We start from the raw sequence: 57,671 nt of genomic DNA, 5'->3' as shown, positions 1-57,671 counted from the left end.
GCCGCTGGCGTTTTGATAGTTTTCAGATATGTACCCGTCTCAAAACCATTATAAGGTATAGCCGGATCAACAAAATCTGTACACGATGTAGCAACAAACATAGCTGCCAACAGAGAGTATATTAATTTTATTTTTTTCATTTTATTCTCAATTTAGAATTAGTTAATAAAGCCGTCAGCATTGTTGTCCCAGAATACTTTTACTTTGAAATCGGCTTTTTGCTTCGCATTTGAGTTGGTGTTTACATATACAGAAGGATAAATAAACGATCTAGGGAAGTTACCAACAGCTGGTTGAAGGCCTGGTTGCATTCCACTCGGTTGACCAGTTCTTCTGTATAGATTATAAGCCTCAACCCCATTTCCATAAAGAGAAATCCAATATTCTCTACCTAAAATTTTCATTTTGGCAGCCTCTGTTGTAGCAGCATCATATTGAGCAGCTATAGCAGCCAAATATTTGGTTCTATTAGCATCAAATGTAGTAGTCGACTCAAACGCAGTAATTTTAGCAGCTTGGTTTGTTGTTAAAGACCATGTTCTTACGAAGTTGATACTTTTTGTAGTACCAGAAGCCATAAGGGCTTTTGCGTCACCAGCAGTACCCAATGTAAGAGCAGCCTCAGCCAACATAAAATCTACAAATGAAGGCAACAAGATTGGTAAGATACCCGCACCGTTGGTAGCCATGTCAGCAGAACCAGCCGCAGCAGGGGTATTGTTATCAAATCTATAGCCAGCTGGATAAACACCATAAAGTGTTCTTTTCAAACCATCTGGTGGAATACCGTCGTTGTCCAAATGATCTCTGCCCCAGAATCCTCTTTCTCCAGGAAGACAGAAAACCATATCTTCTGGATAGTGAGAAGGTTTGAACTGCGTGATACATTCCATTTCAGATGGTGAAGTAGTATTAGCACTTACTTGACGGTAGAAATAATATTTAGCACGTGGATCGTCAAATCCTTTTGCTTCTGTCAAATGCCACATAAAAAACGTCGCTTGATAGTCTCCACCACCGGCTTGTGCTTGACCAGCAAAGTCTGGGTGACGGCTATCAGGGTCGTTTGCAGAGCTACCATATTTGAATGTAAATTCATCACCAACACCCAACATGTTGTTCTCTGTAATAAGAGCAGCAATAGCTGAAGTTGAACCTGCTTTGTCAATCAAACGTCTGTTCAAATGGTATTTCAACATCAAAGTATTCACCAATTTGGTCCATCTGGTATAATTATTAGCATAGTAATAATCATTAGGTGTACCAGTTGCAGTTCCAGCAAAGTCAGTCTTGGCAGATTTTAATAGTTCCAATGCAGCAGTATACACTGCAGCACCATCATCTGCTTTTGGGTTAAAATTACTAGCGTCCAAGGCTTCAGAGTAAGGAACACTGCCAAATGCGTCAACTAAAGTCATCAAAGTGAATGCTTCTAATGTTTTAGCAATACCTGCATGTCTCTTAAATCCTTTGTCTGCTGCAATTTTTTTCAAAACTTTTATGTCAGCCAAGATTCCAGCATAACTGTTACTCCACAAACCATCATAGCTAGTGGGCGTATAGGCAGTTTCATAAGTGTTCGCACCTTGGTTTACCATTCTAGTCAATCTTTGACCTGAATCACTTACACCTCTGAAAATATTTCTGAAACTCAACTGTATGTTGTTCAATAGAAAGTCAGCATCTGTACTACTTTCTGTTACGGCATTGGGGTTTTCAAGATAATCCAATTCGCATGAACTTACTAAGAACACTCCAAGTGCTAGTAGTAAAGTATTTATTTTTCTTTTCATCATTAATCTTCTTTAAAATAATTAGAATGTTAAGCTCAAAGTACCACCTAATCTTCTAGAACTAGGACCAGTCAAGTAGTCAAATCCTAATCCATTACCAACTCCTAAGCTCAATACATCTGTGTCAAAGTTTACATATTTAGGCATGTTCAATGCTCTGAACCAAAGGTTTGAACCTGTAAACGTGATAGACGCCTTTTTGAATGGAGTCTTACCAATTACTTTGGTAGGTATTGAATAGCTCAAAGAAGCTTCTCTTAATCTTGCTGTACTGCCGTCAAAAGTTACCGCTTCGTCAGTAAAGAAGTAGTTGTCAAAGAAGTAATTAGCTGCAGTTACCTGAACAGTATTTTTGCTACCGTCTTCTTGAACACCCGGAAGTATTAATGTTAAATCTCTATCCAATTGATCAGTATCTTTAGAAAGACCTCTAGCCAATACACCTTTTACTGTATTTGATAAAATAACACCTTTGTGACGATACTCAAACATGAATGAAAGATTGAAACCTTTATAACTCAAGTTGTTGATCAATGAAGATGTAAACGCAGGGTTTGGATCACCCAAAGTAGCAAGGTCAGATGTGGCTTTGTACTGACCGTTTGGCAATACAATTTTCTCACCGTTTGCATTTCTAGCAATACCCGAGCCTTTGATTACGTTAAAAGGCTGCCCAGGGATAGCAAAGTTACCCAAGCTGGTAAATCCAGCGATTACCACTTGCTCTAATCCACCACCAAGTTCCATCACAGTAGTAGCATATTTTCCGTAGTTAGCTGTTATATCCCAAGTTAAACCCGAAGATGTTTTTACTGGTGTTACTGTAGCAGCAATTTCAGCTCCTCTTGTTCTAATTTTACCAATGTTGATAAATGTAGTGGTATATCCTGTAGAAGGATCAATTGGTGCATTGGTAATCAAATCTCTTGTGGTTTTTTCGTAAACTGAAACGTCAAATTTCAATCTATTACTGAACATTACTGATTCAACTCCAAATTCCAACTCTTTGTGTAATTCAGGCTTCAAGTTTGGATTACCCAAAGCATTTGAAATAGACTGAGTTGAAGAAAGAGAACCCGCTGCATTAGACCATCCTCTTGCATTTTGTGCAAGTGTATTTCTTGTATTATAAGGCGATGGGAAACCTGCAGAAGTACCATAACTTGCTCTTATTTTCAAGTCGTTCAATATTTTTGAACTCATATCAAATGCTGAAGTAGGAACAAAAGAAACACTTGCACCTGGATACAAAATTCTTCTATTAGCTGGTTCTACAGTAGAAGTCCAGTCGTTTCTTGCCGATAGATTCAAGAATAAGTAGTCGCTGTAATCCAAAACCACGTTTGAGTAAACGCCAATTCTTCTTTCTTGCTCTAGGTAGTTCAAACCGCCTCCATCAAGAGATCTGTTAGAAGTGGCAGTGAAGTTTGAGTGATTAAACAAACCAAAGGTTAATTGACCTGTACTTGCCATTCCAAATTGACTGTACTGATCAAATCTATTGTTAGCACCAATCAAAGCAGTCAAATTTATTTTGTCAGACAATTGTTTGTTGTAATTCAAGATTAAATCATGATTCCAAATTGAATTTTTGATAGCAACACTTTGGTAAAATCCGTTGATGATGTTTACGTTTCCACCAGTAGCTCCTTTATTGTATTGTCTCTCTTGAGTCTCGGAATAAGTATCAAATCCTAAACGATAAGTCATTGAGAAATCATTGTTGAAATCATAATTCAATGAACTAGAAGTAAAGAATCTATCTACAAAACTTTTATCAGAATGGTATTTTGCTAACCAAATTGGGTTAGTGATGTCATTACCACCTCTATAGTAAACAGAACTTCTATCTACAGGGTTTTCATAAGGCCATCCACCCAAATCTACGTTACGAGGCGTGTACATCACGTTTGCAAATATCGACTGAATACCTCCGTCTGGGCCAGAACCATATCCAGCGTTCAAAGGAGGAGAAGCCATGTCTGTATTGGCATAAGTAAACGAAGAACGTACTGAAAGTTTTTTAGTGATTTGAGAATTCAAACCCAAAGCCAAGTTAAGCTTCTTCAAAGTATTACCAGGAGTAAAACCTTCCTCATTTTGGTATCCTACACTTGCATTGTAACCAGATTTGTCAGATGAACCTGAGATTGCAACAGAAGTATTGAATACATTACCTTTTCTGAAGAATGATTTTCCAATATTGTCCTGAGCGATGTTTGGAATATCCACAACGTTGTTCAAGATATCAGCTGCACCATTACCCCAAGGTTTTGTAGGGTCTACTGCATACTCAGGGAAAGCGTTTCTGATTTTTGCTACGCCTGAAAGACCGATGGGATGTTTCGTAGTTGCTTGATCAGCAAAATTTGCACCCCAGTTAGAGAAGAACCAAGATGGAGGAGTTAACTGTTGGAAACCACCACCATAATTGTTCTGATAATCTGGCAATGAAGCAATGGTATTTTGGAAATACGATTGGTTCAGGCTTACTTCAGCATTTTTTCTTTTACCACCGCCAGATTTGGTAGTGATCAAAATAACACCGTTACGGCCTTGGTCACCATACAATACAGTTGCAGAAAGACCTTTCAATACCGAAACACTTTCGATGTTGTTAGGGTCAATGTCTAACATACGGCTAGAAGTTGTTTGACCTCCAGTAGTAAATCCTGCTTGTGAGTTTGTTCCTGAGTTAAAAGGAACACCATCAACAACGAACAAAGGTTGGTTTGAACCTGTTGCAGAAGAATACCCTCTGATAGTGATGTTTGTACCCGAACCCGACATACCTCCAGTAGAGGTAATGTTTACTCCTGGAGCTTTTCCCTGAAGGATACGGCTAACGTCAGCCTCAGGACGATTGTTAATTAGGTCGCTGGCTACCGTAGTAACTGCGTAACCAATTGCTTTTTTCTCTCTTACGATACCTTGAGCTGTTACTACCACTTCTGATAGAGCTTTGGCGTCGTTTGCAAGAACAACATTGATAATAGACTTTGTGCCAACTGCCACCTCTTGTGACACCATACCCACAAAACTATAAACGAGAGTTTGACCAGCGGCTGCCTCGATTTCGTAGCCACCATTTAGATCGGTTTGTGTACCTTTCGAGGTACCTTTGATTTGAACAGTCACCCCAGGGATGCCTGATCCGTCGTCTGCTGAAGTTACCTTTCCGCTTATTTTACTCTGGGCAAATGCCGCAATTGATGAGCAAAATAGCACAAGGGCAAGAAGTAAATTCTTTCTCATGCATTGTTAAGTTTAGGTTATAAAAAAAATTTGTTATGCAAACATAATGATTTTTTAACAAAAAAAAAACTTCGATTAGCAATTAATCGAAGTTTGATAATACTAAATTTAAAATATTGAAATCTTAAAAAGTCTTCTTTGTATTGTTCTATTATTCAGTAATATCTGAGGATAAAGGGCAATTTTTGTCGCCCTTTATTTGTTAATATTTGAATATTTTTTTTGTCAGACTCGTTTCTCCATTACTTAAAACAACATTGTAGAGGCCTTGACCTAGGTTATTAATTGGTATCTCTAGAGTTTCTGTATTGTTTAATTTAATAACCTTACTAAGAACTTGTCTATTGTTTCTGTCAAATATCTTTAAAGTGTAAACTGACTCTACCTTTAGTTCTTCAGACTTTATGCTTATCATCTCGAAGGCAGGGTTAGGATATATGCTAAAACTTATAGGGCTCTGAACAGATCCTGTACCACTCATCTTTACAGAGGCAATATTCGAGTTTGCCGAAGCACCAATCGCATTCTTTGCTATTACCCTATAAAGGTAAGTTTTTCCTGAAGATACATTTTCATCAGTATAGCTTGTTACATTTTTTCCCAAAGTGGCTACTAAACTGTAATTTGCTCCTGAATCTAGAGATTTTTCTATAATGTAATTTTCCTCTCTTTTTGAATCATCATACCAAACTAAGTTCACTTTTCCAGAATTTTCTATCGCTTTTAGTCCATAAGCTGGATTTGGAGCTTTACTTGGATTGATAATAAATGGGCCAATAATTGGAGAATAAGCTGATTCCCCCTCTGTATTACTTCCCGCCTTTATTCTATAATAGTACAATGTAGCTTCTTCAGGGGTTAAGTCCTTGAAAGATACTAAATCCATTTTTATTTTTCCGAGCTCAGTAAAGTTTTTGTTATCTATACTTCTTTCTACAATAAAGTAATCTTCATCTTTTGAGTTGTCTTTCCAACTTACATCAAAAGCTGGGTTACCTAAGGCGTCATAATACAAAACTGCTATAGGATTGGTTGGTGGATATGGAGGTCCAGCAGTTGTATCTCTTATGAATACCGATGATGAAAACTTTCCTTTATCACTTACAGAGAATATAGATACGTCTACAATATCTTTAGGCTTTAGATTGCTTATTTTTACAGAACCTGCAGGTCCAGGAAGATTGGCATACTCTACGTAATTTCCAATGTTGTTTATTTTTATTAATACATAAGTATTGGTTCTAATATTGGTTCTACAATTTAAATCTTCAGCACCATTAGTCCATCTTATTGTGAGGTGATTATTTGATTTATTGCTCTGATCTGAAATGGGATTCGTCGGAGGGTTAGGGTTAACATAAGCTAAAGCAGTAACCGCAACACTATTGGAAGGAGTAGAACCTGTTGAGTTTCTAGTAAAAAGTGCATAATATTGAGTTTGTCCAGGCACAGCAGCTTGGTCATAATAATCTGTAGCAGCTAAAGCAGGTTTATCTAAATCAAAGAAAGTTGCATTGTCAAATGATTTTTTTAGGATATATTCTTCAATGTCTTCTGAGCGGGAAGGGATAGTCCACTTTAAGTGAATGAGTGTCGGGCAGTTTAAGTCAGAACTCAAAACTGGAGCAGGAGGCAGTCCTACTTTAGTAGATACATAGATCAGAGGTGACCAAGGACCTGGGGTGGAATTACCTTTTGCACGTACTCTGATGGAGTAGCTTGTTTTGGCTTTTAAGCCATTTAAGGGTCTGTAAATAGACACTCCAGCGTTTTCGGTCAATATGGTTGAGTTCCCATTTTCATTTAATTCTATGTCAAATCCTGACTCGTAGGGGCTTGTGTCGTCAATCCTTAGACCTATTGAGTTATGAGTTACTAAACTTAAGTCGACAGAAGGGCTTGGAGCAACAAGACCAATTATGAGAATATTTACACTTGGGGTTGCTGTTGATCTTAAAGTGTCAGAAGGAGCTTTAAGTTTATAGCTTTTCATGTAAATAGTATAAGTTTCATTGAAAAGTAAACCAGATATATTGAGGGCTGTGGCAGAAGATGCGATTTTAGCGGAATCTAATGGATCACCTGGGCTAGAAAAATAGACCTTGTAACCATCAAATGGACCTACTGGTGCAGTCCATGTTAAGTTTATTGAATTAGTCAAGCCTACCTGAGAACCAGCAAGGGCAGATGGAGGTGCGGGTGGCAGTTGACTATACGAATTAAAATAAGCTAAAAAGCACGTAAAAAGAATTAGAAATTTTTTCATTTTCTTTATTAATTAAGGAATTGCATTTTGTATTGGGGTAAAATTATGCAAAAAATAGTAATATTTAAAAAAAATATATCTTTTTTACTATTCAAATAAGATAGTTTTGAGATTTTTAGGGTGAACAAAAAAAGAGAGTGGCTTTGGGCCACTCTCTTAAAATATTGGGTCAATTCTTAGTATTTAACTATCTTTCTTGAAGATGTTTCGTTGTTTGTTTTCAAAACCATCGTATAAACTCCACTTTGAAATTCTTCTAAGTTTATCTTCATAACCTTATCGTTGAAATTCCTATTGTAGACTTCCATGTTGTTTTGGTCTAAAATAGATATGTTTACAGATTCAAAGTTTGTTTCAACTGGAAGAGAAACTGTTACAAAACTCAAGGTAGGATTAGGGAAAATGTTTACCTCTGAATTATTTAAAATTCCAGTCCCTGCTGTTATTTTGACTTCTGCAATGTTTGAGTTAGCTGAAGTGCCAATAGTATTTACTGCTTTGATTTGGTAGAAGTAGGTTTTTCCAGCGGTAACTGTTAAGTCAGAATAAGAAGTAGTATTTCTGTCTAGCTTTTTAAGTTCAACAAAATTAGTATTGTTGTCGACAGATCTTTCAAGGATATAGTTTTCCTCTCTGTTCGAATCGTCATACCATTTTAGGTCAACTTTGGTTCCTGAGGCTACGGCTTTCAAGCCATACGGAGCATTTGGTTTTGCAGAATAAGCATATTTTATGGGTTGGGTTAAAACATAGTCAGATTCTCCATATAGATAGTTGCCAGCTTTAATTCTGTAGATATAATCAACACCTTCTTCTATAGGTTCATGTTTGAAAGTATTGTTTCCATCTTTTATTTTTCCAAGTATATTAAAATTTGTGCCATCTTTACTTACCTCTACTACAAAATAATCCTCGTCTTTTGGAGCATGATCCCAGCTTAAACCTATTGAGGAATTATTAACAGCATCTTTAAAGGCCACACCTATAAAATTGGTAGGCTTGCTTGCAGGTCCAAATGTGTTGTCAACTCCCCTTCTGTGTTCTGAGAAAATACCTCTATCACTTAGAGAAAATATATCATACTCTACTCTTTCGTTAGGTTTTAGACCTTTTATGATAATTCCGCTAGCAGTAGGATATATGATTTCGTATAGTTTAAAGTCAGCGTCGCCTTCTCTTTTAATCATTACGTAATAGGAGCTTCTTATGTCAGTGCCACAATCAAAATCCTGTGCAGGATTGTCCCAAGTTATATTCAGTTGTGTGTCTGTTTTGTTAACAGTACTTGATTTTACATTAATTGGCGGCAATGGAGCCACGAATGGTTTTACCTGAACAGTTATCCTGTTTGAAGAAGTAATTCCAGTACTATTTTCTGCAAAAACAATGTAAGTAGCGGGTACGCCAGGTGCTATGCCCAAGTCATAAAGATTTCTTTGATATCCGGGCAGTGTACCAATATTGTGAAAAGTAGCACCATCAAAAGCCCTGTGAATCACAAAATTTGTAATATCTTCTGCTCTTGCTGGTATTTCCCATGATATAGCTACGAAACGAGCACAGTTGTTATCCAATTTTACAATTGGAGCTGCTGGGGCGGCTACTTTGGTAGTGATGTAGAAAGGCTGTGACCAAGGGCCAATGTCACCACAGCCAACAGAGGTAGGGCAGTTTAAGGCTCTAGCTCTTACTCTGTAAAAGGTTTTAGGTACCAGATTCACAACGCTGTGCTGAACGTTTGCACCAGAACCCAAAAGAGTAAGTCTTGTCATACCTCCACCCTCTATTTCAACTTCTAATGCTACTTCGGTTGGATTTGTATCGGTGATTCCAATGAGAAACGAACTTGTGGTAATTGTTGAAGGGAAATCTGTTAAAGTTGGAGCGACAAGAGGTTGAGCAAATACTGCAAATCCTGAAAATATCAATGAAAATAAAAGTAAGATGTTTCTCATGATTTAAATGTTTATGTACGTTAAGATTTATTAATCGTAAATATAATATAGATTCAAGTATTTTCAATTTACGACTGGCAATATTATAAAGAAAATTATTTTACGGTTTTCATTTTATGATTTTTTTAATAAATTATATAAATCTATTGTGTGTTTTGCTGATTTCGCATCATGAACTCTTAATATAGAGGTGCCAGATAATAGGGCAATAAGGTTGAGTTGCGAAGTGGCTTCCAGGGTATCCTTAATATCAATTTCTAAGTATTTGTAAATCATCGATTTTCTCGAAAGACCTATCAAAAAAGGGTAATTTTCATTTTTAAAAATAGATAGATTCTTCATTAGCTCATAATTTTGAAGGAGGTCTTTAGCAAAACCAAGCCCTGGATCTATAATCACATCTTTGACTCCGTTTTTTTTGAGGTAGTTGGCCTTAGAAAAAGTTTCTTTGAGTATATCAGTATAAAAATCGGTATAGTTTGTTAGGTTTTGCATGTTTTCTGGTGTTCCTCTGGTGTGCATTAATATGTATGGGAGGTTGGTTTTGATAATAAATGGAAACATCTCAGAATCTAGGTTGCCGCCTGAAATGTCGTTAATGATTTGTGCCCCTACATTTGCCGCTTTTTCTGCTACTTTTTTCCTGAAAGTATCAATTGAGATTGTGATGTTTTTGAAGTTTTTTGTTAGTAACTCTATAGCAGGCAAAATGCGGTCAATTTCTTCACTTTCAGAAATTTTAGTGGCTCCAGGTCTTGTAGAGTGTCCGCCAATATCAATAATGGATACTCCATTTTCTAGCATTTCATTAGCTTTTTTTAAAAAATCTTCATCAAAAGGATTAAATCTACTATCTTTGTGGAAGGAATCAGGTGTAATATTCATTATTCCCATGATTATTGGTTTTTGAAAACCCAGTAATTTACCTCCTATATTTATCGTATTTTTCATAGTTGCAAAAAAAACTAAAAATCTTGGAAAATATCAATGTCTAGCACAGAAATTGAATATTCAGAAATAATAAGTAATTGTTTTGAGGTTTTCTCAAAGAAGAACTCTGATTATGGGACTTCTTGGAAGATTCTTAGACTTCCTTCCATTACAGATCAAATATTTATCAAAGCTCAGAGGATAAGAACAATTCAAGAGAATGGTTTTTCAAGGGTAGAAGAAGGGCAAATATCAGAATTTATAGGCATCATCAACTATTGTGTAATGGCACTTATGCTGTTGTCTGAAGGTTGTATTGATGATAATCTGAGCAAACTTCAAGCGGCGTATAATTCTCAAATTTCAGAAGTTAGAGAGCTTCTTTTTAATAAAAACCATGATTATGGTGAGGCCTGGAGAGAAATGAGGGTTAGCTCCATGACAGATATTATCTTAATGAAGTTGTTAAGGATAAAGCAGATTGAAGATAATAATGGTAAAACATTAATATCTGAAGGAATAAAGGCGGGATATCAGGATATTATAAATTATTCGGTATTTTGCCTTATAAAGTTAAAATACGTACAGATACAACAAACTCAGCAGTAGAAATGAAGTTCATAGCAAATTTTTCAAGAATCCTTGTTGGCTTAGAATTTATTTTTTCGGGCTTCGTAAAAGTGATAGACCCTTACGGTACTGGTTTGAAACTTCAAGAATATTTTGAGGTTTTTGCAGGAGACTTACCAATGCTTGCCCCTTTTTTCAATGGTTTGGCACACAATGCCTTGGCTATGTCATTGTTGTTTTGCTGTTTAGAATTGGTTTTAGGAGTTGCTTTGGTTTTTAGTTTTAGAATGAAAAGTACGTCATGGATGGTACTAGGCCTTATGGTCTTTTTTACGTTTTTGACTTTTTACTCCGCATATTTCAACAAAGTTACAGACTGCGGCTGTTTTGGTGATTTTCTTAAATTAAAGCCATGGGATTCCTTTATAAAAGATGTAGTGAGTATGGTTTTTATATTGATAATATTTTTATATCGTCAGCGATTTAGGAAGTCAGAACTTGGAACACCAATGGTTTTAATTTCTATAATTTTATCAATTGGTATAGGTGTATATGCTATCAGGTATCTGCCGATTTTGGACTTTTTGCCTTATGCGGCAGGTAAAAGCATTCCCAAACAAATGGAAAGACCAAATATTAAACCTGATTTGCAGTATGTTTTTTTAGACAAAAAAGAAAATAGTGAAATTGAAAGCAAGGAGTATCTTTCGGATACCAACAGATATAAATATATATCCTCGGTGGTATTGAACGAGGAACTTCTGAAGGCTAAAATTACTGATTATAGTATTGCAGACAGTGCTGGTAATGATTTTACCCAACAAACTTTTGAAGGAAAAATATTTTTCATAGTGTTGAAAAAGAAAGAAGGTTTACAGAATTTGGATTTTGAACCGATTAACAAATTGGCTAACAAACTTGCTAAAAGGAAAATAAAGCCAATGATAATTACCTCAATACCAACAGAGGAGTATTTGACCTTACAAAAAGAGAAAAACATAACGCTTGATTATTATACTTGCGATGAAAAAGTCTTGAAGACTATGGCAAGAAATAATCCATGTTTTGTATTACTAAACGATGGCGTAGTAGTTAAAAAGTGGAGTTACAATGAAATTCCTACCGCCAATCAAATAAATGAATTGATAATTAGTACTAAGTTTTAAGAATGACGACAAATATTTTTATGTTGGGGATGCCATCCTCAGGAAAAAGTACCCTTGGAAGACAATTAGCAAAAGAATTAAATTATGATTTTATTGATTTAGATAAAAAGATTGAGACTTCAGAGGGAAAAAAGATTAATGAGATTTTTAATTTAGAGGGAGAAGAATATTTTAGAAAACTGGAAACGGAACAACTGAAAAAAATTGAACCCAACACTAGATTAGTTGTTGCAACGGGGGGAGGCACACCCTGTTACAATAATAATATGGCTATAATTAAAGAAAATGGTATAAGTGTATTTTTGGATGTTAAGCCCTTTAAGTTGGAAGAACGGATGCGGAATTCCAAAAAAAACAATAGACCTTTGTTTAGTCTCGAGAGCGATTCTTTAATTGATACTTTGTTTAAAACTTATGAGTCAAGGATAGATACATACAAACGAGCTGATATTGTGATTGAAGGAGATACCGATGCAAATACTATTATGTGGATTTTAGACGCCCATTTTAGAACACTAAGGTGAAAATTAAATAAAAAAGCGACTTCTTAGTAGTCGCTTTTTTATTTCTATACTATTTAAAAAATGATGAATGAACTTGGAGATTTTGGTGTCCTTTATGTTTTAATGTTTTGTTAATGAGGATATTGAATATAATCTCAGTTATTGTTTTTTTGGGCTTTTTAGTTGCCTATTTTTATGATGTTACACTTAATTTTCAGAACTTCCCAATTTCTGATGATTATGAGGCCTTTTTTGATTTTAATAATAGGTATTTTGCCTACAATGGTTTTTGGGAAAAAATCAGACTAATTTTTTCCCAGCACAACGAGCATAGAATAGCCACTCTAAGATTAATAAATTTAACTTATTTTTGTTTTTTTGGAAAGATAGACCTCGAGTCATTTAGGGTTATAGGGCTGCTATTTTATTTCTTCTCGATGTTTTTTTTATTTCTTGAAGGTAGGTTTAACATAAAGAAATTCTACTATTTCCTGCCAGTACCATTGCTGATGCTGAGCTTTGCATATTCCGAAATTTATTATTTGGCAATGGAGTCTTTGAGCCATTTTCCAATGATTTTTTTTACAATAGCAACCATTTACACAGCTATACATAAAAAATATACCTTTATTTCTGTGATTTGTTTATTTTTTGGAGTTTTTTCTAATGGGAATGGTATTTTATTGATGCCGATTGTATTTGGAGGACTTTTTTTACAGAAAGATTATAAAAGGATGTTAATTTGGGGAGTATCATCCATGGTTATTTCTTATATTTATTTTCATGATTATGAGAGCGGGAAGAGTATTTTGAAATTAGATATAATTCCTTATTTGTTAAAAGTTTATCCGATTTATGTTGGAGGAATTGGAGGCTTTGGTTCATTAACAATCAACCTTGTACTTGGTGTGATTGCATTGTTGTTTATATGCTATTTTGTGATTGTTAAGAAATCTTATGAAAGGGAATTGAGCTTGACGCTTATGTTGCTTTTTTATCTTTTAACTTTTCTGATAATTTCTGTAAAAAGACAAGAATACGGAAGCCAGTTTTTGCAAAGGGGGGCCTATTTAATCAATAGCGTGATGATTTTTGTATTGCTTTATATGCTTTTCTTTAGAGAGTTTTTGAAGCAATGGAAGCTCGAGAATAGTTATAAAAAAGTGCTTTTGTTTTTTGTAGTTATACTTTCTGCTGGACTTGCTTATCAAACTAAAAATTATAGGACTTGGAGAGAAACCTTGAAATACGACGAAATAGAGACTCGCAATAACGAAATGATGTATCTTGGAAATACATTAGAGTTGTATGAAGATAGAGAAACGATTTACAATATTCCTCTTGTTTCAACGCATAGAATAGAAGATTTGGCTAAAAAAGGTTTTTTTGACGTAGAAAAAATTAAAAAAAATGTAGTCTCTCAGCCTTTTAATACCAATGGAAAAAAAAATAGTTTTGGGCGAAATAGTGATGGGTTTGTAATTGAAAAGATAGAAGGGTTTGATATAAAAGAGAATCCGTATTTGATGATAAAAGGTAACTACAGAGGGATATTTAAAACCAATACTCTTAGATTGGGTATCGTTTTTCAGTCAAGAGGAAAAAAAACTTATTATATTATCCCAGGATTAAAACCACATCTGAGTTTATTTCAACAAGCCAAAGCCCAAACTGTTGGTTTTGATTTTTTATTACCAAAGAAATATTTACCAAACGAAAGGACGGAGGTTTCAATTTTTAGAGTTGAGGATGATTCTATAATTGTATGCAGTCAATGGTTTGAAGTTAGAAATGCAATTGATTATGATGAGTATCAATCAAAATCAAAGGTTAATGTAGTTACCGAATCCCAGAAATTCAAAGACGACACTGTTTCCAGACCAATACTCGAGGAGGCATTTAGTTTGAATAATTTTCATGAAATAGTATTGAATCTTACAAATTTGAAACACACCAATAAGTCAAGTAAATATTACTTGATTTTTCATGGTCAGGATGGGAGTAGTTTTTTGAGTGTATTAAAACCTTATAATACAGAGAATAAAAAAGGTGTTTTTTATACAAAATTTGAGTACCAGCAGGTAGAAAGGTTTCTCAAAAAACGTAATTCGGTTTTTAAGCTGGATTTACTAGTAAATACAGACGGAGAGATGTTTGTATCGCACTTAGAGTCAGTATATTATTTTTATTCAAAGGATAAGGTTCCATAAGGGTTATTTGGACTTTTGTGTATAGAAATTATTTGACGAGTTCGATTTTTGAATTAAAGTATGGTATTTCTAAGCGGCTCTTTTTAATTTGGTTTTACCGTTGAGTATTGATAAATTTGCAGACTATTTTGTATGTGGATTCACACAAGATTTTTAACAATTGACGTGTTTTGGACATTGCTAATTATAAATTAAATGATACTTGTAGTTACTGGAGGTGCTGGGTTTATTGGTTCTACACTTTGCATAAAACTCAAAGAGAAATATCCTAGTTACAGAATTATTGCATTTGATAATTTAAAAAGGAGAGGTTCAGAATTAAATCTGATTGATTTTAAGATAAGAGGGATAGAGTTTGTTCATGGCGATATTAGGAATTCAGAGGATTTAAATGACCTTGATGGCTTTGACGTTTTGATTGAAGCCTCCGCAGAGCCCTCCGTGATGTCTGGTCTTAATTCTGATCCAACTTATGTTATCAATAATAATCTATATGGCTCTATTAATTGTTTTAATGCATGTTTAAAGAATAAAGCCAAGCTTATTTTTCTTTCCACAAGTAGGGTATATCCTATATCAAATATTGAAGATGCATCTTTTATTGAAGAGGAAACAAGATTTTCTTTTTTAGATAATCAAAAAGAGAAGGGTATTTCTAGTGCTGGAATATCTGAAGATTTTACGCTTTTTGGAGCAAGGTCGTTTTATGGTACAACAAAATTGTCTTCTGAGCTTTTCATTCAAGAGTATTCTTCTTTCTATAATTTAGATGCTGCTATTACAAGATTTGGAGTTATAGCTGGCCCAAGGCAAATGGGCAAAACAGACCAAGGGGTTGTTACGCTTTGGATGGCAAAACATTATTGGAAACAATCATTGAAGTATATAGGGTATGGAGGTATTGGCAAGCAGGTGAGGGACATCTTGCATGTGGAAGATTTGGTAGCCTTAATTGATATTCAGATTCATAACATATCAAAGTTTACAGGAAAAATATTCAATGCTGGAGGAGGGCGTAGTACAAGCGTATCTTTGATGGAAATGACCAGTATCTGTCAGGAAATTACTGGAAATAAAATTCAAATAGGTTCTGAAATAGAGAATAGACCGGCTGATTTGAGAATTTATATTACTGATAATTCTAAAATTGAGCGAGAAATTGGTTGGAAACCTCTAAAAACTCCCAGCCAGATATTCTCTGATATTTATCATTGGATAGGCGAAAATGAAAAACAATTAGAAAACATTTTAAAGTAAATTATGAACATAGCTATAGTTACAGGTTCTGCTGGATTGATTGGAAGCGAATCTGTACGTTTTTTTTCTGATAAAATGGATTTAGTTATTGGTATTGATAACGATCAAAGGGCCTATTTTTTCGGAAAAGATGCTTCCACTGAAAGAAGTAAAAATGAATTGGAAGAATCTATCCAAAATTACAAGCATTATTCTATTGATATTAGAAATTATGAGGCGTTAAAGGCTGTTTTTGAGCAGTATGGTACCGATATCAAGTTGATAATTCATACCGCAGCACAGCCTAGCCACGACTGGGCTGCGAAAGAACCACTCACCGACTTTACAATAAATGCAAACGGAACATTACACATGCTAGAACTTACCCGCTTATTTTGCTCTAAAGCGGTTTTTATTTTTACATCTACTAATAAAGTTTACGGGGATACTCCAAATTATTTGCCTTTATTGGAACAAGATAAACGGTGGGAAATTTCAGAAGACCATGCTTATTTTCAACATGGAATAGATGAAAGTATGAGTATAGATAATTCTAAGCATTCACTTTTTGGTGCATCCAAAGTTGCGGCGGATGTACTTTCACAAGAATATGGCAAGTACTTTGGTATGAATGTCGCAGTATTCAGAGGAGGATGTTTGACTGGACCAAATCATTCTGGTACACAATTGCATGGATTTCTTTCTTATTTGATGAAATGTGCAGTTACAGGGAATCATTATACAGTTTTTGGATATAAAGGTAAACAAGTGAGAGACAATATACACTCTTATGACCTTGTAAATATGTTCTATCATTTTTACATGAATCCTAGGCAAGGTGAAGTTTATAACGCAGGTGGTGGCAGACATTCAAATTGTTCTATGACAGAAGCAATTGAGATTTGTGAATCGATAACTGGAAACAAAATGAATTTTAGTTATGCTGAAGACAATCGCATTGGCGATCATATTTGGTATATTTCTGATGTTTCTAAGTTCAAGAATCATTATCCTGAATGGACTTATAAGTATAACTTAAACGATATTCTTGAACAGATTTTTTTTCAACAAGTTAAGTTGAAGTAATTTGCTTTTTTTTTTAATGTAACTCAAAATTACGTGAAGTTAAGTATTGTAATTCCTGCCTATAACGAAGCAGAGTCTATAAGTGAAACAATAGAGGAATTGGTGTTTGTTCTTTCTGATAAAAAGATAGACTATGAAATTTTGGTGGTAAATGATAACTCAAAGGACAATACCTTAGAAGTTTTAGAAGCTCTGAAGTTTAAGTACAATTCTTTGTATTTTGTAACAAACACTGGTCAAAATGGCTTTGGTTATGCTGTAAGATATGGCTTAGAAAGATTTACTGGTGATTGCGTAGCTGTAATGATGGCAGATTTGTCAGATTCGCCTCATGATTTGGTGAAATTTTATGAGACCATGCAAGAAGGTAACTTTGATTGTGTATTTGGAAGTCGTTTTATGAAAGGTGGCAAGACCATTGATTATCCCGGTATCAAGAAAATAATAAATAGAGTTGCCAATGCGATTATAAGGTTGGTAATGAATATCAAATATAATGATACTACAAATGCTTTTAAGTTATACAAGAGACATACTATAGAAGGTGTAAAACCTTTTTTATCACCCCATTTTAATCTTACAATTGAACTTCCGCTAAAGGCAATTATCAGAGGATTTAGTTTTGCTGTAGTTCCAAACTCTTGGACAAACAGGAAATATGGTGAGTCAAAATTGAAAATTAGAGAAATGGGTAGTCGATATTTCTTTATTTTAATGTATTGTTTTATAGAGAAATATTTTTCTAGAGGGGACTTTGAGAAGAAATGGTAAACACTAAAAACAAAAAAGCGGTTTTGGGATTTCAAAACCGCTTTTTTAATGTTTTTTCTTGTCAGAAAAATGTTCCAAAACTAATCCCAAACGTTCCTTTGGTTTGTTTTAAAGTGGCTGATTCATAGTCTGTTTCGATGCTAAGATTGTAAGGCGTAAATGCAAAGTCTCTAGACATTCTTGAATAGGATATATCAGCAAAGAATCTATTGTTTCTTACTCCAGCACCAAGAGTCCCAATTAGCGATGAACTGGTGTTATAGGCGTCGCTATTTTTTCTAGGATCTCCCAAATAGTTAAGTCCAGCCCTAATTCTTGCCACACCAAATCTCAATTCACCTCCAGCCTTTACATTAATCACATCTTTAAACTCGCTTTGAATACCTCTTTTTTGGTCTGTAGACCATCTATTGTCTTCTTTGTCTTTGATATTCATCATATTATAGCCCACGTACTCGGCTTCTACACTTACTACACCCAGTTTTTTTGGTAAAAATATAGAAGTTCCTATGTTTGCTTTCAATGGCGACGATATTCTGTATTTAAAATCGTTTGGTACGGTAAATAACTCTTGCTCGTCTGATTCGAACGTATTTGGTTTTTGGTCATAGGCTACATAAGAAGTGTAGGTTTCATTAATCCTCATAGAGGTTGGGCTTGTAATGTTTGCTCCAATCCTTATGTTGTTACTTAATTTCATGATAGCTCCAACTGACAAGTTCAGGCCAGTACCTTTTACAAGAAGTTCGTCTCCGAAGGTAAAGCCATTAAAAAATTGGCCATTCGGAAATTGCTCTGTTAAGTCAGTCAATTGACTGTAATTTAAATTTTGAATTCCTAGGGAGGCTCCAATATAGGTTTTGTCGTCGTAATTGATTCCATAGCCCACATTTATTTGGTTTAAGTTGCCGGCTTCAGACACATTCCCTTTTTGTATAACCGGTGTTGAGAGCTCTGAGGCTACATAGCCCCCTCCTTGAATAGGATCAATCAAATAGGCCTGATATGCCAAGGCCGTGGTATTAGCTGCTAATCTGGTGGTGGTATTAAACTCTTCATTCAAATCCTCCGAACTTATTCCTCTTTGAGTAGCCCGTTCAGCAAAATAGTCGGAAATGGAGCTTCTTTTGTTTGAGCCATTGTAAGAATAGTCATTGTTAAAGTTCGCCAAAGTATTATAAGAAATACTCCATGCTGTTCTTTTTTTTCTAGTTCCAACACCCCTGTTACTGAAGACCACACCTATTTGGCCTATGCTCATATTAGTTGTACTTAATTTGGCCGAGTTATCAATGTAACTAGATGTAGAGTTGGTAGTTGTAAATATTGGACTTATAGTAAATTCGGATTTATTATAAAAACCCAGACCCGCCGGATTTAAGTATGAACTGCTCAAATCTCCACCCAGGGCTGTAAATGCACCACCCATTCCTTGCGTTCTGGCTGACCCATAATTTCCGTAAGAATAAAACTTCAGAGCGTCTTCGCCGTAAAAATGGCCGTTAAGCGACAATTGTGCAACTGAAGAAGAAACACCCAAAGCAAATGCTAATGCTCCAAAAAATAACTTTTTCATAGTGTTATATTAAAAAAAGGATAAAAAAATCCCCGCCAACAACAATTGGTTTATTAGCGGGGTATAAAATTGAGTTTTATTTAAAAAATTATCTTGGCCCTCTTGAAGAGCCACCACCTGAGCTTGAACCACCAGAACTGGACGAAGAGCTACTGCTGCTACTTCCTCGTGAACTTGAACCCGAACTGTAGCTAGAGTTACTGCTGCTGTTGCTCGGCGACGAGTAGGATGAAGAGCCTCTGTTGTCATTGCTCGGAGAGCTATAGGTGTTCCCCGATGATCTACTCGACGATGGACGAGTGTAAGTGTTCCCTTGAGCCGTATTGTTTGTGCTTGCACTTCTCGAACTGTAGCTGCTAGAGCCCGAGTTAGTAGATCTGTTGTAAGAATCATAACTCGCTGGTCTTCTAGAGCTTGGATTATAAGAGTCAGTAGAACCGTTAGATGCCCTTGAGTTAGAGTAAGTAGTTCTGCTACTGCTATTGCTTGCATTGTTTCCTGAACTGTTGCCTACCCATGTTCCATTTTTTCTATCGGCCAATACCCTGTCACCGTTGGCTGTGTTGGTATTGTTTGAGTTTCTAACAGCACTCGAAGTTCTTCCTCCTGAGGTAGCTGTAGCCTGCTTTGTGGTGTTCACAAATCTGTCATTGTAGTTAGACGAGTTTCTACCCGCTTCTCTTGCACCATAGGTTCTTGAGCCGTTTTTGTAGGCGTTCTGAGCAACTACTGACTGATTGTTATAATATGGTCTATAGTTGTTGTAATAACCGCCGCCATAATAATCATAAGGGTTGTAAAAGCTGTTATAACCCCAAGGAGAATAAAAGCTGTTGTATCCCCAAGAGTTATAACCCCATGGGCTGTAAGCCCAAGAATCCATCATCCAAGAATTTCCCCATGAATTATAACCCCAAGGTGAAAATCTGTTCCATGAATTCATGCCCCAACCTCCCCCAAATCCATAAGACATATAAATGCCCGAATTGAATGGAGAGAATGAATTATATCCAAATCTGTTAAAAGGAGAATTCCATCCTGAAGCAATTGGCTGACTCCACGAGTAGTCTGTCCATCCTTGGCTGTATCCGTCTGAATAGCCATCAGAATAACCAGGCTTTGAACTCAACTTTCTTTTATAATCACGCGTTGTGATATAATCTTCAGAGTAATATTCATCAGTACTTTCAAGTACGTCACCATTATCTAATCTGTCGTACTCGTCTTCGTAAGGCAATTGCTGCGTATTTACACCATTATTTTTGTTAAATGGAGTATTAGTGGAGGCAACTATTGGAGCTTGAGCTGCATCTGCCGAAGTAGCATACATGTCATCGCTTTCTCCGTTTGTGGGAATAGACTTGTTAGTACAAGAAGCAATAAAAATGCTCGCTCCCAATAACAAAACTGAACTTTTAAGTTTCATAATTTTTTTAGATAAAAAGGTGTCCCTAATCTTATATACTTAGACGCTACAAAGCATCAAAAGGTTGCGTTCTATAGTTAAATATTTTCTCAGACATTCTAAGTGAAATATTTCATTACAAAAATAATATTAAAACTTATCTTTGCAACCTTAATGGCTGTTGTTAACAAAATAATTAACAAAAGTTTTTATAAGTAAAATCCAATTTTTACTTCTTATATTAAAATTATACAAGAAAAATGTCTAAAGGTCTTCCTAAACGTAGTGAGAATTATTCAGAGTGGTACAACGAACTCGTCAAAAAAGCTGATTTGGCCGAAAATTCGGCAGTAAGAGGGTGTATGGTCATTAAACCTTATGGGTTTTCTATTTGGGAAAAAATGCAAAGAGCATTGGATGATATGTTCAAAGAAACTGGCCATAGCAACGCCTATTTTCCCCTATTTATTCCTAAATCTTTTTTATCAAAAGAAGCCTCTCATGTAGAAGGTTTTGCAAAAGAATGTGCTGTAGTTACGCATTATAGACTGATAAACGACCCCAACGGCAATGGCGTTATTGTTGACCCAGATGCAAAATTGGAAGAAGAATTGATTGTAAGGCCTACATCAGAAACGGTTATTTGGAATACCTATAAAAGTTGGATACAATCCTACAGAGATTTACCATTGCTGATTAACCAATGGGCAAACGTGGTACGTTGGGAAATGCGTACGCGTATATTTTTGAGAACTGCTGAATTTTTGTGGCAAGAAGGACATACTGCTCACGCAACAAAAACTGAAGCCGAGGAGGAAACCTCCAGAATGCTAGATGTATATGCTACTTTTGCGGAGGAATGGATGGCTTTGCCTGTTGTGAAAGGTCAAAAAACGGCCAATGAGCGTTTTGCTGGAGCAGAAGATACACTTTGTATAGAAGCGATGATGCAGGACGGAAAAGCTCTTCAGGCTGGAACCTCGCATTTTCTTGGCCAAAATTTCGCCAAGGCTTTTGATGTGAAATTCCAAGACAAATCAGGTGCATTGGAATATGTTTGGGGAACTTCATGGGGGGTAAGTACCCGTTTGATGGGAGCTTTGATTATGGCCCACTCGGATGATTTAGGATTGGTTTTACCTCCTAAATTGGCCCCCATTCAGGTGGTTATCGTTCCGATTTTCAAAGGTGACGAACAATTGGAGCAGATTTCTGAGAAAATAAATCCAATCTTGAAAGAATTGAAATCCAAAGGTATCTCTGTGAAATTTGACAAAGATGACCAAACTCGTCCGGGTTGGAAATTTGCCGAATATGAGCTTAAAGGAGTGCCTGCGAGAGTGGCGGTAGGCATGAGAGATTTAGAAAGCGGCACGGTGGAAGTGGCAAGAAGAGATAACCTTTCAAAAGAAACGGTGTCGATTGATGGCATAGCTCAATATCTTGAAAATTTACTCAACGATATTCAGGAAAATATTTATAAAAAAGCATTTGATTTTAGAACTGAAAATACTTTCGAGGTGAATACTTGGGACGAATTTACTGCCAAAATTGAAGAGGGTGGATTCTTGATGGCTCACTGGGACGGAACTTCGGAAACAGAGGAGAAAATCAAAGAATTGACCAAAGCAACGATTAGGTGTATTCCACTCGATAGCAAACCAGAAACTGGCGTTTGCGTTTTAACTGGTAAGCCTTCAGACAGAAGAGTGATTTTTGCAAGAGCATATTAACAAGTAAATAAATATAAAAATGGTAAAAGTAGGGGATATCGTTTCACTTCATTATAAAGGGACTTTAAATGACGGAACTATATTTGATTCATCGGAAGGAAGAGAGCCGTTGGAGTTTGAAGTTGGAAGCGGAATGGTAATCAAAGGATTTGATGACGGCGTAATGGGCATGGCCATTGGCGAAAAAAAAGACATTCATATCGGTGTTGAAGAAGCTTATGGTCCTGCAAATGAGGAAATGATCTTCAAATTTGACAAAGCTGGTATTCCTGGTGATGTGCCTTTGGAGCTTGGTGGTACTCTAAATATGCACGATGGACAGCAAGCTATTCCGGTGGTAATCAGAGAAATAGCAGATGACTACGTATTGATGGACGCAAACCATCCTTTGGCTGGTCAAGAGCTTAACTTTGCTTTGGAGTTGGTTTCTATCAAAGATGGGAGCAATCTTGAGGTTGAGTTTGAAGATATCAAATAATATTTGAAATAGTTCTAAAACCAAAAAAGGAGTCGTGAGACTCCTTTTTTGGTTTTCAAATACTGCACTTCATTAAAATATTTCTTTTGCCACCGCCATCGTAGTGGTAGATTTGCTCATGGTGTAAAAATGAAGAGCAGGCACTCCGAATTTTATCAATTCTCTACATTGAGCTATACACCATTCAATACCGATTTTTCTCGCATCTTTATCATCTTTGGCTTGCCTAACTGCATTGTCAAACTCAGAGGGCATTTCTAAATAGAACAATTTTGGAAGAATATCTAACTGCTTTTTAGTTGAAAGGATTTTTAAACCTGGAATAATTGGAATATGAATGTCGTTTTCACGGCATTTATTTACAAAATCAAAATACTTTTGATTGTCAAAAAACATTTGTGTAACCAAATATTCCGCACCTGCGTCTACTTTTGATCTTAAATGGTCAAAATCGATTTCATGTGATTCGGCCTCGAAGTGTTTTTCTGGATAGGCAGCAGCTCCGATACAAAAATTGCTCTTTGATAAATATTCCGAATCCTCATGGAGATATTTTCCATGATTCATGTCATTTATTTGAGTAATTAATTCAGCGGCGTAGGCATGACCATCAGTTTTGGGTTTGAAAGTGCTAAATGGTTTGGCGTGGTCACCTCTGAGTGCCATCACATTTTCTATTCCCAAATAGTTTAAATCAATCAATAAATCTTCCGTGTCGTCTTTGGTAAATCCACCACATAGCACATGCGGCACGGCATCTACATTAAATTTGTGCATGATGGCTGAGCAAATCCCCACCGTTCCAGGTCTTTTTCGAGTTTTTATTTCTTTGGTGGTGCCATCCTCAGATTTCACCGAAATGTACTCTTCTCTGTGGTAGGTTACATCTATAAACGGAGGTTTTATCTCCATCATGGGTGCGATGTCGTTGAGCAATTCATCTATTTTTCCACCTTTGGCAGGGGGAATTATTTCAATAGAAAATACTGGTTTGTCATTTACTTTGGCTAAGTGTTCTACAACCTTCGGCATTCTTAAATTTAATTGATTTACATACAAAATTATGCTTTTTATGAATTTTTCTACTGAAATCGACATATAAATAAACCAAAAATCTAAATTTGGATAAATTATCTAAAAACCTTAAATATCAATACTTCAAAAAGATGAAAAAACTATTTGTTATCGTCAATGAGTTTTTTTAATAATAAACTTTAATGCCTCAGGTTGGAAAGTGGCTAAGAGAATGTGATCGAGGTAGAATAGGTAATTAAATACAATTTTGTAAATGACAAAGCGGAAAATTCTATTATCCATTTCCCTCAAAAATGGAGAGATTAGGACTATTTTTGTTATTATTTTCAAAAGCTGTTTTTAAAACTCTATTCTGTAATTCAGCATTGGAATCATGCCCAGTTGGTATTTCGGTGTTATTTTCTCCAAAAAAGCATCATAATATTGGTAAGCCAAGTTTTTCTGTCCGGTGAAATTCTGAATATCTATAGATACTGTTCGTGAGAATTTATCCTTTGATTTTTTGAAATATACCCTCAAATCCGGCCTAAAATAGTCCGGATTTTTTTCAATTAAAGGTTTAGAATAATTGTAAATGGTACTTTTGGAAACAATGGATGCCGCCTCAAGAATTTCATAATTTCTGAATCCACCTAACCAGGCTATTCGGGTATTTAAGCCGATGAATTTCCCTGGAGATTTTGTCCATTCTTTTCCTATTGTCAAGTTCACAATGTGGTTTCCACTGAATCTGGTCTGATAATATTTGTTATCAAAAGCCAAGAATTCGGCTTTGTAAAGAGTGGTGTTTATCAAGGCGAAAAGACCCTTGCTCAAATATTTTCTATAATTGAGTTCTATGCCATAGTTTCTACCCTGGTTGTTGAGGTTGCTTGCATCCGTTGAAAGTTCTACCACCGTGTTTTCATATCCATTCAAAACCGACAAATATTGGTTATTTGAAACCGGCATATTGAATAAATTCTGATAGAAGACTTCCCCGAAAAGCTCTTGATTTTCAGATAGTTGATATTGGTATCCTAGGTTGAAATGATGTGCACGAACAGGCCTGTAAGGCAATGCGAAGGCATTCTGATTAGAAGATTCGTAGCTGTGGAGGCCATAAGATGCTTTCAGAGCGAATTTGGTATTTACATCATAGGCCAAACCAAGTCGAGGCTCCAAATAAGTTTTTTGACTCAAGGTATAATGCGGTAATACGAAACCTACATTATAGCTCAGTCTGGTTTTTTCGCTGTTTGTAATTCGTATGAAAGGTTGTACTATTAAGCCACTAAAACTGTAGAAAGAATCGCCATTATTTTTTAAATTAAATTCATTAAAGTAATGGTTGATATTTACTCCGGTATTTAATGCTAATCTGCGATTCAAATTTCCACTCAATATACTTGAAAAACCAAGGATATTACGGGCCTGATAAGTGTAGCTGATGTTAAAAGCCGGATCAGTTTTGTATGCGTCTCTTAGGTTTTCAAGTCCAGAATTGGCCAAGACTGTTTTGAGATTCCAGTTTTCAGAAAGTTTAAGGTTGTGTTTAAGTCCTACTACACCCATTCTGCTATAAAAGTCGATATTGTTGAAGTCTTTCTCAGATTCCCAAAGCGTTTGGTCGGCATTCGGTACATATTCATTAGATGAGTTGCCGCCCATACCAAAAATCATAAATGTACCCAAACGGCGTGTTGGAAAGTTAAAATTGAAAGCAACATCTTGAAATTTGATACTTTCGCCTCCAAAATCAATACCCATCAAGCCCAACAAGCCAGTGAAAGAATATCTGTAATTAAACAAATAGCTGCTCCCTTTGGCCTTATTTAACGGCCCTTCTGATGATAAATCCACGCCGATTAGTCCGATTTGGGCAGTATGCTGAAACTTCTTGTTATTGCCAACTCTGTAGGTCATGTCCATCACACCGGCCAGTGTATTGCCATATTCGGCTGGAAATGCACCAGTTAGAAAATTCATGTGGCCGAGCATTTGGGCAGATAAAATATTGGTTCCGCCGCCTGTCTGAGTTGGTTGGTCTGAAAACGTACCCGCATTGCTCAAATGGTTGGGATTTACAATCTCTACGCCCTCGAGTTTCCATTGCATACTTTCTGGCGTGTTGCCTCTAATGGCCATTCCGTTGGCTTGGTCGTTGGTGTTGGCTACTCCTGCAAACGAAAAGGCCAAGCGAGCAGGGTCGAAAAAAGTAGCCGGAAAACGCATAACCTGCTCGTAGGTTATGGTATTCAAACTTGTAATAGCTTTTGACATATTGGGTGTTGCGGCAGAAACAACCACTTGGTCAAGTGTTTCGCTACTCGCTTGCATTTCCAAGTCCAGTATGATTTCTTTTGCACTTTCGAGTATTAACTCTTTCAATATCAGTTTTGTATAGCCTATGGAAGTGATTTCTATTTCAAGTCGGCCAAGGGGTACATTTTCTATGAAAACCTCACCTTTATCATCTGCAATTCCTGTCAATTGCGTATTTTTTATCGTAACGGTTGCTTCCGAAATTGGGGCTTTGGTGTTTTGGTCTTTTAAGTTTATCCGAATATTTTGTGCTTTTTGAGCAAAAGTTGAAAGCGAAATGAGTGATAGAACCAAGTACAAATATTTCATAATACAGATGAATTTTTACGACACAAATATAGATTCAAAATATCTAAAAAGGTTTGAACAGCATAAGAATTAGCGTTTATGACCTACATTTCTACTTTCTATACACATTTTGTTTTGGTTCAAATTCAGAATTAAACCCCATTTTTGGTTTATTTTGTACCTTTGGTTCTTTCTCTAAAAACGCATATATGTCGCTATTCAAAATTTATGGTTCTTCTGCTGGTTCTGGTAAAACTTTTACCCTGACCAAGGAGTATTTGAAATTGATTTTGAATGAAGAAGATCCAAGATATTTTCAACGAATATTGGCCATAACGTTTACCAACGATGCCGCCAATGAGATGAAAGTAAGGATTTTGAAGGCATTGAAAGAAATATCTGAAAGTGAAGTTTCTGATTCTTTAATTTTTAAAATAATTACCGAAGAACTTCGCACGGTTTCAGCCGAAATTTTAAAGAGTAGGGCAGTGGCTATTTACAATGAGATACTCCACGAGTACAACGACTTTGCCGTTAAGACCATAGATAGTTTTGTAAATCAAATAGTTAGCTCATTTACATTTGATTTGGATTTGCCATTTAACTATGAAATTAATCTGGACCAATCACAGATTTTGAGTGAGGCCGTGGATAATCTGCTTGAAAAAATCGGTAAAAATCAGGATTTGAGTCAGTTGCTTTTGGATTTTGCTTTGAATAAAATAGATGAAGACAAAAGCTGGAATACGCTAATTGACGAAATCAAACAGTTTGGAACGAATATTTTTGAAAATGAAGGTTCTTATTTGATTGAGAAAAATCTGGATTTGACTTTGGTCGATATTAAGAAAATAAGAGGTCAAATAATTGCTTATCAGAAGAATACGCTCAATGGAATTCAAGAATTGGCCCAGTCGGGTCTCGATTTGATATTTAGGAACGGACTTGCTTTTGACGATTTTCTTTATGGCAAGGGTGGGGTATTTGGATTTTACGAGAAACTGGCCTCTTATCCAGAGGATTTATTTTACTCAGAACTCCCATATCCAAAATCAAGGCATATAAGTGCTTTTGAAGAGGGAAAATGGTATAAAAAAGGAGCTGCAAATGGTGGTGCGATAGATAATATTTCACAGACTTTGACCAGTATAGCCAATGATGTTTTAGAACTAAAAACCGATAAATACTATATACTGAATGAAGTAATCAAAAACTTACTCAAAATTCCTCTTTTAGCCATGATAAAAGAGGAAGTGGACATCATAAAATCAGATAGAAATGAGGTGTTTTTGTCAGAATTTAACAAGAAAATTCTAGATATAGTGGTGAAAGAGCCGGTGCCGTTTATTTATGAACGTATTGGCGAAAAGTACGACCATTTGTTGATTGATGAGTTTCAGGATACTTCTAACATGCAGTTTTTCAATCTCTTACCTTTGATTGATAATGCCATTTCTAAAAACAAGGCAAATTTGATTGTGGGTGATCCCAAACAGGCCATTTACAAGTGGCGTGGAGGCAATATTCAACTCATGATTGATCTTATCCAAAAGAATGTTTCTGGACTAATGGCTAATATTGAAAGTGGTGAAAATCAGGCTTTTCAGTTGGAAAATGTCACTTTCTCAGGCTCAGTTGAAAGTCTAAACATTAATTATAGAAGCAAAACGGAAATCATCAACTTCAATAATTCTTTTTTTGAAACGGTTGTTCAAAGCAATTCTCCTGAGTTTCCGCTAGTGGAAAGTGTTTTTTCTGATTATTTTCAAAATATGCCTCCAATTGCCAAAGAAGGCGGTTATGTGAGTTTGGAATTTATAGAAAAGCAGTCTGAATCGATTTTAGAAAAAGTACTTTTTCAGGTAAATCAGATATTGGAAGATGGCTATAAACCTGGCGATATTGCGATATTGTGTAGGCGTAATTCTGAAGGTTTTGAAATAGCTGATTTTCTTCAAAAGAACGGTTTTGAGATAAATTCGGTGGATTCACTCAAAATATGGAAAAACCTGGAGGTGAGTTTTCTTGTGTCTGCTTTAAAGTTTATTCAGCAGCCCGATGCCGTATTTTCGAGATTCGAATTTCTACAGTTTTTTAAGTTATTGTATCCACAGACTTTGCAAAATCTTGACCTGAAGGAACTCTGTAAAGTACCTCTAGATGATTTTTTATCGACGTTAGGAATTGACAAAGACAAAGTTTTTGAAAGAGATTTTTACTCTTCAACAGAGTATTTGATTGAGAAATTTGGACTTTTAAATAATAGCAGTTCAGTTAATTACATATTTACTTTTCTAGATGTTATGCTTCAGTTTTATCACAAAAAAAGCAAGAATTTAGTTGACTTTTTAGCCCATTGGGAACTGAAAAAGGAGAAATTCTCCATAAATAACAAGTCGGAAAACGCCATCACAGTTACGAGTATCCACAAATCTAAAGGTTTGGAATATCCCATTGTTATCTTGCCGTATGTAAATTGGAAGACCAGCCCGAGAGCAGGCTCGGAACTGTGGGTTGATATTAGTCCGTTGAATTACAGTGAGTTGGCTTCTGAAGAAAAGTCTCTGAAGGCTACTCCTTTAAAAGTAAGTCTAAAGAAAAACATAAGCTTTGGGCGTGATATTTTAGAAACTCATGAAGAACTACTTTTTATTGAAAACCTCAACATGCTCTATGTGGCTCTGACCAGACCTGTGGAACGGCTGTATATTTGGTGTCATTTCAAAGTTGCGGCTAAAGGAATGTCGGTGGATGGGCTTGGAAGTATGTTTCACGATTTTTTAATCCAAAAAGGACTCATGAATAATGGTCAACTTCAGTATGATTTTGGTCAAAGCAGTCCGAAGATTGAAAAGATTGTTTCTGAAAATATCACAGATGTTTATAATGTAGATTTTAATAAAATATTTGAGAAGGAATTTTCGCTAAAACTTAAGACGGAGTCAAACTTTAAATCTCTAGAAAGAGAGCAAAAGATCACCTTGGGTAATTTGATTCATGCTGCTTTTGAATTGATTAAAACCAAAAGTGATATTGAAACAGCACTAGAAAAGCTTTCGGCAGAGGGCTATTTGGATGAACCGCTACGTGCTTTATTGGAACAGAAAATTCTTCAAGTGATAGAAAATGAACAAGTGGCCGAGCTTTTCTCAGAAAAAGCCTTGGTGAAAAACGAAATAGAAATATTGTCGAAAGGTCAAAACGTGCAGCGACCAGATAGGATTGTTTTTGTGGCAGACAAAGTATTTATAGTGGATTATAAAACTGGCGAAAAGACCCTTCAGCATCGCAATCAGATTCAGAATTATGGCAATTTGATAGGCCAAATGGGCTACAAAAATATCCATTTGATAATAATTTACTTGGAGCCTTTCGAAATTGTTAAAATCCCTTTGGCAGATTGAAATTAAAGAAATTGTGTTTTTTCAAAATATTATCTTCGTAAATTGCAGAGAATTTACAAAATAGATAATAAGTGTCATTTATTTCAGAGTTAAAAAAGAGAAGGACTTTCGCCATAATTTCTCACCCCGATGCCGGAAAAACCACCCTCACAGAGAAACTTTTGTTGTTTGGTGGAGCTATACAAACGGCTGGTGCGGTAAAATCTAACAAAATCAAGAAAACTGCCACTTCCGATTTTATGGAAATCGAGAAACAAAGAGGTATCTCGGTGGCTACATCGGTGATGACCTTTGAGTATGGCGGTCGCAAAATCAATATTTTGGATACGCCTGGTCACAAGGATTTTGCTGAGGATACTTATAGAACGCTCACGGCTGTGGATAGTGTTATTTTGGTGATTGACTGCGTAAAAGGCGTGGAGGAACAAACCGAAAGATTGATGGAAGTTTGCCGAATGAGAGACACACCCGTGATCGTTTTTATAAATAAAATGGACCGTGAAGGAAAAGATCCATTCGATCTTTTGGACGAATTGGAACAGAAACTTTCTATAAAAGTACGCCCTATCACATGGCCCGTAAACATGGGTTCTGATTTTAAGGGCGTGTACCATTTGCTAGAAAATCAAATGAATTACTTCAAAATAAACAAGACCAAACTTGAAGATGAAGTAAAAGAAATAGCTCTTGATTCGCCCGAACTTGATTCAAGTGTGGGTCCAAAAGACGCAGCTCAGCTTAGAGAAGATGTGGAAATGATTGAAACCATTTATGATGATTTCAACGAAGCCGACTATTTGGCGGGAAGAATTGCTCCCGTGTTTTTTGGGAGTGCGGTAAATAGTTTTGGCATTAAAGAGCTTTTGGATTCATTCTGCAAAATAAGCCCAGAGCCTATTTCAAGAAATACCAGCGTAAGATTGGTGGAGCCAACTGAAAACAAATTCACGGGTTTTGTGTTTAAAATACATGCCAACATTGATCCTAGGCACAGAGACAGAATTGCTTTTTTGAGGATTTGTTCTGGGAAATTTGAAAGAGGGAAATTTTACAAGCACGTGAGATTGGGCAAGGATGTGAGATTTTCAAATCCTTACATGTTTATGGCGGACTCAAAGAACGTGGTGGACGAGGGATTTCCTGGTGATGTCGTCGGACTTTATGATACTGGGAACTTTAAGATAGGCGATACGCTTACAGAAGGTGAAGTGTTGTATTTTACAGGTATTCCGAGCTTCTCACCAGAATTGTTCAGAGAGGTAATCAATACCGATCCTATGAAATCGAAGCAGTTGGAGAAAGGTGTTTCTCAATTGGCAGAAGAAGGTGTTGCACAGTTGTTTACCATGCAACCAGGCAACAGGAAAATCATCGGGACTGTGGGTGAACTTCAGTTTGAGGTTATTCAGCATAGGTTGTTACACGAATACGGTGCATCTTGTCGTTTTGAGGGTAAGCCTTATTCCAAAGCCTGCTGGATTACGAGTGACGACAATGAAAAGTTGAATGAATTTATGCGTTTGAAGTCGAACTATATAGCTTTGGACAAAGACGATAACCCTGTTTTCTTGGCAGAAACGGACTGGATTTTAAGAATGAACAAGGAAAATAACCCTGAGATTGAGTTTCATACAACATCGGAGTTTAAAGTTGGCAATTCTTAATCAAATGTGACATTTGTCATTTTTTAAAGTATTTGAGTAAAAGTATTTTTGTGTTTTAATTTAATATAATTGTTGATGGCTATTTTAATTTTCTTTATTTCTCATTGGTACCTATCGCTTTTTGCACAAACTTTTTTCTTGCATAGGTATGCAGCACACAAAATGTTCACGATGAGTCCTCGCATGGAAAAACTCTTCTATTGGTTGACATTCATTTTTCAAGGTTCTTCTTTTTTAAGTCCTTATGCTTACGGAGTTATGCATAGGCTTCACCATGCGTTTGCCGACACTGAGCAGGATCCACATTCTCCAAGTTTCTCCAAAAACTTGTTTGATATGATGTGGAAAACAAAAAATTATTACCAAGAAATTGTTCATAAAGTAGATACCATAGAAGCAAAATTTAAAAAGAACGTACCTCATTGGGAGTTTATGGAAAAATTGGCTGACACTTGGGTTTCAAGAATCGGTTGGGGTGTAGCTTACACTTTATTCTACTTTTACTTTGCAGAGAGCTATTGGGTGTTTTTATTGTTACCCATCCATTTTTTGATGGGCCCAGTTCATGGAGTTATCATCAATTGGTTTGCTCACAAGTATGGTTATAGAAATTACGACGTAGACGATACAGCTAAAAATCTTTTGCCAGTGGATGTTTTGATGATGGGCGAATCGTACCACAACAATCACCACAAGTTTGGCGGTAGAGCCAACTTCGGAGTAAAATGGCACGAATTTGATCCGACTTATCCCATAATTAAGATACTAGATAAGCTCAAGCTCATCAAGCTTAAGCCCAACAACGACCTCAATTATATGTAAAAAAAAGCCAGCTTGCTGGCTTTTTTTATGCTCAATTACATATTCTTTTTGTAACTTTGTTCTGAATCGAGCCTTACTCTACATGTTCAAAACATTAAAACATACTTGGCGATATTGGTATATATGTACAATCATTGGTTTGATTGTTATGTATCCAAACTTTGTCAGTGATGGACAAGGCTGGGAGTATGACAAGGAATACGGAGTTGAGATTCCAATCAAATACCAGATTCATGGAATAGATATCTCAAGGCACAACGGCCTGATAGATTGGAAAAAAATCAACGATGATAGATTAGAAAACAATCTTATCAAATTCATAATCATCAAAGCCACAGAAGGAACAGACTTGGTAGATGCCAATTTTGAGACCAATTGGGCTTCCGCAAAAAACGCTGGTTTTGTCCGAGGAGCATATCATTTTTATACGCCCTACACCGATCCTAAATTACAAGCCCTCAATTTTATTATAAATGCCAAGCACGAGAAAGGTGACTTTGTGCCGGTATTGGATTTTGAAAAAAATGGACGGACTAGAGCAGAAAGAAAAGCTCTGAGCAACAATGTAAAGATTTGGCTGGAAACTGTTGAAAAATACCTAGGTGTAAAACCAATAATTTATACCAACAAACCTATTTTTAGAGAATATATAAAAGGAAAATTGGATGAATATCCAATCTGGATTTCAGACTATTCTTCCGAAAATCTAAATAATTTCGATTGTAAAAATCTTATCCTTTGGCAGCATTCTGCTACTGGTAAAGTACCAGGCATCAAAGCCGATGTAGACTTTAATGTATTTATGGGTACACCTCATAAATTCCAAAAGTTTTTACTTTAAATTAAAAATATTACCAAAGAAAATAATTTATGTTAACATCCGTAAAGTTTGATCAGACTAAGTCATTCAAAAAACTAAAAAACCACCACAAAACAATTTCTAAAACTACCATAAAAGATTTGTTTTCTGAAGATGCAAAACGTTTCTCGAAATTTTCGCTCAAGTTTCAAGATATCCTTTTAGACTATTCTAAAAACAATATCAATGGTCGTACGATGGTCTATTTGAACGAATTGGCTGAAGAGTGCAATCTGGAAGAAGCCATTCAAAAAATGTTTGATGGAGAAGCGATCAATGCTACAGAAGGCCGTGCCGTACTGCACACGGCTCTCAGAAACAGAAGCAATACTCCAGTAATTGTCGATGGCAAAGACGTTATGCCTGATGTAAACAGAGTTTTGGCACAAATGAAGGCCTTTTCTGAAAGTGTAAGATCAGGAGAGTGGAAAGGATATACTGGAAAGAAAATAACAGACATTGTGAATATCGGTATTGGCGGTTCTGATTTAGGACCTGTAATGGTTACAGAATCATTGAAACCTTATGCCAAAAAAGGGTTGAACGTTCATTTTGTGTCGAATGTAGATGGCACGCACATTGCCGAGACCTTGAAAGGATTGAATCCTGAAACATCATTGTTCATGATTGCTTCCAAGACTTTTACCACGCAGGAAACGATGGCCAATGCACATTCGGCCAGAAATTGGTTTCTTGAAACAGCTTTAGATGTTGAATTTGTTAAAAAGCATTTTGTGGCCATTTCTACCAATGCCAAAGGTGTGTCTGAGTTTGGAATTGATACACAGAATATGTTTGAATTTTGGGATTGGGTAGGAGGTCGTTACTCACTTTGGAGTGCCATTGGTCTTTCGATAGCTTGCTATATAGGGTTTTCTAATTTCGAGGCTTTATTAGATGGTGCTCATCAAATAGATTTGCATTTTAAAAATACACCTTTGAAACGTAATGCTCCAGTTATTTTGGGCCTTTTAGGTATTTGGTACAATAACTTTTTCAATGCTCAGTCGCATGTTATTCTTCCTTATGACCAATACATGCACCGTTTTGCGGCGTATTTTCAGCAAGGAGATATGGAGTCGAACGGAAAAAGTACGGACAGAAATGGCGACGAGGTAAATTACCAAACTGGACCAGTTATTTGGGGTGAACCTGGTACAAACGGACAACACGCTTTTTATCAGTTGATTCACCAAGGGACAAAACTTATACCAGCCGATTTTATAGCTCCTGCTGTAAGTCAGAATCCGATTGGAGAACATCATAAAATGTTGATGTCCAACTTTTTTGCTCAAACTGAGGCTTTGATGAATGGAAAAACCAAAGAAGAGGTGGAAGCTGAATTTAAAAAAGCAGGTAAAAGTCAGGCAGATATAGATTTTCTAACTCCTTTCAAGGTTTTCAAAGGAAATAGGCCGACCAATTCTATTCTGGTAAAGAAACTTACTCCAAAAGTATTGGGAAGTTTGGTGGCTATGTATGAGCATAAAATATTTGTTCAGGGAATTATTTGGAATATTTTCTCATTCGATCAATGGGGAGTAGAGCTTGGAAAACAGCTTGCTAACAAGATTTATCCTGAATTGCAAGACGATGCAGAGGTTGTGTCACACGATGTTTCGACCAATAATCTTATTAATATCTACAAAAAATGGAGAAAATAGAGCCTCGGCTCTATTTTTTTTGTATTAAAGTTTCAATTATTACTGAAAAAATAAAAATTTTAAAAAATTTTGGTTATTTATTTGGAAGTATAAATTCAATAAATTAAATTTGATTCATCTTTTAAAAATAGGTATAATTGTATACTAAAATTAAAAGAGTGAATCAATCTAAAATGAACTTACGTGCCTTCTTTAACATATCATTTAAGGTAATGAAAAGAAGTTTGCTTCTTTTTATGTTCTTTACTTTCTCTGTGGCTTTGGCTCAGACCAACACTACACGAGAAAGTAAAGTCCCTTATGAAATAAAGTTTGCTGACGTAACTTTTCAGTTGAACGATGTCACAAGGTATTTATTGTCGCAAGAAGTAGCTGCAATTTCACGAAACTCCGAACTCAAAAAAGAATATTTAAGTAAACTTTCATTGGTGATTCCATCCATAGAAAGCATAGTTGAAAACGCCAACGTGCCGGCTGATTTTAAGTACTTGAGTATTTATAACAAGTTCCAAAAAAGCCTGAGTTCGACCGTTGCTTTAGAACAAGGAGTTTTTTGGTGTTTGGATATAGAAAAAGCAAAAGATGTCGATTTGATTATCGACGATAAAATAGACGAGCGTAAGCATTTATTGATGGCCACAAAAGGTGCCATGGTGTGCTTAAAGCGGAATCAAGTTCTTTACGAAAACTGGGGAAAAACGCTTTTTGCTCATATTGCAAGCCGAGAAGTTTTAAAATTCTTGGAAACAAACAGAAAGTGGTCGGGTAATTATATTGTCCTCGATTCGCCTTCATATAGTTCTTTGATACAGTTTTTGGCCTTTAAATTGGTGATGGAGTCGGAGTTTAACAGTTTTAAGATTCCAGTGCAAAGTATTGTATATGAATACAAAAACGCTGCTGGTAAGTCTCTTAATCTTATAGCTGCTGACTTGAAAATTGATCCGAAAGAGTTGTTAAAGAGTAACTTGTGGTTGAAGACCAACAGAGTTCCGGAGGGCGATGCCAATATTTTGGTATATATCCCAAGCAACAAATACAGCGAGATCAGGATGCTAGACGAGATGTCGAGGAATGTCGGAAATCAAAACATGGATTTGGGTTTTCCAGTACTCAAACCTACGCCCGAATTGAGCAAAGGTTTTGGTGGAATGTTTTACACCAGCAACAATCTCAAAGGTATTCAGGCAGAAATGTGCGACGATTTTGTAAATCTTGCCTACAAAGCCAATATCAGCAATAAGCAGTTTTTGGAGTTCAACGAGATGACCGACAAAGACTTTTTGCAGATTGGGCAAGTGTATTATATCGAATCGAAGAACGATAAGGCGGCCATTCCTCATCACATTGTAAAAAATGACGAAACGCTTTGGGATATTTCGCAACAATATGGTGTGAGACTCTCTAAGTTGCTGAAATACAACAGAATGGAAACAATTGCTAGGTTGCAAAGAGGCAGGGTCGTTTGGATGCAAGCCACTCGTCCGAAAAGTAAACCGATTGAATACATTGAGTTTCCGTTGGAAAATAAGGATGAAAAACCTGAAAGATTGAAATTTGACGATGAGTTGATTTCTCAATATGTGGAGACCAAAAAAGAAGAGGAATTGGTGGAACAAAAGCCAGTTTTGGAGCCCAAGAAGGCAGAGGTCTTGGTTGAAACTAAGCCTAAAGAAGTTTTTAAATCTGAGGTATTGACCAAAAATCAAGTAGTGCCCTTTGAAGAAACTACTATTGTACCAAAAAGCAAGGTGGTTCCAGATGAACAAACGACGGTAGTCAGAGAAGTGCCAACCACAAAAGTGAGCTCTGAAAAGCCTTTTTCTGAGGAGCTAATGGAAACCATAGATATTCCAAAGAATTATGAAAAGGGATATTTGGTGCATGAAGTTAAGAAAGGCGAGACCTTGTATCGGATTTCAGTAAACTATAAAGTGACTGTAAATCAATTGTATAAGCTCAATAACCTCAACAACAACATTATAGAGGTTGGAGATAAAATAATAGTAAGAAAATATTGAGATTGCTTTTTGTAACAATCTCATTTAAAGATAAGTAATAAGTAGTATAGATTCACTCGATAGCTGGATTAGCCTCGATCATTGATTGAGGCTAATTTTTTTTGTTGGTTTTAAAATCGATCTTAGTTATTTAAGACTGAAATTTTCATTTTTAGAATTCAAGTCTTATTCTCTGCAAAAATTCAATGAATAAGGTAATTATTCACCACATATTGGTTTCGTAATGAGTCCTAGCTGGGTCTCATGTTAGGAACTCTACATTGTAACGGATTACTGATATTGGAATACGCGTTTCTTTTAAGTTTTTTGACCTAAGAATCTGAAATACGAAAGATTCTAATTCATTTATCTCCTCATTTATCCCCTCACCAAACATAACTAACCACACTCCCTGCCTCAATTGTTTCTTTCGCTTGTTTCCCTTTTGAGCTAATCAAGAACTCAACACTTTTGTCTGAATCATTGATGACAATCAAAACGGTTTTGCCTGCAGGTGTTTTGAAGGCTACGTTGCTTAGGTTCAGAACTGTATTTGATGCAATTCTTTTGGAGTTAGTGGGTACAAATTTGGAGGCATGGCCAATGATGTAATAAGCGGCGTTTCGCTCAATCTTGCCTTTGTCGATGGTGATGGCTCCCAAACATGCCGTGCAACCGCCCTCGGTATGTGGATTCATTTGTGGGTCAATGGCCAAGTTCCATTCCAATACCGTTTTACACCAATTTCTCGTGGCTCCGATGATCAAGTTTTTAACATGCCAAGCCAAATCACCCCCAAAGTTTGAAGGATGTCCAATCCATTGCTCGGTGAAATAGAGGTTTTTGTCTGGATGAGCTTCATGCACTTCTCTGATATTCTCCACACTGCCACCGTATAAATGAAAAGCCGAACCATCAATAAATTTCCTTGCCGCTGGATCATTCAAAATCGAAATGGGATAATCAGGTCGGTCGGCATTGTGGTCATAAATGATGATTTTGGTCTTAATACCATTTTTAAAGAATGTTGGACCAAGGTTGTTTTTAATAAAATTTGCTTGTTCGTTGGGCAACATCAAAAGACTCGGGTTGTTTCCGGGGTGAAGAGGCTCATTCTGAATGGTCATGGCATCAATCACAATGCCATGTTTTTTCATTTCTTTGATGTATTTCACCAAATAATTGGCATAAACTTGATAATATTCTGGCAAAAGACTACCGCCCATTGAATTGTTATTACTTTTCATCCATGTTGGCGGACTCCATGGCGAGGCCAATATTTTTATTTTTGGGTTTATTTTTATGATTTCCTTCAAAACTGGTATCAAATCCTTTTCGTCTTCTTTGAGAGAAAAATTCTTCAAACTCAAATCTTTGCTTTCAGAATAACTGTAGGCATGGTCACTCAAATCAGATGCACCCACACTCACACGAAGGTAATTTACACCGATACTGTTTTCGGCATTCCCAAATAGTTCGTCAAGCAATTGTTTTTTGTTGCTGAGTTGGTTTATTAAAGTGGCACTTCCGCTCGTTAGGGTATAGCCAAAACCGTCCATGGTCTGAAAATTTTTGGAATCGTCCACAAAAATGGTCGGTAAGTTTTCGTGGTTTTTTGAAAAAGCCAAAGTCTGTTTTTGCTTTTCCAAAAGCTTACTTTTGTCCAATTTGGTGACCCATTTTTCTATATTTTGGCCAATAGAACTGCCAGAAGTAAGTATCAATAAAACAATAACTTTAGAGGATAAAGACTTAATATTTAATGAAAAGACGAACTTTAGTGACATTTTTTCTTGAGAAATGAGATTTTTGAAATATAATAAAAAGACAAATTAATAGAAATTTAATCAGAAATCTATTTTCCGTAAAATCAAATCCCTGTTGAGCTTGGCCCAAATTTTTTTTATTAGTCAATAATGGCGTAATTTGCAGTATATTATATAACAGACCATAATTTAGAATGAATATTCTTGGCATTTCTGCGTTTTACCACGATTCAGCAGCTTCTATAATTCAGGATGGTAAAATAATTGCCGCAGCACAAGAGGAAAGGTTTACTAGAAAAAAACACGATCCTGGTTTTCCTTCAAATGCTATCAAATTTTGCCTTGAATACAGTGGTTTAGAGTTGAAAGACCTAGACGCCATCGTATTTTATGACAAGCCTCTGTTGAAATTCGAGAGACTATTAGAAACTTACTACGCTTTTGCACCGAAAGGTTTGCGTTCGTTCATAACCTCAATTCCGGTTTGGATAAAGGAAAAAATGTTCCTGAAAAGACTCATTCATGAGGAATTGGAGCAGATTGGAACTTACGATAAGAAGAAAACGAAACTTCTTTTTCCTGAACACCACCTTTCGCATGCAGCCAGTGCTTATTATCCTTCGCCTTATGAAGATTCTGCGATTCTTACGGTAGATGGAGTAGGAGAGTGGGCCACGGTTTCTATTTGTCATGGACAAAAGGGTCAAATTAAGATATTAAAAGAGATGCGTTTCCCGCATTCTCTTGGACTTCTATATTCCGCATTTACTTACTTTTTGGGCTTTAGAGTGAATTCTGGTGAATACAAACTCATGGGTTTGGCTCCTTACGGAAATCCGCTTTCGCCTGATATCGCAAAGTATGTAGATATTATCAAGAAGGATTTAATCAGTGTTAAAGACGATGGCTCGGTTTGGTTGAATCAAGATTTCTTCGACTACGCTACAGGATTGAAAATGGTGAATGAGTCTAAATGGGAAGCTCTGTTTGGATTCAAAACCAGAAAGCCAGAGGACGAATTGGAACAACACCACTGTAATCTGGGTCTTGCGATTCAGCAAATTACCGAAGATGTAGTGGTTTTGATGGCTCAAGAAGCAAAAAGACTTACTGGATCAGAAAATATATGTTTGGCAGGCGGAGTAGCACTTAATTGTGTTTCAAACGGCAAACTTCAAAAATCAGGTGTTTTCAAAAACGTATTCATTCAGCCTGCTGCTGGTGATGCGGGCGGTGCCTTGGGTGCTGCTTTGGCTGTGAATTATATCTATTTCAAGCAAGAGCGTGTGATAGATTATAAGATGGATGCCATGAAAGGCTCGTATTTGGGACCCACCATTTCTGATTTGGAAGTAGAGTTGATGTCCAAAAAATACAAGGCCAATTATCAATATTTTGAAAATTTTGACGAACTGGCAGCCGAAACGGCCAAATTGATTTCACAGGAAAACGTAATAGGTTGGGTACAAGGCAAAATGGAGTTTGGTCCAAGAGCCTTGGGAGCAAGAAGTATTTTGGGTGATCCAAGAAGTGCTGAAATGCAGAAGAAACTTAACCTGAAAATCAAATATAGAGAATCATTCAGGCCGTTTGCACCTTCAGTTTTGGCCGAAGATGTAAGTCAGTTTTTTGATTATGATGGTATTTCGCCTTATATGTTATTGGTACATCCTGTAGCTGATGCCATCAAGAAGACTTTGCCAGAAGGATACGACGACATGAATTTGAGAGATAAATTGTATCATTTACGTTCGGAATTGCCTTCAATTACACATATTGACTTCTCAGCTAGAATTCAGACTGTGCATAGCGAAACCAATCCTCGTTATTATAAAATGATTGAGGAATTCAAGAAACTTACAGGTATGGGTGTTGTAGTAAATACCTCATTCAACGTAAGAGGTGAACCTATCGTAATGACACCAAACGATGCTTACAGGTGCTTTATGAGAACGGAAATGGACTATTTGGTAGTGGGTAATTTCTTATTCAGCAAGAAAAACCAACCTGAATGGCAAGGCACAGATAATTGGAAAGAAGAATTTGTTTTAGATTAATATAAAAGATTAAAAATATGGATTTTATTAAAGATTTATGGGGTTTTATGGCAGCTAGAAAGAAATTTTGGTTGGCTCCTTTGATTATTATTTTGCTTTTGGTAGGTATACTTATAGTTATTGGTGGAGGTTCTGCCATAGCTCCGTTTATTTACACCTTATTTTAATTCATTCTCACAAAGAGATAAATATTTTTATAGATGAAAATTGCAGATAGATTCCAATCACTTTTAGTTATAGTTGTTGGTTTCCTTGTTCTTTATTTTATTTTTCAAAGAAATTACGATTGGTATTTCTTTGAGTTTAAGAGAAATTATTTCCTTTATGCAGCAGTTGGCATTGGTGTTTCTTCGCTAATGTTTGATGCTGTAGCTGATCTGATACTGAAAGGTTGGATGAAACTAGCCGAAGTGTTGGGTTTTATAAATACCCGAATTCTAATGACTTTGGTGTTTTTTATATTTCTAACACCTTTTGCTCTTTTGCAAAGATTACTTTCAAGAAAAAACTATCTTTCGCTCAAAGACTCAGAGAAAACGGTCTTTCACACGAGAGATCATCAGTATCAACCTGAAGATTTTGACAATATTTGGTAAGAAAAAGGCCTCGTAAGAGGCCTTTTTTATTGAAATGATTGGTAGATTTCTACAATTGAATACAACAACATGACAATGCAGAGAATAGTTTTGGCGAAAATACCTGCCATTAATCCTAGAAAACTTCCTACTGCTGCTTTGAATGCTATATTGTGATTTTTGTTAGAAAGGTATTCACCAATGAATGCTCCTGCAAATGCTCCAATGAACAAGCCGAAAGGGCCAAGGAACATACCAACAAGCAAACCAATTCCAGAACCAATAGTTCCCCATTTGCTACCGCCAAATTTCTTTGTTCCCCAAATTGGAATGTAATAATCCATGACAGTGATCACGACGGTAATGACCCCAAAAGCAATGATGGTATTTTCTGAAAATTCTGCAAATCTGGAATAATGCAGCAATAATATTCCTCCAAAACTCAGTGGTGGGCCAGGCAATGGAAGTATGGCTCCTGCTAATCCAATAACAAGACAGGCGAGTCCGGAAATTAGCAAAAGGTAATCCATCTTAGGCTTCTATCAGTGTTTGGGTCTTAATTTTTCTGCTATCTAAAAATTCAGCGATTTTGTCTGTGGCGAGTTCCAATGTGTCCACTTCAGGCAAAAATACAGCTCTAAAGTGCTGTCCATCAGGATAATTAAATCCTTTGCCCGAAACCACAAAAACTTTTTGTTCTGACAATAAATCTAGGGCAAACTGCTCGTCGTTTTGAATGTCAAATTTCTTCATGTCTATTTTTGGAAAAACATAAAGAGAGCCTTTGGGCTTAACACAGGTGATGCCCGGAATATCTGTCAGTTTGTAATAAATTAAATCTCTTTGTTTTTTTAATCTGCCGCCTTCAGCCACCAAGTCGTTTATAGACTGATACCCACCGAGTGCGGTCTGAATGGCATATTGCGTAGGCACATTGGCACAAAGTCGCATTGATGCCAATAAAGTAAGTCCTTCTAAGAACGATTTTGCCTTACCTTTTGCTCCACTTGGTATCACCCAGCCACCTCTAAATCCAGCTGCACGATAATTTTTTGATAAACCTCCGAAAGTCATGAAAAACACGTCTTCAGAAAGTGTAGCCGCTGGAACATGAACGTTGCCATCGTAAAGGATTTTGTCATAAATCTCATCAGAAAATACAATGAGGTTATGTTTCTCTGCCAAAGCTACGATTTTTTTCAAAACGTCTTTTTCATACACAGCCCCAGTTGGATTGTTAGGGTTAATGATTACGATGGCTTTGGTTTTTGAGGTTATTTTGGCCGCCATGTCCTCTACATCTGGATTCCAATCGGATGCCTCGTCGCACATATAATGGACAGGTTTACCACCAGAAAGTGCTACAGCAGTAGTCCAAAGTGGGTAATCGGGAGAAGGAATGAGTATTTCGTCACCGTCGTTGAGCAATGCCTGCATACACATAACTATGAGCTCACTTACGCCATTTCCAACGAATATGTCTTCCATCTTTACATCTTTGATGCCAATCTGTTGGGTATAATGCATGATGGCCTTGCGAGCAGGGAAAATTCCCAAATGATGCGAATAGCCTTGGGCGTTGCGAAGGTTCAGAATCATGTCATGCACAATCTCGTCAGGTACATCAAATCCAAACGGAGCCGGATTGCCGATGTTAAGATTGATAATTTTCTGGCCCATAGCCTCTAACTGCTGGGCTTTTTCGAAAACCGGCCCCCTGATGGCGTAGCTAAGATTGTTTAGCCTATCGCTTTTTTTATACTCGTTTGGCATAGTATTATATCTTTTTTAAGAAACTATTAACGTTGTTTTCAACACGTTGAATGATATCTTCTGTCAAATCCTTTACAAATTTCTCGCCAGTAACTTTTTCGTACAATTCAATGTAACGATTCGAGATCTCTTCAATTTTTTCGTCTGTCATTTCAGGAATCGTCTGTCCATCTTTGCCCTGAAAATTATTCGCAATCAGCCATTCTCTTACAAATTCCTTCGACAATTGCTTTTGAGGAAGGTTGTTGTCTTGATTTTCTTGATAATTGGCATTATAGAAAAATCTTGATGAATCAGGCGTATGAATTTCGTCTATCAAGTAGATAGTGCCGTCTTTTTCTCCAAATTCGTATTTGGTATCTACCAAAATTAGTCCATTTTGAAGAGCCATTTCGGTTCCTTTTGCAAAAAGAGCCAAAGCGTATTTTTCTAAAGCTGTATATTTATCTTGTTCTACCAAGCCAAGAGCTATGATGTTTTCTCTAGAAATATCTTCGTCGTGCCCTTCATGGGCTTTGGTGGTAGGCGTAATAATTGGGCTGGGTAGTTTGTCGTTTTCTTTCAAGCCTTCAGGAAGTGAAACAGCACAAATCGTTCTTTTTCCTGACTTGTATTCTCTCCAGGCGTGTCCGGCCAAATACCCTCTAACGACCATTTCAACAGGAAAAGTCTCGCATTTTAGACCAAACGAAGCATTGGGGTCAGGCGTGGTAATTAACCAATTGGGTACAATTTCGCGAGTGGCTTCGAGATTTTTTGCGGCTATTTGATTCAAAACCTGTCCTTTGTAAGGAATTGGTCTAGGCAAAACCACATCGAAAGCCGATATTCTGTCAGAGGCTATCATAAGTACGTGATTGCCAATGGTATAGACGTCTCTTACCTTGCCACGATAAAAAGCTTTTTGATTCTTAAAATTGTAATTGGTTTCCTTAATGCTGTTCATTTTTTGTCTAAAATTTCCCTTGTTATACTTCGTAAAATGCCTTCGCCACTATTTGAATTACAAATTTCGGGTTTATTACCAATCTTTTTCTAAATTTTGCTTACTATTTTTTTTAGAGAGCAGAATTTTAACTTCTGAGTTTTTCAGATCTTCTAGTAGTTGAAGTGCTTTTTCTTTAGAAATTTTCTTAGATGTATATTCGTCGAGATCCTGTTCTTTCTTGTCAGAAGCTAAAATTTCCTGATTTTGTTTGTTTTGTTGTTGTTCTGGTGGCGGAGAACCTTTTGGTTTGTAAAGTTTACTGATTAGCTCATAATTGTATCTTGCCTGCTCCAAATCTATATTTTTTTCAATTGCTTTTTTGAAGTATTTGAGCCCAGCGGTGCTGTCGCCACGGATAATTGCCAATACACCTAGTTGGTTACAAGACTGTGAAGCCTGAAGTGCATTGGGTAAATCTTGCGTGTGTTCGTAATTTATCCGGGCATTTAGGGTATCGTTTGTAACAAAATAAGCATGTGCGGCGTCAAGTCGAAGCTCGGGCTCTATTAGCCTATTTACTTTTTCTATATCTTCAAAAACAGCAATGGATTTTTTAAAATCTCCTTTTCGAAAAGCCAAGTTAAATTCGGTTTTGAAAGTGTTTTTTTGCTCAATATTTGTGAAAAATTGAGGATTTATTAGGAAGTAGATGATATGATAAATGAATTGATACATTTAGAGCTTCAGCACATTTACGGTTAATAAAAAATCTAATATGATGAAAATCAATGCAATAAGCAAAAAATACATGTATTTGTTATACGTAACCGTCTGTTGGTTAATGGTATCAGAACTGTTTTTAACCTGATTCAGCTTTTCTATCAAGTCATTGATTTGGTTTCGTTGGTTATTTACAATAAAGTACTGTCCACCAGTTTGTTTTGATATTTCGTTTATTTGATTTATATCCAAAATACTTACTACTTCTTGGTCATTTTGGTCTTTTTTGAAACCATTCAAGGTCGGAATTTTACCCCCCATTTGTGAGCCAACACCAATTATAAACAAATTTATGTTGTTTTTCTTTATCAGGTTAAAATTTTGATTGTCAATGTTTTCAAAGTTTTCTCCGTCAGTGATGATGATTCCCACCTTTGATTGGCTTTCTTTTTTTGAGTTTAAACCAAATTTCTCAATCAATAAGTCAAAAATAGCATTGAAATCTGTTGAACCCTTTGGTAAAAGTGTAGTTTTGAGAGAAGCAATATTGTTCTTGAGATTAGCATGGTCAAAAGTCAGCGGCGTGTAAACTTGAGCTCCTGAGTTAAAAACCATTATGCCAAATTTGTCGGTGCTAAACTGGTCTACTAAGTTCGTTATTTCACTCTTTATTTTGTCCAATCTAGAGGGCTCTACATCGTTGGCGTTCATAGAAAGTGAAAGATCAAAGGCTAGATAAATATCTTTGCTAGATGAACGAGCCTCTAGCTCTGTAACACCAAAATTTGGGCCTAATAAAGCCAAACTCATAAGACCCAAATAGATACTGCGAATAATGAATTTTAACGAAGAGGAAGCAGCCGAGGTTTTAAGTTTTTTGGAGATATAGAACACCCTACCGAAATAAATAATATAAATCAGGATAAAAATTACCAGAAAAAAAACCTCGGTTTGAGAGAATTCTCTACTCCAATTCATCTATTTTTTGTTGAATGATATCAAATTGGCCATCAATCTGAAAGCACCTGGTACTCCGGCAGGAAGCTGTCTAAAGAACGAAAGACCTGTAAAAATATACGTTCCTTTGCCGTATTTGGTATATAATAAGGAGCCTTCTTGTTCGGTTTCACCCGAGTCTTTTATGCAGTAAACGCTTGTGTATTTGTCTGACCATTTTTCGGCAAAATAAAGTCCTCTTTCCTGAATCCAACCGTCGTAGTCTTTCGAGTCTATTTTGTTCGGAGTGTTCAAAATAGGGTCATTCGCTCTTAAAACTTTCATTTCTGCGTTTTCTTCAGTCACCCTACCTCTACCTATTGAAATAGGGAATGGCCCCAATTCTTTGGTTTTCACGGTTCCATAAAACGCCTGCGTTTGGTATTGTACAATGAGATTTCCACCATTTTTAACGTATTCAAACAAAGTATTTTGTGCATTTACCAACCAATCTTCTGTATTATATGCTCTTACGCCCACTATTATCGCATCATATTTTGCAAGATTTCCTTTGATGGTGGTTTCGTTTAGATTGGTTAAATCATATCCAATTTGTTTGAGAGATTCAGGTACTTCATCGCCCGCCCCAGCTATGTAGGCTATGTTTTGACCTTTTTTCAATAGGTTTATCCGGTTGGCTTTTGCAGTAGCTTCTGGAAAAACATTGAGTTCAGGAATATGTTCATACTTGACATTTTTCAAAGATTTAGAAAAAGTGCCATTAGCAGTACTTGCCAAAGCCTTTATCTCAGTTTCAGAGCTGTTATTAGGCGGCGTAACTGTAAAAAAGACTGGCTTTTCTTGATTTTTTTCAGTGAAACTTACTTCTATTTCCTTTGGTTCGTAGTTCCATCCCGCGGCCAAATTGAGTCTTACTTTCGTGGTCAAGTTTGCTACATTGCTTTTAACCATCACGCTAATCTTTTTTGGTTTGTTGTCTGCAAAAATATATACCTTCTGGTCAAGATTTAACATGATTTCTGGTCTAATTTCTAGATACTTATAAATTTCACCAAGTGATGGTTCGGTGTATTTGTATTTAATAGGATGGGTGTATTTTAAAGATTCTCCTAATATGTTTAAGCTAAACTCAGCCCAAAGAGCATCTGGAGCCATGGGTAATCCTCTGAACTTTTCTTCTTGAACTTTATAGATTCCTTTTTCTGGTTTTTCGTTTAGCCAATAAGGTTGTGTAATGGCTGCATTGGCAGGGATTTTTGTATCAACAGCAAAATCCAAGCTTTTATTGTAAGTCAATGATTTGGCCAAAACGCTATCTTTTGAGGCCGCTCCATAGATTTTAAAATTCTCAATTTTAACGTCCAAGTTGGAGCGATTCACAGCTGTGGCAAATACTTTTAAGGTTTGTCCAGGAGAAATCATGCTGGTAGCAGCATTGGCCTCACAATATATTCCTGAGCAGGCTAAAATTAAATTTAGACATTCAGATAATTTATTGGTTTTGTAAATAGACTCAGGTGTCTTTTCTATGGCTTTATACACCTCTATCAAGCTTTTTACACTTTTAGATGGGCTTTTAAAATCAAATTGAGAGAGAATTTCATCAAGTGCTTTTCCGATGGGTTCTCCACCTTGAATTCTTCTCCAGGTCATGTCTATGCCGTCAAATAAGTCTTCTTTTGCGGGTTCTCCTTTGATGTTTATCGCAAAATCATAACGTTCGTTTCTAGTCGGAGCAGATCCAAATCCTTGGCTGCGGTGCTTGCTGCGAGCTTCTGCGGCTATTTCGGAATAGGATTTTCCCAACAGAGCACTGTAGTCTGCCAACGGTAGCTTAATAAATGGCCCATCTGTAGGTTCGGCATTTGTAAAACCCCTGTTGAAAGTGTTCCAAACCAAACGTTTTGCTTGCCAAACTTTTAGGGTTTTTAATTGCTCTGGAAATTTGGCGGGGTCAGCTGCAGCGTCAAATGCCTCTGAAGAGAGTACCGCAGATGCTGAATGATGGCCGTGGCCTGCTCTTGCATCGGGAGGAAATCGATTTATGATTACGTCAGGCTGAAATTTTCGGATTTGGTACACCAAATCTTCCAATATCTTGTCTTTTCCCCAAGTTGACAAGGCCTCGTCTGTTTGTTTTGAGAAACCAAAATCGACCGCTCTGGAGAAATATTGCTCTCCACCGTCTATTTTTCTGGCTTCTAATAACTCATGCGTTCTTAGTAATCCTACATATTCTCCTTGCTCTGAGCCTATTAGGTTTTGTCCACCGTCACCTCTGGTCATAGCCATGTAAGCTGTTCTAACTTTTTTCTCTTTTGAAAGCCATGCAATCAACAAAGTATTTTCATCGTCAGGGTGAGCTGCCACATACATGGCGTTTCCAACTGTATTCAGTTTTTGAATATTTTGGTAGATTTCACTACTTGACTGTGCCTTGGGCTGTGCATTCAATATGCCCGTACAATAAAAAAGAAGACCAAGGAGACATAATTTTTTCATAAATTTGTAATAGTAATTATGTTAGAATGAAATATTGGATAGGGTTAATTTTTACGATGTTGTTTTATGTTAATGGTTTTTCTCAAAAAAAACTCACGGAGTTCTCAGAGGGAGAAATTTATATTAAAGTAAAACCACAATTTGGGAAAAAGATAAAATCTACGACCAAAACATTAAATGTAGCTACTGAGACGCCTTTTCTTTCGAACACCGTAGCAGAATCTAATATAAGTAAAGTAGAAAAACCGTTTTCAAACCTCAAAAATAAGGATTTAAACAATATCATAAGACTAAAACTCAAAGATTCCGACAAGATAGACGATATAATCGACCAACTTAAACTTGATGGTTATTACGTATATGTGGAGAAAGTGCCAGTTCGCAAAATTATCTCAACTCCTAACGACACTGACTTTGGCTCGCAATGGTCACTTGCAAAAATAAAAGCAGATCAAGCCTGGGATGTAAATCCTGGTGGAAGTCCTGTAGTGGTGGCTGTTGTGGATAACGCCATTCAGACCAACCACCCTGACTTGGCAGCCAACATGGTGGCAGGTAAAGATATGTCATCGACACCTGATACCGACCCAAATCCACCAAATGCCACTTTTTCTCATGGAACACATGTGGCGGGCATTGTTTCAGCAGTTACAAATAACGCTCTTGGAATAGCCTCGGCAGGCAACAATAAAGTGAAAATAATGCCAATAAAGGCCACACCAGATAATGGGAGTGCCAACAGTATATATTACGGTTTTGAGGGTATCGTTTGGGCTGTAGATAATGGAGCTAAAATAGTGAGTTTGTCTTGGGGTGGGCCGGGGTTTTCACAAGCGGAGCAGGATGTTATCAACTATGCCTATAACAATGGTGTGGTGGTGGTAGCGGCTGCTGGTAATGATAATAACGACGAACTCAGCTATCCTGCTGCCTATAATCATGTGATTTCGGTGGCAAGTTTAGATATTAGCGATGCCCGAAGTTCGTTCAGTTCCTATGGTAGAACAGTCGATATTTCGGCTCCCGGAAGAGGTATTTTGAGCACAATTCCATTTGGTGCCTATGCTTCTTTTAGTGGAACATCTATGGCAACACCTTTGGTTTCATCATGTTTGGCTTATATATGGTCTTGTTTTCCGACACTTACGATGGCTGAGTTAGAAAGTGTTTTGAAATCGACCGCTGATGATATTTCAGCGGTTAATCCTAGTTTTACCGGTCAGTTGGGCTCGGGAAGAGTCAATTTGTTGAATGCTGTGGCATGTTTGAATGAAAATTTAGCAAGTATAAATTTGAGTGTATCACCAAGTAGATATTTTTGTGTAGGGGACAGTGCTATCATTTCCACTTCCTTAGTGGCTGGTGTTGAGTATGTTTGGAAACGCAACGGAGTGGTTTTGCCCGATATGGATAATAGTTTTACGGCATTTCAAGACGGTAATTACACTTTAACGGTAAGCAAAGGTTTTTGTGTGAAAACTATTGAGTCCAAGCCACTCGTTTATAATGTTATTCAGGCAGCGAGCCCATCTGTTAATAGTATCGAAGATAGTTATTGCTCAGGAAAACTCGATACCCTCTTGGCATCTGCTTCGGCATGTGATTTTCCGGATTTTTACCAAAAAATATACACTGGTCCTACAGTTGGCTTTGATGGTTTTGAGCAGTCGGGTTCTGATATTTCTGTGGATTTGACCGATGCCGTAGGACTTATCGATTCTTTAGAAGTGACCATAGCTTGGCACAAAAAAGACGGTGGAGGGGCAACATCCTGTGCAACTGCCGATGGCGGTAGTGTACCTTTTAATGAAGAACTGGGTTTTAAGTTGTTATCGCCTTCAGGACAGCTTTTTGATTTAATAGGGGAGGGAACTTATGCACGAGGAACTACAAGCAGTGGTTTGGTGACTATGGTTTTTAAAAACAATGCTCCAATTGTAGGTATTACTCCAGTTTCTGGCAATTTCTCCCCTCAAACAGCATTTTCAACTCTTGTAGGCGAATTTCCAAATGGTATTTGGAAATTATTGCCCATTGATAATTCTCTTTTAGATCCCCTGTGTGTGTCTGGTTTTGGAATAAAAGTGTATACGGATGCTCATTTGGCAGTGAAAACCACTACTTGGTGGGATGCCAGTATAGGTGGAAACCTTCTTTCAAATTCTGAAGAATTGGTTAGACATAATTTGCCACTAGGTTCAAATTATTATTATGCTCAATCTCAATGTACGGGTCTGTGTCCTTCACCGAGGAAAAAGACTGAGATTTTTGTAAAAAGTACGCCTGAAATTTATGGTTTTCCTTTTGAGAATGTTTCCATAACCGTTCCACAAGCCGAGGAAATCGCGAATTCTACCAATATTCAGTTTTCAAAAAACACTCAAAATCAATATTCTGTAACGGGACAAAACGACAATAATCAAGCGTTTTCTTATCAGATTTCGACTAATGCTCCCCATGTTTCTCCTGTAAGTATTTGTGATTCTGTTGATTATGTTTTAATAGCCATGGGTTGTTCTGGTCCAGTTTTGTGGAGTACAGGTGAAATAAATGCAGGAATTATAGTCCAAAATTTGAAATCAAACCTGAATATAACAGCGGTTTGCTACCAAAACTGGAATTGTCCTGTTCCTCCGCCCACCAATTTCAGTTTCTTACGTGCCACTGAAGATAAATATGTGGATGGCGTAATTATGGCAAATTCCAACCAAAATATTTTTGCCAAAGATTTAATTTCAGTTCAGAAAATTCAGCCTGTTTCCAATGTCATTTATCGGGCTTCAGAAAGTATCATTTTAAGCCCCGGTTTTGTTGCAGAAAAAGGAAATATTTTCAAGGCTCAGATTGGCAATTGCTTCTAAACTCTTCGTACGTTCTCTTTCTGAGGGTCAAATAATTGGCTTAAATTTTTATTTTTTTAGATTTAATTGTGTTTTACTTGTTTGGTGTGTCTATCTCGTCTTAAATTTGCCAGATTTTTTTATTTAAAATTCTTAATTTAAACCGTTATTATATGAATTCAATTGTTTATTTGGTTCCATTATTCGGGGTCATTGGATTGTTGTACACAGCTTGGAAGTTCAGTTGGGTATCTCGCCAAGAAGCTGGAGACGAAAACATGCAGAGATTGTCTGGTTACATTGCAGATGGTGCCATCGCTTTCTTAAAAGCCGAATGGAGAGTATTAGCCATGTTTGCTATTCCTACGGCCATTGTATTGGCTTGGTTGGGTATGGACAAAGGCACTCCAGAAAATCCAATACATTCTTCTCCAATAATTGCTGTAGCATTTTTGATAGGAGCTATTTTTTCGGCTTTTGCAGGATATGTAGGTATGAAAGTAGCCACAAAAGCCAACGTTAGAACTGCTCACGCGGCTCGTACTTCATTGGCTAAAGCTCTTAATGTGTCATTCACAGGCGGTGCCGTTATGGGAATGGGCGTTGCAGGTTTGGCTATTTTAGGTTTAGGAGGCTTGTTCATCGCATTTTATAATATTTTCGCTCAAGGCCAAGGATTAACTTCTGAAGGCATGAGACAAGCTATCGAAGTGTTGGCTGGTTTCTCTTTGGGTGCTGAGTCTATCGCATTGTTTGCTCGTGTTGGTGGTGGTATTTATACCAAAGCTGCTGACGTAGGTGCTGACTTGGTAGGTAAAGTGGAAGCAGGAATTCCAGAGGATGACGTTAGAAACCCAGCAACAATTGCCGACAACGTGGGCGATAACGTGGGTGACGTAGCAGGTATGGGAGCTGACTTATTCGGTTCTTATGTGGCTACTATTTTAGCTACGATGGTTTTGGGACAAGAAATTAGCGTTACTGACAATTATGGTGGTTTCTCACCGGTATTGTTGCCGATGCTTATTGCTGGCGTAGGTTTGTTGGCTTCAATGGTAAGTACATTTTTTGTAAGAGTTAAAAACGAAACAGACTCGGTACAAAATGCTTTGAACCTAGGAAACTGGATGTCAATCGTTATTACTTTGATAGCTTCTTATTTCTTAGTGAAAGAAATTTTGCCAGAAACGCTTAATCTTAGAGGATTTGAGTTCACTTCAATGGACGTATTTTATGCCATTGTTGTAGGTTTGGTAGTAGGTACTTTGATGTCTATCATCACAGAATATTATACAGCCATGGGCAAAAGACCTGTTAATTCGATTATCGAAAAATCAGGAACAGGCCACGCTACAAACATCATCGGTGGTCTGGCAGTAGGTATGGAATCTACAGTATTACCTATTTTGGTTTTGGCTGCGGGTATCATTTTCTCTTATGCATTTGCAGGTATTTATGGTGTGTCTATAGCTGCGGCAGGTATGATGGCCACTACGGCTATGCAGTTGGCTATAGATGCTTTCGGTCCAATTGCTGATAATGCTGGCGGTATTGCTGAAATGTCTCAATTGCCTCCTGAAGTTCGTGAAAGAACGGATAATTTGGATGCCGTAGGTAACACTACAGCTGCTACTGGTAAAGGATTTGCGATTGCTTCAGCAGCTCTTACTTCTTTGGCTTTGTTCGCTGCTTTTGTTGGTATTTCGGGTATTTCAGCTATCGATATTTATAAAGCTCCAGTGTTGGCAGGTTTGTTTGTGGGTGGTATGATTCCATTTATTTTCAGTGCATTATGCATTTCTGCTGTTGGTAAAGCTGCTATGGAAATGGTGAACGAAGTTCGTCGTCAGTTCAGAGAAATTCCAGGTATAATGGAGTACAAAGCTCAGCCAGAATATGAAAAATGTGTGGAGATTTCAACAAAAGCTTCTATCAAACAAATGATATTGCCAGGAGCCATCGCTCTTTTGGTGCCAGTTTTAGTTGGTTTTGGATTTAAAGGAGTTTTCGAAACTACAAGCTCTGCTGAGATTCTTGGAGGTTTATTGGCTGGTGTTACGGTTTCAGGTGTTTTGATGGGAATTTTCCAATCAAACGCTGGTGGAGCTTGGGACAATGCTAAAAAATCTTTTGAGAAAGGCGTATTGATAGACGGAAAAACATACAAGAAAGGTTCTGAGCCGCACAAAGCCGCAGTTACTGGTGATACAGTGGGTGATCCTTTCAAAGATACTTCTGGACCTTCAATGAACATTTTGATCAAATTGATGTCAATCGTTTCTTTGGTTATTGCTCCTTATATAGCTGTTCAAAAAAGTACTGCTGTGGTTAGCGAGACAGCAACTGAGGTTGTTGCAGCAGAAACTTTGTCAAAAGAACTATCAACTGGTGTTAATCTTTCTTTTGCACAAGGAGGAATAGAAGACCAATTGATTAAGTTTGTCGAAAGCCCAGACTCGTCGGCTGGAAAAGAAAACTGGTTCAATTTTGTAAACTTGAATTTCGAAACAGGTAGCGATAAATTGGATTCAACTTCACTTTCAGAAGTAAATAACATTTCTGAAATCTTGAAAGCATTTCCAGCTGTAACCATCAAATTGGGTGGATATACAGACAATGTAGGTGCGGCAGCGTCTAATTTGGAGTTGTCATCGAAAAGAGCAGCAGCAGTGAAAGCAGCTTTGGTTGCTTTGGGTACTGATGCAACAAGATTGGAATCTGAAGGATATGGAGACCAACATCCTGCAGCATCTAACGACACAGAAGAAGGAAGAGCTCAAAACCGTAGAATTGCGGTTTCGGTTAGAAAAAAATAATTTTCGAAGAAAATAAAAAAAATAGCCGCTCAATTTTGAGTGGCTATTTTTTTAACCCTTAATTATGAACCTAGATTTCTCTATTCTACAATGGGTTTTTATGGTCTTAGCCGCCTTTATTATCGGTTTCTCTAAAGCTGGTATAAAAGGTTTGGATGTACTCAATGTGCTTTTGATGGCCGTTGTTTTTGGTGGTAAAGCTTCTACAGGAGTTATTTTGCCACTTTTATGTTTTGCTGACATCTTGGCTGTAATAATTTACAAAAGACATGTGGAATGGAAATATTTCTGGAAACTCATTCCAGCCATGATTATAGGTGTTTTATGTGGTGTTTGGTTTGGAAAAGGAATCGATGAGCAACTTTTTAAAAGAGTGATATCCGTCATTATCGTTTTGACGGTAGTCATAATGGTTTATTCCGAAAGATCAAAGAATACAAGTTTCCCTTCCAAGCTATGGTTCAGTACCGGAATGGGCCTTTTGGCGGGCTTTGTAACCATGATGGGCAATTTGGCTGGAGCTATATCAAACATTTACTTTTTGGCTTTAAAATTGGACAAAAACACCTTTATTGGTACAGCTGCCTGGATATTTTTGGTTATAAATTTTTTCAAATTACCTTTCCAAATTATTTTCTGGAACAACATCACTACACAAACTCTACTGCTCGATCTCATCGTTTTGCCTGCATTGATGATTGGCTTTTATATAGGCTTAAAACTTGTGGGTAAGGTCAACGATGCCCATTTCAGAAAGCTCGTAATGGCAATAACATTTTTAGGAGCTTTGCTGATATTATTCAAATAGTTTGACTGCAAATTGAGCAATCATAAAGTCTCTATCCTCTTTTTTTTGTAATTTAGCATCGAATACAAAAAATATGGAAGTAGGAAAATACAATACATTACAGATATTAAGGGGTACAAGCGTGGGCATGTATTTGGGCGATGATGAAGGCAACGATGTGCTTTTACCACATAAATACATTCCTGAAAATGCCCAGATTGGCGAAAGCATCGAAGTCTTTATTTACAGAGACTCAGAAGATAGGCTTATCGCAACTACTTTGAAGCCTTCAATTCTTCTAAATCAGTTCGCTATTCTTGAAGTGGTGGCAGCAACACAGTTTGGTGCTTTCCTTGACTGGGGCTTGGAAAAAGACCTTTTTGTGCCATTTAAAGAGCAAAATCATAAGCTACAAAAAGGGCAGTATGTGCCTGTTTATTTATATCTCGATGAGCAAACCGACCGCGTGGTGGCTTCTGCCAAAGTGCATAAATATTTCAAAAATCTGGATGGTGTAGATTTGGATGAAGGCCAAGAAGTAGATTTACTGGTTTTTGAAAAGACCGAATTGGGGCATAATGTGGTGGTAAATAATCTCTACAAAGGTTTGGTTTATGAAAACGAAACATTCCGTAGATTGGCTTGGGGCGATACTACCAAAGGCTACGTGAAGTTGATTAGAGACGAAGGAAAGATTGATATTTCGCTACAACCGCTAGGTTTCTTGAAGACTTTAGAACCCAATCAAAAAGCTATTTTGGACAAACTTCAACAATCGGGCGGTACCTTGAATTTGAGTGACAGTTCTGACCCCATCGAGATACAAGAAGTTTTAGAAATGAGTAAAAAAGCCTTCAAAAAGGCCATTGGCGTGCTTTATAAAGACAAAAAAATATTAATCAAAGACGATTCTATAGTCTTAAATCAAACATCTTCTGACAAATGAAAAGGTTTGTACTCTTAATCATTCTTTCGAATTTTTGTTTTATTGGTTTTTCTCAAAAAATAGATAAAACCGAAGCTGACCTGATAAAATTGGTAGAGGCCAATTATGCTGAAACCTTCAAATTATTGGAAGAAGTTGTCAATATCAATTCAGGAACGCTCAACAAAGAAGGCGTAAGGCAAGTTGGGGAAATATTCAAAAGGGAATTTGATAAGATTGGCTTTCAAACCGAATGGATTTCTTTGCCAGACTCCATGAACAGAGCAGGCCATTTTGTGGCCACAAGGAAAGGCAATAAAGGCAAAAAACTATTCTTAATTGGTCATTTAGACACTGTTTTCGAGAAATCTATGGAGTTTTCGCCTTTTACGATTGTGAATGATTCCACGGCCTCTGGTCAAGGCGTAAACGATATGAAAGGTGGAGATGTGATGATTTTGGCTTCTTTGAAGGCTTTACATCAACTCAATTTGCTGGAAGATAGGCATATAACCGTATATTTTACTGGAGATGAAGAAGAGTCCGGAAAACCGACTTCGATATCCAGGGCTGACTTTATAGAAAGAGCCAAAGCTTGCGATGTAGCCTTGGGTTATGAAACCACCGCTGGCTTTGGTATAGCCACCACGGCTAGGAGAGGAGCAAGCGGCTGGACGCTCATCGTAACTGGCAAACAAGCCCATTCCTCAGGGATTTTCAGTGAAGGTGCAGGTTATGGCTCTATTTATGAAGCTTCGCGTATTTTGAATGAATTCAGGGAAACTTTGAGTAAGGAAAAATATTTGACCTTCAATCCTGGTCAGATAGTGGGAGGTTCGTTTGTGAACTATGACGAAACCGAAGCTAAAGGCATTTCTTTGGGCAAAACCAATATCATAGCCAAACGCACTATAGTGACAGGAGATTTAAGATTTCTAACTGAAAATCAGAAGATTGTCGCTAGACAAAAAATGCAGGAGATCGTAAAAAGAAACCTGAATCAAACTTCTGCTCAAATCAGATTTAAAGACGGCATACCCTCTATGCCTCCAACCGAAGGCAACAGAAATATCATGAAAGTGCTCAGCCAAGTAAGTATCGACCTCGGCATGGGAGCCGTAAAAGAAGGCGACCCAGGCTCAAGAGGTGCAGGAGATATTAGTTATGTGGCAGATTATGTGGATTGTCTCGATGGCCTCGGTGCTTCAGGCTCAGGTGCACACACACCCACCGAAACGATGAACATCAAAGAATATCCGAAATTAATTAAAAGAAGTACTTTGTTGATTTATAGGCTTTTGAAATGATGGTTCTAAAGCTGTGCATTGCAAAGCTGTGCGAAGGATATTTCCTTCGTACGTGTGAATCGCGGCTTGTAGCCGCAGAAAAAAATATCTGAATAAGAGAATATGGAGAAAGGAGGATATCAAATACGTAATCAAAGTAAACCACATTTTATGACATTTACTGTTGTAGATTGGGTAGATATTTTTACGAGGAAGATTTATCGTGATATAGTAACTGAAAGTTTGAAATATTGTCAAAAACAAAAAGGATTAATTCTGCACGGATATGTAATTATGAGTAACCATATTCATGTAATTTTTCAAGCAGAAACTGGGAATTTGTCAGATTTAGTTAGGGATTTTAAGGTATTTACAGCAAAAAAAATACTTGAGACAATTTCAATTGGTCCGGAGAGTAGGTCAGATTGGATGTTGAAACGATTTGAATTTGCTGCAAAAAGTCAAAGCAGAAATAGCAAGTATCAATTTTGGGAATATGGTAACCATCCTGAAGAAATATTTTCTGAGAAGTTCTTCTGGACAAAGCTTAATTATATTCATATGAACCCGGTTAGGTCTGGAATTGTAACTAAAGCTTCTGATTACGTTTATTCAAGTGCATCAAATTATGTTAGAAAGGAAGGAATTATTGATGTTTGCATTGCTTCTGTTCCAATAATTGATTTTACAAAACAAAATAGTATTATTGAAATTAATGAGTGGTAAAATGCATAATGTTTCACTTCGGTCAAAGACCGAAATACAC

Annotated in this window: 41 protein-coding genes (1 of these 41 running past the window's edge); 24 read left to right on the top strand and 17 right to left on the bottom strand. The window is 36.8% G+C overall.

The annotated features are described in order from the left end of the window. The 6 genes from EGI26_RS04975 to folP form a co-directional block, all read right to left on the bottom strand. On the bottom strand, positions 1 to 140 hold the 5' portion of the coding sequence (locus EGI26_RS04975) for a hypothetical protein (RefSeq protein ID WP_255076778.1). It extends 793 nt beyond the left edge of the window; 140 of the gene's 933 nt are visible here — the first part of the coding sequence; it begins with the start codon at positions 138 to 140; its stop codon lies beyond the left edge, outside the window. A gap of 18 nt (positions 141 to 158) precedes the next feature. Further along, entirely contained in the window at positions 159 to 1,796 is a 1,638-nt protein-coding gene (locus tag EGI26_RS04970; protein ID WP_310587944.1) for a SusD/RagB family nutrient-binding outer membrane lipoprotein, read from the bottom strand. 18 nt (positions 1,797 to 1,814) lie between these two features. After that, positions 1,815 to 5,048, bottom strand: a complete 3,234-nt coding sequence (locus EGI26_RS04965; protein ID WP_255076777.1) for a SusC/RagA family TonB-linked outer membrane protein — start codon at positions 5,046 to 5,048, stop codon at positions 1,815 to 1,817. A 202-nt stretch (positions 5,049 to 5,250) separates the two neighbouring features. Next, positions 5,251 to 7,314, bottom strand: coding sequence for a fibronectin type III domain-containing protein (locus tag EGI26_RS04960; RefSeq protein WP_255076776.1), 2,064 nt, complete (start codon positions 7,312 to 7,314; stop codon positions 5,251 to 5,253). 176 nt (positions 7,315 to 7,490) lie between these two features. Further along, on the bottom strand, positions 7,491 to 9,269 hold the full coding sequence (locus EGI26_RS04955) for a T9SS type A sorting domain-containing protein (RefSeq protein WP_255076775.1): 1,779 nt from the start codon (positions 9,267 to 9,269) through the stop codon (positions 7,491 to 7,493). Between the two features lie 114 nt (positions 9,270 to 9,383). Beyond that, positions 9,384 to 10,220, bottom strand: coding sequence for a dihydropteroate synthase (folP, locus tag EGI26_RS04950; RefSeq protein WP_255076774.1), 837 nt, complete (start codon positions 10,218 to 10,220; stop codon positions 9,384 to 9,386). A 36-nt stretch (positions 10,221 to 10,256) separates the two neighbouring features. Between folP and EGI26_RS04945 the strand changes: the two genes are divergently transcribed. From EGI26_RS04945 to EGI26_RS04915, 7 genes are all read left to right on the top strand, one after another. Then, on the top strand, positions 10,257 to 10,808 hold the full coding sequence (locus tag EGI26_RS04945) for a DUF1599 domain-containing protein (RefSeq protein ID WP_255076773.1): 552 nt from the start codon (positions 10,257 to 10,259) through the stop codon (positions 10,806 to 10,808). Between the two features lie 2 nt (positions 10,809 to 10,810). After that, entirely contained in the window at positions 10,811 to 11,935 is a 1,125-nt protein-coding gene (locus EGI26_RS04940) for a BT_3928 family protein (protein WP_255076772.1), read from the top strand. Between the two features lie 2 nt (positions 11,936 to 11,937). After that, the gene (locus EGI26_RS04935; RefSeq protein ID WP_255076771.1) at positions 11,938 to 12,459 is read left to right on the top strand and encodes a shikimate kinase; all 522 of its coding nucleotides are present in this window, start codon (positions 11,938 to 11,940) and stop codon (positions 12,457 to 12,459) included. 416 nt (positions 12,460 to 12,875) lie between these two features. Next, positions 12,876 to 14,648: a hypothetical protein gene (locus EGI26_RS04930; RefSeq protein WP_255076770.1), complete on the top strand. Its 1,773-nt coding sequence runs from the start codon at positions 12,876 to 12,878 to the stop codon at positions 14,646 to 14,648. A gap of 195 nt (positions 14,649 to 14,843) precedes the next feature. Then, on the top strand, positions 14,844 to 15,905 hold the full coding sequence (locus EGI26_RS04925) for an NAD-dependent epimerase/dehydratase family protein (protein ID WP_255076769.1): 1,062 nt from the start codon (positions 14,844 to 14,846) through the stop codon (positions 15,903 to 15,905). 3 nt (positions 15,906 to 15,908) lie between these two features. Beyond that, the gene (locus tag EGI26_RS04920; protein WP_255076768.1) at positions 15,909 to 16,970 is read left to right on the top strand and encodes an NAD-dependent epimerase/dehydratase family protein; all 1,062 of its coding nucleotides are present in this window, start codon (positions 15,909 to 15,911) and stop codon (positions 16,968 to 16,970) included. A 33-nt stretch (positions 16,971 to 17,003) separates the two neighbouring features. After that, positions 17,004 to 17,741 carry a glycosyltransferase family 2 protein gene (locus EGI26_RS04915; RefSeq protein ID WP_255076767.1) on the top strand — a complete coding sequence of 246 codons (738 nt, stop codon included), beginning with the start codon at positions 17,004 to 17,006 and terminating at the stop codon, positions 17,739 to 17,741. A 61-nt stretch (positions 17,742 to 17,802) separates the two neighbouring features. Here the strand turns inward: EGI26_RS04915 and EGI26_RS04910 are convergent, their stop codons facing one another. Both EGI26_RS04910 and EGI26_RS04905 read right to left on the bottom strand, forming a co-directional pair. Further along, positions 17,803 to 19,317, bottom strand: a complete 1,515-nt coding sequence (locus tag EGI26_RS04910) for a hypothetical protein (RefSeq protein ID WP_255076766.1) — start codon at positions 19,315 to 19,317, stop codon at positions 17,803 to 17,805. Positions 19,318 to 19,405: 88 nt separating this feature from the next. Beyond that, on the bottom strand, positions 19,406 to 20,743 hold the full coding sequence (locus EGI26_RS04905) for a hypothetical protein (protein ID WP_255076765.1): 1,338 nt from the start codon (positions 20,741 to 20,743) through the stop codon (positions 19,406 to 19,408). Positions 20,744 to 20,982: 239 nt separating this feature from the next. Here EGI26_RS04905 and proS point away from each other — a divergent pair, with 239 nt between their 5' ends. Then, entirely contained in the window at positions 20,983 to 22,455 is a 1,473-nt protein-coding gene (gene proS / locus EGI26_RS04900) for a proline--tRNA ligase (protein ID WP_255076764.1), read from the top strand. A 19-nt stretch (positions 22,456 to 22,474) separates the two neighbouring features. Next, entirely contained in the window at positions 22,475 to 22,933 is a 459-nt protein-coding gene (locus EGI26_RS04895; protein ID WP_255076763.1) for a peptidylprolyl isomerase, read from the top strand. Positions 22,934 to 23,005: 72 nt separating this feature from the next. Here EGI26_RS04895 and EGI26_RS04890 read toward each other — a convergent pair whose 3' ends face one another. Both EGI26_RS04890 and EGI26_RS04885 read right to left on the bottom strand, forming a co-directional pair. After that, positions 23,006 to 23,965, bottom strand: coding sequence for a methylenetetrahydrofolate reductase (locus EGI26_RS04890; RefSeq protein WP_255076762.1), 960 nt, complete (start codon positions 23,963 to 23,965; stop codon positions 23,006 to 23,008). A 342-nt stretch (positions 23,966 to 24,307) separates the two neighbouring features. Beyond that, a complete protein-coding gene (locus EGI26_RS04885; protein ID WP_255076761.1) occupies positions 24,308 to 26,581 on the bottom strand; it encodes a carboxypeptidase-like regulatory domain-containing protein in 2,274 nt (757 codons plus the stop codon). Positions 26,582 to 26,769: 188 nt separating this feature from the next. Here EGI26_RS04885 and EGI26_RS04880 point away from each other — a divergent pair, with 188 nt between their 5' ends. From EGI26_RS04880 to EGI26_RS04855, 6 genes are all read left to right on the top strand, one after another. Then, the gene (locus EGI26_RS04880) at positions 26,770 to 29,964 is read left to right on the top strand and encodes an exodeoxyribonuclease V subunit beta (RefSeq protein WP_255076760.1); all 3,195 of its coding nucleotides are present in this window, start codon (positions 26,770 to 26,772) and stop codon (positions 29,962 to 29,964) included. A gap of 71 nt (positions 29,965 to 30,035) precedes the next feature. Then, the gene (locus EGI26_RS04875) at positions 30,036 to 31,628 is read left to right on the top strand and encodes a peptide chain release factor 3 (RefSeq protein ID WP_255076759.1); all 1,593 of its coding nucleotides are present in this window, start codon (positions 30,036 to 30,038) and stop codon (positions 31,626 to 31,628) included. 75 nt (positions 31,629 to 31,703) lie between these two features. After that, on the top strand, positions 31,704 to 32,450 hold the full coding sequence (locus EGI26_RS04870; RefSeq protein ID WP_255076758.1) for an acyl-CoA desaturase: 747 nt from the start codon (positions 31,704 to 31,706) through the stop codon (positions 32,448 to 32,450). Between the two features lie 82 nt (positions 32,451 to 32,532). Then, the gene (locus EGI26_RS04865) at positions 32,533 to 33,291 is read left to right on the top strand and encodes a glycoside hydrolase family 25 protein (RefSeq protein ID WP_255076757.1); all 759 of its coding nucleotides are present in this window, start codon (positions 32,533 to 32,535) and stop codon (positions 33,289 to 33,291) included. A gap of 29 nt (positions 33,292 to 33,320) precedes the next feature. Next, on the top strand, positions 33,321 to 34,973 hold the full coding sequence (pgi, locus tag EGI26_RS04860) for a glucose-6-phosphate isomerase (protein ID WP_255076756.1): 1,653 nt from the start codon (positions 33,321 to 33,323) through the stop codon (positions 34,971 to 34,973). 212 nt (positions 34,974 to 35,185) lie between these two features. Next, positions 35,186 to 36,994 carry a LysM peptidoglycan-binding domain-containing protein gene (locus EGI26_RS04855; RefSeq protein ID WP_255076755.1) on the top strand — a complete coding sequence of 603 codons (1,809 nt, stop codon included), beginning with the start codon at positions 35,186 to 35,188 and terminating at the stop codon, positions 36,992 to 36,994. Positions 36,995 to 37,359: 365 nt separating this feature from the next. Here EGI26_RS04855 and EGI26_RS04850 read toward each other — a convergent pair whose 3' ends face one another. Beyond that, a complete protein-coding gene (locus EGI26_RS04850; RefSeq protein ID WP_255076754.1) occupies positions 37,360 to 38,760 on the bottom strand; it encodes a glycoside hydrolase family 30 beta sandwich domain-containing protein in 1,401 nt (466 codons plus the stop codon). A 173-nt stretch (positions 38,761 to 38,933) separates the two neighbouring features. Between EGI26_RS04850 and EGI26_RS04845 the strand changes: the two genes are divergently transcribed. Genes EGI26_RS04845 through EGI26_RS04835 form a run of 3 tightly spaced genes read left to right on the top strand, consistent with a single transcriptional unit; the run spans position 38,934 to position 41,392 of the window. Further along, complete coding sequence (locus EGI26_RS04845) at positions 38,934 to 40,796, top strand: carbamoyltransferase (protein WP_255076753.1); 1,863 nt, start codon at positions 38,934 to 38,936, stop codon at positions 40,794 to 40,796. Between the two features lie 17 nt (positions 40,797 to 40,813). Then, entirely contained in the window at positions 40,814 to 40,963 is a 150-nt protein-coding gene (locus EGI26_RS04840) for a DUF5989 family protein (protein WP_255036488.1), read from the top strand. Positions 40,964 to 40,996: 33 nt separating this feature from the next. Beyond that, on the top strand, positions 40,997 to 41,392 hold the full coding sequence (locus EGI26_RS04835) for an SxtJ family membrane protein (protein WP_255076752.1): 396 nt from the start codon (positions 40,997 to 40,999) through the stop codon (positions 41,390 to 41,392). Between the two features lie 26 nt (positions 41,393 to 41,418). Here the strand turns inward: EGI26_RS04835 and EGI26_RS04830 are convergent, their stop codons facing one another. The 6 genes from EGI26_RS04830 to EGI26_RS04805 all read right to left on the bottom strand — a co-directional run bounded on the left by EGI26_RS04830 (position 41,419) and on the right by EGI26_RS04805 (position 48,251). Then, positions 41,419 to 41,901: a DUF456 domain-containing protein gene (locus EGI26_RS04830; protein WP_255076751.1), complete on the bottom strand. Its 483-nt coding sequence runs from the start codon at positions 41,899 to 41,901 to the stop codon at positions 41,419 to 41,421. 1 nt (position 41,902) lies between these two features. Continuing rightward, a complete protein-coding gene (locus EGI26_RS04825) occupies positions 41,903 to 43,144 on the bottom strand; it encodes a pyridoxal phosphate-dependent aminotransferase (protein WP_255076750.1) in 1,242 nt (413 codons plus the stop codon). Positions 43,145 to 43,148: 4 nt separating this feature from the next. Beyond that, positions 43,149 to 44,090: a phosphoribosylaminoimidazolesuccinocarboxamide synthase gene (locus EGI26_RS04820; RefSeq protein WP_255076749.1), complete on the bottom strand. Its 942-nt coding sequence runs from the start codon at positions 44,088 to 44,090 to the stop codon at positions 43,149 to 43,151. A 75-nt stretch (positions 44,091 to 44,165) separates the two neighbouring features. Next, entirely contained in the window at positions 44,166 to 44,711 is a 546-nt protein-coding gene (locus tag EGI26_RS04815) for a hypothetical protein (RefSeq protein ID WP_255076748.1), read from the bottom strand. 96 nt (positions 44,712 to 44,807) lie between these two features. Continuing rightward, on the bottom strand, positions 44,808 to 45,770 hold the full coding sequence (locus tag EGI26_RS04810) for a VWA domain-containing protein (RefSeq protein WP_255076747.1): 963 nt from the start codon (positions 45,768 to 45,770) through the stop codon (positions 44,808 to 44,810). Next, positions 45,771 to 48,251: a PIG-L family deacetylase gene (locus tag EGI26_RS04805; RefSeq protein ID WP_255076746.1), complete on the bottom strand. Its 2,481-nt coding sequence runs from the start codon at positions 48,249 to 48,251 to the stop codon at positions 45,771 to 45,773. A gap of 26 nt (positions 48,252 to 48,277) precedes the next feature. On the opposite strand from EGI26_RS04805, the gene EGI26_RS04800 reads away from it, so the two are divergent. The 6 genes from EGI26_RS04800 (at position 48,278) to EGI26_RS04775 (ending at position 57,631) form a co-directional block, all read left to right on the top strand. After that, positions 48,278 to 51,112 carry a S8 family serine peptidase gene (locus EGI26_RS04800; protein ID WP_255076745.1) on the top strand — a complete coding sequence of 945 codons (2,835 nt, stop codon included), beginning with the start codon at positions 48,278 to 48,280 and terminating at the stop codon, positions 51,110 to 51,112. A gap of 152 nt (positions 51,113 to 51,264) precedes the next feature. Continuing rightward, on the top strand, positions 51,265 to 53,907 hold the full coding sequence (locus EGI26_RS04795) for a sodium-translocating pyrophosphatase (RefSeq protein WP_255076744.1): 2,643 nt from the start codon (positions 51,265 to 51,267) through the stop codon (positions 53,905 to 53,907). 64 nt (positions 53,908 to 53,971) lie between these two features. Beyond that, positions 53,972 to 54,715: a sulfite exporter TauE/SafE family protein gene (locus tag EGI26_RS04790; protein WP_255076743.1), complete on the top strand. Its 744-nt coding sequence runs from the start codon at positions 53,972 to 53,974 to the stop codon at positions 54,713 to 54,715. Between the two features lie 73 nt (positions 54,716 to 54,788). Beyond that, a complete protein-coding gene (locus EGI26_RS04785) occupies positions 54,789 to 55,640 on the top strand; it encodes a S1 RNA-binding domain-containing protein (protein ID WP_255076742.1) in 852 nt (283 codons plus the stop codon). Next, the gene (locus tag EGI26_RS04780) at positions 55,637 to 56,926 is read left to right on the top strand and encodes a M20/M25/M40 family metallo-hydrolase (protein WP_255076741.1); all 1,290 of its coding nucleotides are present in this window, start codon (positions 55,637 to 55,639) and stop codon (positions 56,924 to 56,926) included. Before EGI26_RS04785 ends, EGI26_RS04780 begins: the two co-directional genes overlap by 4 nt. A 102-nt stretch (positions 56,927 to 57,028) precedes the next feature. Beyond that, positions 57,029 to 57,631 carry an REP-associated tyrosine transposase gene (locus tag EGI26_RS04775; protein WP_255076740.1) on the top strand — a complete coding sequence of 201 codons (603 nt, stop codon included), beginning with the start codon at positions 57,029 to 57,031 and terminating at the stop codon, positions 57,629 to 57,631. Positions 57,632 to 57,671: the final 40 nt, after the last annotated feature.

This window comes from Lacihabitans sp. CCS-44 (assembly GCF_024343735.1).
Classification (GTDB): domain Bacteria; phylum Bacteroidota; class Bacteroidia; order Cytophagales; family Spirosomataceae; genus Leadbetterella.
This window is presented reverse-complemented; position numbering and strand designations above follow the sequence as displayed.

Bases quoted from the DNA above. Each gene is read 5' to 3' on its own strand.
- EGI26_RS04865 (WP_255076757.1), top strand. From the start codon at position 32,533: ATGTTCAAAACATTAAAACATACTTGGCGATATTGGTATATATGTACA.
- EGI26_RS04945 (WP_255076773.1), top strand. From the start codon at position 10,257: ATGTCTAGCACAGAAATTGAATATTCAGAAATAATAAGTAATTGTTTT.
- folP (WP_255076774.1), bottom strand. From the start codon at position 10,220: ATGAAAAATACGATAAATATAGGAGGTAAATTACTGGGTTTTCAAAAA.
- EGI26_RS04895 (WP_255076763.1), top strand. From the start codon at position 22,475: ATGGTAAAAGTAGGGGATATCGTTTCACTTCATTATAAAGGGACTTTA.
- EGI26_RS04940 (WP_255076772.1), top strand. From the start codon at position 10,811: ATGAAGTTCATAGCAAATTTTTCAAGAATCCTTGTTGGCTTAGAATTT.
- EGI26_RS04910 (WP_255076766.1), bottom strand. From the start codon at position 19,317: ATGAAAAAGTTATTTTTTGGAGCATTAGCATTTGCTTTGGGTGTTTCT.
- EGI26_RS04810 (WP_255076747.1), bottom strand. From the start codon at position 45,770: ATGAATTGGAGTAGAGAATTCTCTCAAACCGAGGTTTTTTTTCTGGTA.
- EGI26_RS04890 (WP_255076762.1), bottom strand. From the start codon at position 23,965: ATGCCGAAGGTTGTAGAACACTTAGCCAAAGTAAATGACAAACCAGTA.
- EGI26_RS04855 (WP_255076755.1), top strand. From the start codon at position 35,186: ATGAAAAGAAGTTTGCTTCTTTTTATGTTCTTTACTTTCTCTGTGGCT.
- EGI26_RS04800 (WP_255076745.1), top strand. From the start codon at position 48,278: ATGAAATATTGGATAGGGTTAATTTTTACGATGTTGTTTTATGTTAAT.
- EGI26_RS04930 (WP_255076770.1), top strand. From the start codon at position 12,876: ATGTTTTTTTTATTTCTTGAAGGTAGGTTTAACATAAAGAAATTCTAC.
- EGI26_RS04880 (WP_255076760.1), top strand. From the start codon at position 26,770: ATGTCGCTATTCAAAATTTATGGTTCTTCTGCTGGTTCTGGTAAAACT.
- EGI26_RS04805 (WP_255076746.1), bottom strand. From the start codon at position 48,251: ATGAAAAAATTATGTCTCCTTGGTCTTCTTTTTTATTGTACGGGCATA.
- EGI26_RS04830 (WP_255076751.1), bottom strand. From the start codon at position 41,901: ATGGATTACCTTTTGCTAATTTCCGGACTCGCCTGTCTTGTTATTGGA.
- EGI26_RS04970 (WP_310587944.1), bottom strand. From the start codon at position 1,796: ATGATGAAAAGAAAAATAAATACTTTACTACTAGCACTTGGAGTGTTC.
- EGI26_RS04965 (WP_255076777.1), bottom strand. From the start codon at position 5,048: ATGAGAAAGAATTTACTTCTTGCCCTTGTGCTATTTTGCTCATCAATT.
- EGI26_RS04905 (WP_255076765.1), bottom strand. From the start codon at position 20,743: ATGAAACTTAAAAGTTCAGTTTTGTTATTGGGAGCGAGCATTTTTATT.
- proS (WP_255076764.1), top strand. From the start codon at position 20,983: ATGTCTAAAGGTCTTCCTAAACGTAGTGAGAATTATTCAGAGTGGTAC.
- EGI26_RS04925 (WP_255076769.1), top strand. From the start codon at position 14,844: ATGATACTTGTAGTTACTGGAGGTGCTGGGTTTATTGGTTCTACACTT.
- EGI26_RS04850 (WP_255076754.1), bottom strand. From the start codon at position 38,760: ATGTCACTAAAGTTCGTCTTTTCATTAAATATTAAGTCTTTATCCTCT.
- pgi (WP_255076756.1), top strand. From the start codon at position 33,321: ATGTTAACATCCGTAAAGTTTGATCAGACTAAGTCATTCAAAAAACTA.
- EGI26_RS04845 (WP_255076753.1), top strand. From the start codon at position 38,934: ATGAATATTCTTGGCATTTCTGCGTTTTACCACGATTCAGCAGCTTCT.
- EGI26_RS04790 (WP_255076743.1), top strand. From the start codon at position 53,972: ATGAACCTAGATTTCTCTATTCTACAATGGGTTTTTATGGTCTTAGCC.
- EGI26_RS04885 (WP_255076761.1), bottom strand. From the start codon at position 26,581: ATGAAATATTTGTACTTGGTTCTATCACTCATTTCGCTTTCAACTTTT.
- EGI26_RS04775 (WP_255076740.1), top strand. From the start codon at position 57,029: ATGGAGAAAGGAGGATATCAAATACGTAATCAAAGTAAACCACATTTT.
- EGI26_RS04840 (WP_255036488.1), top strand. From the start codon at position 40,814: ATGGATTTTATTAAAGATTTATGGGGTTTTATGGCAGCTAGAAAGAAA.
- EGI26_RS04785 (WP_255076742.1), top strand. From the start codon at position 54,789: ATGGAAGTAGGAAAATACAATACATTACAGATATTAAGGGGTACAAGC.
- EGI26_RS04920 (WP_255076768.1), top strand. From the start codon at position 15,909: ATGAACATAGCTATAGTTACAGGTTCTGCTGGATTGATTGGAAGCGAA.
- EGI26_RS04820 (WP_255076749.1), bottom strand. From the start codon at position 44,090: ATGAACAGCATTAAGGAAACCAATTACAATTTTAAGAATCAAAAAGCT.
- EGI26_RS04955 (WP_255076775.1), bottom strand. From the start codon at position 9,269: ATGAGAAACATCTTACTTTTATTTTCATTGATATTTTCAGGATTTGCA.
- EGI26_RS04835 (WP_255076752.1), top strand. From the start codon at position 40,997: ATGAAAATTGCAGATAGATTCCAATCACTTTTAGTTATAGTTGTTGGT.
- EGI26_RS04780 (WP_255076741.1), top strand. From the start codon at position 55,637: ATGAAAAGGTTTGTACTCTTAATCATTCTTTCGAATTTTTGTTTTATT.
- EGI26_RS04795 (WP_255076744.1), top strand. From the start codon at position 51,265: ATGAATTCAATTGTTTATTTGGTTCCATTATTCGGGGTCATTGGATTG.
- EGI26_RS04870 (WP_255076758.1), top strand. From the start codon at position 31,704: ATGGCTATTTTAATTTTCTTTATTTCTCATTGGTACCTATCGCTTTTT.
- EGI26_RS04825 (WP_255076750.1), bottom strand. From the start codon at position 43,144: ATGCCAAACGAGTATAAAAAAAGCGATAGGCTAAACAATCTTAGCTAC.
- EGI26_RS04935 (WP_255076771.1), top strand. From the start codon at position 11,938: ATGACGACAAATATTTTTATGTTGGGGATGCCATCCTCAGGAAAAAGT.
- EGI26_RS04960 (WP_255076776.1), bottom strand. From the start codon at position 7,314: ATGAAAAAATTTCTAATTCTTTTTACGTGCTTTTTAGCTTATTTTAAT.